Here is a 55,660-nt window from a genome sequence, read left to right on the forward strand (position 1 = left end):
ACCGCGGTACCTCGCGCTCCGCCGCTGGGCTGGAAACGCAGGCCGGATCTCTGCTTGGCCATGTCAGTGGGGATCGAACACGCCCGAGGAAAGATAACGGTCGCCACGGTCGCAGATGATCGCCACCAGGGTCGCGTTTTCCAGTTCGCGCGACAGGCGCAGCATGGCCGCCACCGCACCGCCGGACGACACGCCGCAGAAGATGCCCTCTTCACGGGCCAGGCGGCGCATCACGTCTTCGGCTTCGCTCTGCTGCATGTCGACGACGCGATCGACACGGGTCGAGTCGAAGATCTTCGGCAGGTACTCCTGGGGCCAGCGGCGGATGCCGGGAATGGCCGAGCCTTCCATCGGCTGCAGGCCGACGATCTGCACGTCCGGGTTCTGCTCCTTGAGGTAGCGCGACACCCCCATGATGGTGCCGGTGGTGCCCATGGAGCTGATGAAATGGGTGATCTCACCACCGGTCTGCTGCCAGATTTCCGGGCCGGTGGAGTTGTAGTGAGCAATCGGGTTGTCGCCATTGGCGAACTGGTCGAGGACCTTGCCCTGGCCTTCGCGCGCCATCTGGTCGGCCAGGTCGCGGGCGCCTTCCATGCCCTGCTCCTTGGTCACCAGGATCAGCTCGGCGCCGTAGGCGGTCATGGCGGCCTTGCGTTCGGCGGTGGAGTTGTCCGGCATGATCAGGATCATGCGGTAGCCCTTGATCGCCGCCGCCATCGCCAGGGCGATGCCGGTGTTGCCGGAGGTGGCCTCGATCAGCGTGTCGCCGGGCTTGATGTCGCCACGCAGCTCGGCACGGGTGATCATCGACAGCGCCGGGCGATCCTTCACCGAGCCAGCGGGATTGTTGCCCTCGAGCTTCACCAGCAGAGTGTTGGAAGTATTCCCAGGCAGGCGTTGCAGGCGCACCAGCGGGGTATTGCCGACGCAATCGGCGATAGTCGGATACTGCACGGTCATGGAGGCACTCGGATCTGAAACCAGGCCACCTATGATAACGGCAAACCGCGGCGCGCCATACGAAGTTTCCTAACAAGCCGTGTGCAATTACTCAGAGGCCGCTTGCGGCGGGCAATCGCAGATGCACGCGCAGCCCCGCCGAACCGCGATCCGCCCAGAGTTCGCCGCCCTGCATGCGCACCGAACTGCGGGCGATGCTCAGGCCCAGGCCGAAGCCTTCTTCGCTGCGCGCAGCGGACAGACGGGTGAAGGGCAGGAAGATGCGTTCGAGATCGGCCTCGGGAACGCCAGGGCCGTCATCCTCCAGCACGAGATGCCAGAACGCGCCCTCCCGGCAACCACCCAGGCGAATGCGGCCATCGCCAGGCGAGTGACGGATGGCGTTGCGCAGCAGGTTTTCCAGCGCCCGCGCCAGGCCGTTGAGGTGGCCGCGCACGCGACACCCGGGCGGCACCTGATAAAGGAAGCGCTCCGGTGCCCAGCCCGCTTCGAAGCGGGCGTCGTCCACCAGCAGTTCCCAAAGCGACAGGAGGTCGATGTCCTCCCGCTCCAGGTGCGGTCGCTCGGTATCCAGCCAGGCCAACTCCAGGGTATCGGCGACCAGGCGCTGCATCACCTCCACCTCGCGTTCGAGCCGCTGACGCAGCGCCGCCTCGCTGATCCGACTGTCGCCCGCCACCCGCAGGCGACTGAGTGGAGTACGCAGTTCGTGGGACAGGTCGCGCAGCAACTGGCGCTGGAAGCCCACATGGCTACGCAGGCGTTCCGCCATGTGGTCCAGGGCCCGGCCCAACTCGCCCAGCTCGTCACGTCGGGCGCTGAGTTCGGGGCCGGCCACCGAGCCCAGGTCGTCGGCCCGCAGGGCATTGGCGTGATCGCGCAGGCGCGCCAGCGGGCGTACCAGGTAACGGTAGAGCAAGGCGCACAGCAACAGCGCCAGCACGATCGGCATCAGGCCGTGGGTCAGCGACTGGTGAATGAGGGTGAAACCGCTGGGCAGGTAGCGCGCCGGCAATTGCAGCACCAGGCGGCCAGCAGTCGGGTCGCCGGGGAACGGGATGCCGATGTAGGGCAGCTGAACAGAGCGTGAACTCACCGGCCACTCCACTCCGCGCTGGAAGGTCAGGTGCGAGACTTCCTCCAGGCTCAACGGAACGCTGCCCAGGGCCTGCAACCGGGCATCGACCACCGTCATCCAGCCCGCCTCGCGCTGGCGCATCCCTTCCAGCCAGGCGTCGATCCCAGCCGCCCCGCCGGAGCGCCAGGCCCGCTCCGCCTCGCGAGCGTAACCGCCGAGCACCTCCCGCGCCTCGGCGGACAGGTAGTAGCTGTGCCGCTCGACCTGCTTGCCCCACGACCAGGACAGCCAGATCAGCAGCAAGCAGAAGGCCACCAGCGCGACCGCCAGCCGCCAGAACAGCGAGTGACGTCCAGGTACGTCAGCCATCGCTATCGCGGAACACGTAGCCCTTGCCCCACACCGTCTGCAACTGGTGACGCAGATAGCCGATGGCCTGCAGCTTGCGGCGCAGGTGGCTGACATGCATGTCCAGCGAGCGGTCATGGGGGGTGAAGGCGCGGTGCAGGACATGCTGGTAAAGGAAGGCCTTGCTGAGAATCTCTCCCGGACTGGCGAGGAAGGTCTCCAGCAGACGGAACTCGGTCGCGGTGAGCCCCGCCCAGTTGCCTTCCAGGCTGGCGTCGGCCTTTTCGCCGTCCAGTTGCAGACCATCGCTGCCGCCCACCGGCACCTGCAACCCGCGCTCCAGCGCCACCCGGCGCAGCACCGCGTCGACCCGCACGCTTAATTCGACCAGGCTGAAGGGCTTTGGCAGGTAGTCGTCGGCGCCCTGGGAGAAGCCGGCAATGCGGTCCTGCTCGGCGCCCAGGGCGGACATCAAGATCACCGGCACCGAACGCTCACGCCGCAGCCGGCGCAGGATGTCCAGGCCATCGATGCCCGGCAGCAGGATATCCATCAGCACCAGGTCGTAATCGCCACCGCACGCCTCGGCAAGGCCCGCGTCGCCATCCTGGCACCAGGTGACCGCGAAACCGCGTTCGCTCAGGTGGGAAGACAGGTGGGCGCCCAGCGTTGGATCGCCCTCGATGGTCAGCAGGCGCAGACCCGAGGAGGAAAATGCGTTCATATTGAATAAGAGTGATTAGCAATTGCGCCCAGTATTCCCGATTCGGCGCAATCTCGGCAAGGCGAAGGCCCCTGCCGCAGGTCTGAACCGCTACACTGCCGGGGAAAACCGCACCGGAGGAATCGCGTGTTCAAGGATCTCGGCATCAAGGGACGTGTCCTGCTGCTCACCCTGCTGCCCACCAGCCTGCTGGCGCTGGTATTGGGTGGCTATTTCACCTGGGTGCAGTTGTCGGACATGCGCGCCCAGCTGATCGAGCGCGGGCAACTGATTGCCGAGCAACTGGCGCCGCTTTCCGCTCCGGCACTGGCGCAGAACAACACCGAGCTGCTGTTGCGCATCGCCACCGAAGCGCTGGACCAGCCGGACGTGCGTGCCGTCACCTTCCTCAATCCCGAGCGGGAACGCTTGGTCCACGCCGGCCCCAGCATCCTCACCCCCATGCCCAGCGGGGACAGTTCGCGCCTGAGCATGACCAGCAACCTGGATACCACCCACTTCCTCCTCCCGGTACTGGGCCGGCACCGCAACCTTTCGGGCGACCCGGACAGCGACGGCGCCAAGCTGCTCGGCTGGGTAGAGCTGGAGCTGTCGCACCACGGCACCCTGCTGCGCGGCTACCGCAGCCTGTTCACCAGCCTGCTGCTGATCGTCACCGGCCTGGTGGTCACCGCCCTGCTCGCCCTGCGCATGAGCCGCGCGATCAACGCGCCGCTGGCGCAGATCGCCCAGGGCGTCGCGCAGCTCAAGGAGGGCCGTCTGGAAACCCGCCTGCCGGCACTGGGCAGCCACGAACTGGACGAGCTCGCTGGCGGCATCAACCGCATGGCCGAGGCCCTGCAGAGCGCCCAGGAAGAGATGCTGCACAACATCGACCAGGCCACCGAGGACGTGCGGCAGAACCTGGAAACCATCGAGATCCAGAACATCGAACTGGATCTGGCGCGCAAGGAGGCCCTGGAGGCGAGCCGGATCAAGTCCGAATTCCTCGCCAACATGAGCCACGAGATCCGCACCCCGCTCAATGGCATCCTCGGCTTCACCAACCTCCTGCAGAAGAGCGAGCTGACCTCGCGCCAGCAGGACTACCTCGGCACCATCCACAAGTCCGCCGAAAGCCTGCTGGGGATCATCAACGAGATCCTCGACTTCTCGAAGATCGAGGCCGGCAAGCTGGTGCTGGAGAACATCCCCTTCAACCTGCGCGAACTGATCCAGGACACCCTGACCATCCTCGCCCCCGCCGCCCACGAAAAGCAGCTGGAGCTGGTCAGCCTGATCTACCGCGACACCCCGCTGCAGCTGGTGGGTGACCCGCAGCGCCTGAAGCAGGTGCTGACCAACCTGGTGAGCAACGCCATCAAGTTCACCCACGAAGGCAGCATCGCCGTGCGCGCTATGCTCGAAGACGAGAGCGATGATCGCGCGCAACTGCGCATCAGCGTGCAGGACACCGGCGTCGGCCTCACCGACGCGGACCTGCGCGCGTTGTTCCAGGCCTTCAGCCAGGCCGACAACTCGCTGTCGCGCCAGGCCGGCGGTACCGGACTGGGGCTGGTCATCTCCAAGCGTCTGATAGAACAGATGGGCGGCGAGATCGGCGTCGACAGCAGCTCTGGCGAGGGCTCCGAATTCTGGATCAGCCTCAACCTGCCCAAGGCCCGCGACGACGGCGACGACCTGCTGCCGGCCCTGGCCGGCGGGCAGCGCGTGGCGCTCTACGAACCCCATGAGCTGACCCGCACCGCACTGCACCACCAGCTGGAAGACTGCGGCCTGGAGGTCAACGAATTTCCCGATCTCGCGTCGCTGGAGCGGGCGCTGGCGGTCGATCCCCAGGGCCAGCCGCCGATCGGCCTGGCGCTGCTCGGCGTGACCTCCGCCACCCACCCGCCGGAGCTGCTGCGCCAGTCCATCCGTGAACTCGAACAACACGGCTGCAAGAGCCTGGTGCTCTGCCCGACCATCGAGCAGGCGCACTACAACGCAGTGCTGCCCGAGTCCCAGGTACAGAGCAAGCCGGCCTGCACCCGCAAGCTGCAGCAGGCGCTGAACGAACTGCTGCACCTGCGTCCGAGCCGCAAGGAAAAGAGCGCCAACGGCATGCTGGAGCGCGCACCGCATCTGCTCTGCGTCGACGACAATCCGGCCAACCTGCTGCTGGTGAAGACCCTGCTGAACGACATGGGCGCCCAGGTGGTCGCCGTCGACAGCGGCCAGGCCGCCGTGGACGCAGTGCAGCGCGAGCGCTTCGACCTGGTGTTCATGGACGTGCAGATGCCCGGCATGGACGGACGCCAGGCCACCGACGCGATTCGCCGATGGGAAGCCGAGCGCGAAGTCAGTCCGGTACCGATCATCGCCCTCACCGCCCACGCCCTGGCCAACGAAAAGCGTGCCCTGCTGCAAGGCGGCATGGACGACTACCTGACCAAGCCCATCGACGAGCGCCAGTTGACCCAGGTGCTGCTGAAATGGACCGGGATGCGCCTGGGCGCGCCGCGCACGGAAGCGCACAGCAGCGAATCCGGACTGAGCGCACTGAGCGTGCTGGACCCCGCCGAAGGCCTGCGCCTGGCTGCCGGCAAGGCGGAGCTGGCCGCCGACATGCTCGGCATGTTGCTCGCCTCACTGTCCGCCGACCGCGAGGTGATCCGCCAGGCCCGCGAGCGCAACGACCGCAACACCCTGCTCGAACGCATCCATCGCCTGCACGGCGCCACCCGCTATTGCGGCGTGCCCATGCTGCGCGCCGCCTGCCAGCGGGCGGAGACGCTGCTCAAGCAGAACGACCCGGACGCCCCCGCGGCCCTGAACGAGCTCGACAAGGCCATGGCCGAACTGGCCAAGGCCACGGAAAACCACGAAGCCGAAACCGCAGCCAACGCGGCGCTCCCGCAAGACACGCCCTGAGACAGCAAGACCATGCGCATCATCCTGTTCAGCAACCAGCCCTACGACCACGACAGCTTCATTGCGGCCAACCGCAGCCATGGCTTCGACCTGCATTTCCAGCAGGCGCAACTGCGCCTGGACACCGTGGCCCTGGCCAGCGGCTTCGAGGTGGTCTGCCCCTTCGTCAATGACGATCTGTCGCGCCCGGTGCTGGAACAGTTGGTCGCCGGCGGAACCCGTCTGATCGCCCTGCGCTCGGCCGGCTACAACCATGTCGACCTCAAGGCTGCCCACGCCCTGGGACTTTCCGTGGTGCGGGTTCCGGCCTATTCGCCGTATGCCGTGGCGGAACATGCCGTGGGATTGGTCCTGGCGCTCTGCCGGCAGCTTCACCGCGCCTACAACCGCACCCGCGACGGCGACTTTTCGCTGCATGGACTGACCGGCTTCGACCTGCATGGGCGTACGGTCGGTCTCATCGGCAGCGGCCAGATCGGCGAAGTCTTCGCCCGCATCATGAGCGGCTTCGGCTGCCACATCCTCGCTTACGACCCTTACCCCAACCGCGCCATCGAGGCCCTGGGCGGCCGCTTCGTCGAGCTGGACGACCTGCTCGCCCAGTCCGACATCCTCAGCCTGCATTGCCCGCTCAACGACGCCACCCGGCACCTGATCAACCCGCGCAGCCTGCAACGGATGAAGCGCGGCGCCATGCTGATCAATACCGGGCGCGGCGCGCTGGTGGACACCCCGGCGCTGATCGAGGCGCTGAAAAGCGGTCAGCTCGGCTACCTCGGCCTGGACGTCTATGAAGAAGAAGCCGACATCTTCTTCGCCGACCGTTCCGACCAGCCGCTGCAGGACGACGTGCTGGCGCGCCTGCTGACCTTCCCCAACGTCATCATCACCGCCCACCAGGGGTTCCTGACCCGCGAGGCGCTGGCCGCCATCGCCGAAACCACGCTGGACAACATCGGCGCCTGGCAGGCCGGCAAGCCGGTCAATCTGGTTGAAGCTTGATCGGTTGGCGCTCGCATCCGAGCGCTACGCCGCCTAGAATGCCGCGCTTTCCCGGAGGACCCATGGCCCAGCACGATTTCCGCTACACCCTGCTCAACCCGCAATTCACCCTCAACGAGTGCCGTGCGCTGACTCCGGGCCGCTACCAGGTCACCGGCATCGGCGGCTCGATCCAGGCTGGCGACACCCTGCTGGTCAGCCTCAAGGGCAGCAAGAGCCTGAGCATGACGCTGGACGTGGAAAAGGTCCGCCACCTGATCAACCCGCCGGGACAGTGGATGGCCGTGGCCAAGGGGCCGGTGTTCCGGGAACTGGCCATCCACGAATGGACGGTCAACTGTGACGGTTGCGGGGCTACACTGAAGTTCGAATTCGCCGTCGACGCCACCCTCGGCAAGGCCGCCCAGCAGCCTGCCGCCGAAGCGCGCATCGGCGAGCTGGGTTGGGCGAAGGCCGGCACCCGCCACCTCTGCCCGGATTGCCAGAGCAAGGAGATTGCATGAAGACCCTGTTCGCCGGCGCCTGCATGGCGCTGGCCGTGGCCGGTTGCGCCAGCAAGCCGGTCCCTGAAGCCGACCAGACCTACCGCATCGAGTGGATCGGCGAGCGTCCGCTGATCGACTACAGCCACGTCACCCTGACCCTCGATGGCAGCGGCCGCGCCTACGGCAGCGCCGGCTGCAACCACTGGTTCGCCAGCTACACGCTGGACGACGACAAGCTGACCTTCGGCAAGCCCGGTTCCACCCGCAAGATGTGCGCCGAGGCGCTGATGGAACAGGAGCAGCAGTTCCTCAAGATGCTCGGCGAAATCCAGCGCTGGGACATCACCGAAGAAGGCGAACTGCGCCTGTGGCCGGCTTCGGGCCGCGCCATGCGCATGTGGCCGGAAGGCTGATCCTCGACTCCTGAAGTCTCAGAACAGGCTGAGCTGCTCGTGCGCTCCTCGCAGGTCGACCAGGCGCACCCCCACGCCGATCAGCCGCACCGCCTTGTTGCCGCGTTGGAACGCCTGCCCCAGCAACAGCCGATAGCTGTCCAGGTCCCGCGCCGCGCCGGCCTGTTCCAGGGTGGTCTGGGTGAAGTCGTGGAACTTCAGCTTGATGAAGGGTTTGCCCGGCCGGTAGCTGGCATCCAGTCGGGTCATGCGCCGCTCCAGCTCGCCCAGCAGTGACGGCAGCTCCTCCTGGCAGGCGGCCAGGTCGGGCAGGTCCTGATCAAAAGTGTTCTCCACGCTGATCGACTGGCGCCGGCTGTCCACCTGCACCGGGCGCTCATCGATCCCCCGCGACAGCCCCCAGAGCCGCTCACCGAAGCTACCGAACTCCTTGGCCAGCTGGATTCGCGACCAGTCGCGCAGGTCCGCACAGGTGCGGATGCCCAGGCGCGCCAGCTTCTCCGCCGTGACCTTGCCCACGCCGTGCAGTTTCTTCACCGGCAGCTCGGCGACGAAGCCGTCCACCTCGTCCGGCGTCACCACGAACAGGCCGTTGGGCTTGCGCCAGTCGCTGGCGATCTTGGCGATGAACTTGTTCGGCGCTACCCCGGCCGATACCGTGATGTGCAGGGTCTCCCAGACACGTCGGCGAATCTCCTGGGCGATCCGCGTGGCACTGCCACCGCAGCGCTCGCTGTCGCTGACGTCCAGATAGGCCTCATCCAGCGACAGCGGTTCGATCTGCTCGGTGTAGTCGCGGAAGATCGCGTGGATCTCGCGGGAGGTCTCGCGGTACACGTCCATGCGCGGGCGGACGATGGTCAGGTCGGGGCACAGCTTCACTGCCGTGCGCATCGCCATCGCCGAATGCAGGCCGTAGGCGCGCGCCTCGTAGTTGCAGGTCGCGACCACGCCGCGCTTGTCCGGCGAACCACCCACGGCCAGCGGCTTGCCCACGAGGCTCGGGTCGTCGCGCATTTCGATGGCGGCATAGAAGCAGTCGCAATCGATGTGGATGATCTTTCGTTGCCGCATAGTGCCTGCTAGCCGAACGTGTTTACCGCCTCGATAAACGACGGCTCTCCATTATACAGGCTTCAAATAAGGTCCAACCCCACCGTTCGCCACGCCTGCAAGAGCGCCTCCCGCAGGCCTAACCTCCACTAACCATATGATTGGAAATGACTTTTTCCTCCTTTCAATTGACACGGCAGTCAACCCGCGTAGAATGGTCACCGCGGGATGGAGCAGTCTGGTAGCTCGTCGGGCTCATAACCCGAAGGTCGTAGGTTCAAATCCTGCTCCCGCAACCAGACACCGTGAAAAGGCCACTCTTCGGAGTGGCTTTTTTCGTTTGTACGTGATTTAAATTATTGATCGAAGGCGAAATATCGATTGACAAGAGCTTTCATCTGCGTAGAATGGCCGCCGCGGGATGGAGCAGTCTGGTAGCTCGTCGGGCTCATAACCCGAAGGTCGTAGGTTCAAATCCTGCTCCCGCAACCAGACACCGTGAAAAGGCCACTCTTCGGAGTGGCCTTTTTCGTTTGCGCGCGATTTAAATCTTTGATCGAAAACGGAAATATCGATTGACACAAACCTTCATCTGCGTAGAATGGCCGCCGCGGGATGGAGCAGTCTGGTAGCTCGTCGGGCTCATAACCCGAAGGTCGTAGGTTCAAATCCTGCTCCCGCAACCAGACATCAAGAAGAAAGCCACTCTTAGGAGTGGCTTTTTTCGTTGTGCCAGAGAAACTGCTTCAGCAAATCCTCGCTCCCAGGAAGAAATCCTCCCGAGAGACTTGGGAAATCGCGCCACTGCCCCTACTCTGTCGCGCAAAATCGATGAGGTGCCCGATGAGCGCCAACCCTGCCCCACCAGATAGCCCCGCGTTCGGCGAACGGCCGCAGCAACACGGGCTTCTGCACTGGATCAATGCCAATCGCCAGGCGATCGGTCTGGGCGTCACGTTGCTGCTGTTCAGCCTCGCGCTGATCGCCTGCTACCACCTGCTGCGCGACATCGACGCCTACTCCCTGCACGACGCCATTCTCGACGTCCCCACCGCCTCCCTGGCCGGCGCCTTCGCTGCTACCGTTGCCGGCTTCATCACCCTGCTGGGCTACGAATGGTCGGCCACCCGCTTCGCCGGGGTGAAACTCTCCCCTTCGGCGCTGCTGACCGGCGGCTTCTCGGCCTTCGCCATCGGTAATGCCGTCGGGCTGTCGATGCTTTCCGGCGGCTCGGTACGTTATCGCCTGTATGCCCGCCAGGGCCTGGGCGCCGCCGAAGTCGCGCGGATGACCCTGTTCGCCAGCCTCTCCCTCGGCTGCGCTCTGCCGATACTGGCCGCGCTGGCCGCCCTGAGCGACTTGTCCGATGCCTCGCTGGCCCTGCACCTGCCGAGTTGGCTGGTGGCGGTGCTCGCCGTGGGCATCCTGGCCTTCTGCATCCTGCTGGTGGTTGGCATCGAACGCCGCCGCCTGCCGGAGCAGCCATCCCCCGACAGCCATCTGGTGCGCGTCGGCCGCCGCACCGTGCGCCTGCCCGGCCTGCGCCTGTCGCTGCTGCAACTGCTGATCACCGCGCTGGACGTGGCCGCCGCTGCCACCGTTCTATATATGCTGCTGCCGGAAGCGCCGCCCTTCGGCGCCTTCCTGCTGGTCTACCTGATCGCCCTGGCGGCCGGCGTGCTCAGCCACGTTCCGGGCGGCGTCGGGGTCTTCGAGGCAGTGCTGCTGGCAGCCTTCGCCGGGCAACTGGGCGCCGCGCCGCTGGCCGCCGCGCTGCTGCTGTACCGCCTGATCTACGTGGTACTGCCGCTGATCGTCGCCTGCCTGCTGCTACTGTTCCTCGAAGCACGCCGGGTACTGGTGGCCAAGCAGGCGGTACGGATCACCTCCGGTTTCGCCGCGCAGATCCTCTCGCTGCTGGTGTTCATCTCCGGCGTCGTGCTGCTGTTCTCCGGCGCCACGCCCTCCATCGACACCCGTCTGGAGGAAATCGGCTTCCTGGTGCCGCACCGCCTCATCGATGCCTCGCACCTGGCCGCCAGCCTGATCGGCGTGCTCTGCCTGCTGCTCGCCTACGGCCTGCGCCGCCGCCTGTCCGCCGCCTGGGCACTGACCCTCGGCCTGCTGGTGGCGGGCGCGGCGCTGTCGCTGCTCAAGGGCTTCGACTGGGAAGAAGCACTGATCCTGAGCTTCACCGCCGCGCTGCTGGTGGTCTTCCGCAGCGCCTTCTACCGCCGCAGCCGCCTGATGGACCTGCCCTTCTCGCCGCTTTACCTGGGCGCGGCCGCCTGCGTCATTGCCGCGTCCATCTGGCTGCTGCTGTTCGCCTACCAGGACGTGCCCTACGATCAGGAGCTCTGGTGGCAGTTCGCCCTGGACGCCGACGCGCCGCGCGGCCTGCGCGCCGCCCTGGGCAGTTGCCTGCTGCTGGCCGCCCTGGCGCTGTACTGGCTGCTGCGCACCGAGCCGCCGGCCATTCTCGAGCCCAGCCGCGAAGAACTGGACATCGCCGCCGGCATCCTCGCCAACTCCTCGCAACCGGATGGCGGCCTGGCGCTGTCCGGCGACAAGGCACTGCTGTTCCACGCCGGCAACGACGCCTTCCTGATGTATGCCCGCCGTGGCCGCAGCCTGGTGGCGCTGTTCGATCCGGTGGGCCCGGCGCAGTCCCGCGCCGAGCTGATCTGGCAATTCCGCGACCTTTGCGACCTGCACCATGCACGCCCGGTGTTCTACCAGGTACGGGCGGAGAACCTGCCGCTGTACATGGACATCGGCCTGACCGCCCTCAAGCTTGGCGAGGAGGCGCGGGTCGACCTGCGCCGCTTCGACCTGGAGAACAAGGGCAAGGAAATGAAGGACCTGCGCTACACCTGGAACCGGGGTCAGCGCGACGGCCTGAGCCTGGAGTTCCACGAGGCGGGCCAGGCGCCGATGGAGGAACTGCGGGCGATCTCCGACGCCTGGCTGGGCGGCAAGAACGTCCGCGAGAAGGGCTTCTCCCTGGGCCGCTTCACTCCCGAATACCTGAATTACTTCCGCATTGTGGTGATCCGCCACGAGGGCCGCGCCGTGGCCTTCGCCAACCTGCTGGAAACCGGCAGCAAGGACGTGGCGAGCATCGACCTGATGCGCATGGCGCCCGACGCGCCGAAGCTGACCATGGAATTCCTCATGCTCGGCCTGATCCTGCATTACAAGGAAAGCGGGCACACCCGCTTCAGCCTGGGCATGGTGCCGCTCGCCGGCCTGCAGCCGCGCCGTGGCGCGCCGCTGACCCAGCGCCTGGGCGCCCTGGTCTTCCGCCGGGGCGAGCAGTTCTACAATTTCCAGGGGCTGCGCCGCTTCAAGGACAAGTTCCAGCCCGACTGGGAGCCCCGTTACCTCGCCGTGCCCGCCGGACTGGATCCGCTGGTGGCCCTGGCCGATACCGCCGCCCTGATTGCCGGCGGTCTGAGTGGATTGGTGAAACGCTGAAATGTTGAAACGTCGCTGGCGGCACCTGCTCGCCCTGCTCCTCCTGGTCATCATCGCCGCAGGCCTGCTGCTGTGGAGCCGCCCCGCCGCCCAGGCCGTCCTGGAACACCGCCAGTTGGCCGACGGCAGCGCCGTCGGCCTGGCCATCCCCGCCAAGCAACCCACCGCGCGCGTCCTGCTGGCGGTGCAGCCGGACCAGAAACTGGACGACGGCCAGCTGCTGGCCCTGGCCCACGACACGGGCGCCCGCGTGGTGCAGTTCGTCTTCCCGGACAAGGATTGCGCCGCCCAACAGGCACGCATCAAGGCTGCCAGCGAGCTGCTGGAGGGCCAGCCAACCCTGGTCGCCGGCATCGGAGAAGGCGGCGCCTATGCCTGGCGCTGGCTCGCCGGGCAGAGTGACGACAAGGCCCACGCCCTGTCGGTCGGCTTCTCCCTGGACAAGCCCGACTGCGCCGCCACGCCGTTGCCGCAGAGCGCCGCCCACGGTCACTGGCTGGCCGCCTGGAACGACAACCCGGATGATCCCAGCGCACGCTTCGCCCGTGGCCTGAAGAATGCCGAGACAGTGATCAGCGACTACGACACGCCGCTGCCCAAGGTCCTTGCCGACCAGCTGCACCACCTGCTGCAAGGCGGCAACGACAACGTGCCGGTGGTGGAAGTCCCCGCCGCCAAGCCGTCGGAAACCGTCACCCTGTTCTACTCCGGCGACGGTGGCTGGCGCGACCTGGACCGCGACGTCGCCGCGCAGATGGCCGAGCTGGGCTACCCGGTGGTGGGTGTCGATGCCCTGCGCTATTTCTGGGAGCACAAGAGCCCCGAGCAGAGCGCCGCCGACCTCGCCGTGCTGATGCAGCACTACCGCCAGAAATGGGGCGCCAAGCACTTCGTGCTGGCCGGCTACTCCTTCGGCGCCGACGTGCTGCCGGCGATCTACAACCGCCTGCCGGCCGACGCCAAGAAGGATGTCAGCGCCGTGATCCTGCTGGCCTTCGCCCGCAGCGGCAGCTTCGAGATCGAAGTGCAGGGCTGGCTGGGCAAGGCCGGCCAGGAAGCCGCCACCGGCCCGGAAATGGCCCGCCTGCCAGGACCCAAGGTGCTGTGCGTGTACGGTATCGAGGAGAAGGACGAGAGCGGCTGCACCCAGCCGCAGTCGGTCGGGGAAAACCTCCAGCTCCCCGGCGGCCACCATTTCGACGAGAACTATCCGGCGCTCGCCAAGCGCCTGGTCGACGCCATCCGCACCCGCCAGGCGGCCGACAACGAAGGCTGATCCTCGTCAAAGGGCCGCGCAAAGCGGCCCTTTCTCCCTGCAGCGGGGCTGCTTCAGACTGGCTTAAGGCTCTAGACTGACACTGTCAGCCCCGTTGCCAGAGCGGGGTCCGCGAAGCCACACAAGGAAACGTCATGAGCCTGACAAAGAAACCCTCCCGCTACGGAAGCCTTTCCATCGCCATGCACTGGATCATGCTGCTGCTGATCGCGGCGGTGTACGCCAGCATGGAACTGCGCGGGAACTTCCCCAAGGGCAGCGAAGCCCGCGAGTTCCTCAAGCACTGGCACTTCGTGCTCGGCCTGAGCGTCTTCGTGCTGGTCTGGCTGCGCCTGATCGCCCGCTTCATCTACCCGACCCCGCCGATCTACCCGGCGCCGCCGAGTTGGCAGATGAAGTTGGCCAAGCTGATGCACGTAGCGCTCTACGGCCTGATGATCGGCCTCCCCCTGGCCGGCTGGGTGATCCTCAGCGCCGCCGACAAGCCGATCCCCTTCTGGGGCATGGAACTGCCCCATCTGGTGGACAAGAACCCGGATCTGGCCAAGCAGGTCAAGGAATGGCATGAGACCATCGCCGTGCTGGGCTACTGGATGATCGGCCTGCACGCCCTGGCGGCGCTGTTCCACCACTACATCAGCCGCGACAACACCCTGGTGCGCATGCTGCCGGGCAAGGGCGAGGCACGACCGGAGTGAATCCGTTCGCGGCTGTACGCCGCCGCAGGAACGGGCCATGCCAGCGAATCGCGCCCATGGGGCGCTCCGCAGCCTGAGTCTGGCGTGCTCTCGTAGGAGCGGATCTTATCCGCGATCCGGCCGATAGGCCGGCATCAGAGGGCACCGCTATCGCGGTGATCGCGGAGAAGCTCCGCTCCTACAAAAGCCCCAAAGAAAAAGCGCGCCGTCGGCGCGCTTTTTTCATACAGCGGAAACTCAGATCTCCACCTGCGTCCCCAGCTCAATCACCCGGTTCAGCGGCAGGTTGAAGTAACGCAGGTTGCCGTTGGCGTTCTTCAGCAGGAAGGCGAACAGCCCCTCGCGCCAGCGCGCCATGCCGATCAGCTTGGACGGGATCACCGTCTCGCGGCTGAGGAAGTAGGTGGTGCGCATCGGGCTGAAGTCCAGTTCGTTGAGGTGACAGAGCTTGAGCGCCAGCGGAATGTCCGGGTCTTCCATGAAGCCGAAGTGCAACACCACGCGGAAGAAGCCCTCACCGTAGGCATCCACCTCGAAACGGCGATCCGGGCTGACCCGCGGACTGTCTTCGTTGACCACGGTGAGCAGCACCACCTGCTCGTGCAGGACCTGGTTGTGCAGCAGATTGTGCAACAGCGCATGGGGCACGGCGTCGGAGCGCGCGGTGAGGAACACGGCGGTGCCCTGCACGCGGTGCGGCGGCTGCGAGCGGATACTGGAGATGAACAGCGGCAGCGGCAGCGAACCTTCGTCGAGGCGATCCACCAGCAGTTGGCGGCCGCGCTTCCAGGTGGTCATCAGGATGAACAGGCCGATACCGGCAACCACCGGGAAGGCGCCGCCCTGGACGACCTTGGGCAGGTTGGCGGCGAAGAACAGGCTGTCCACCAGCAGCATCATCAGGAAGAACGGAATGGCCAGCCACAGCGGCCATTTCCACAGCAGCCAGATCACCACGCCCATCAGCAGGGTGGTCATCAGCATGGTGCCAGTCACCGCAACGCCGTAGGCCGAGGCCAGGGCGGCGGAGGATTCGAAACCGAGTACCAGCAGCACCACGCCCACCATCAGCGCCCAGTTCACCATGCCGATATAGATCTGGCCCTGTTCGTGGCTGGAGGTGTGCTGGATCACCATGCGCGGTACGAAGCCGAGCTGAATGGCCTGGCGGGTCAGGGAGAAGGCGCCGGAAATCACCGCCTGGGACGCGATCACGGTCGCTGCGGTAGACAGCGCCACCATAGGTACCAAAGCCCAGCTCGGTGCGGTCAGGTAGAAGGGGTTACGCGCGGCATCGGCGTTGACCAGGATGGTCGCGCCCTGGCCGAAGTAGTTGAGCACCAATGCAGGCAGCACCAGGGCGAACCAGGCGCGGGCAATCGGCTTGCGACCGAAGTGGCCCATGTCCGCGTACAGCGCCTCGGCACCGGTCAGCGCCAGCACGGTAGCGCCGAGGATGGCCACGCCGATCCCCGGGTGGGAGATGAAGAAGTTCAGCGCCCAGGCCGGGTTCATCGCCTTCAGCACTTCCGGCTGTTGCGACACGCCGTAGGCGCCCAGCGCCGCCAGGGCCACGAACCAGGCCACCATGATCGGACCGAAGAGGATGCCGATGCGCGCGGTGCCATGCTTCTGGATGAGGAACAGGCCGACCAGCACGATCAGCGACAGCGGCACCACCCAGTGCTCCAGGCCGGTGAATGCAATCTCCAGGCCCTCGATGGCCGAGAGCACCGAGATCGCTGGGGTGATCATGCTGTCGCCGTAGAACAACGCCGCGCCAATCAGGCCGGCGATCACCACGAACGCCTGCAACCGATGCCGGCCAGTGGCGGCGCGGCGGGCCAGGGCCGACAGCGCCATCACCCCGCCCTCGCCCTGGTTATCGGCGCGCAGTACGAAGATCACGTACTTGATCGACACCACCCAGATCAGCGACCAGAAGATCAGCGAGAGTACGCCGAGCACGCCGTCATGGTTGGGCTGTACGCCATAACCGCCGACGAAGACTTCCTTGAGGGTATACAGCGGGCTGGTGCCGATATCGCCGTAGCAGACGCCCACGGCGCCGACCATCAGGCCGATCGCGGAGCTGGAATGGGGCTGTTCATGCTCAACGGTGCCGGCGCTTGCATCGGACATGTAACAAGATTCCTCAGAAAAATTCGGCGCATCCTGCTCCGACCCTTTCGTCGATGCAAGAGCCGGTCGCATTCGATTTGAAAGACTATAGAGCCTGTTGCCCACAATTACCGGCTGGCACGCGCTTGCGGGCATCTGCGACAGCTTGTCCCAGGGAGACTGGTCAAGCGCGCGGGCTGCCGCTAGAATTGCGCACTTTTTGATCAGAGGCGCCACCAGCGCGCCCTTCGAGGTTAGCCGCACATGTCCACCGCCACCCCCAAAGTAGGTTTCGTCTCGCTCGGATGCCCGAAAGCGACTGTCGACTCCGAACGCATCCTCACCCAGCTGCGCATGGAGGGGTACGAAATCGTCCCCACCTACCAGGACGCAGACGTGGTGGTGGTGAACACCTGCGGTTTCATCGACAGTGCCAAGGCCGAGTCCCTGGACGCCATTGGCGAAGCCATCGCCGAGAACGGCAAGGTGATCGTCACCGGCTGCATGGGCGTGGCCGAAGACAGCATCCGTGACGTGCACCCCAGCGTGCTGGCCGTGACCGGCCCGCAGCAGTACGAGCAGGTGGTCAACGCCGTCCACGAGGTGATCCCGCCCAAGGCCGAGCACAACCCGCTGATCGACCTGGTGCCGCCGCAGGGCATCAAGCTGACCCCGCGTCACTACGCCTATCTGAAGATTTCCGAAGGCTGCAACCACAGCTGCAGCTTCTGCATCATTCCGTCCATGCGCGGCAAGCTGGTCAGCCGCCCGGTCGGTGACGTGCTCAGCGAGGCCCAGCGCCTGGTCAAGGCTGGCGTGAAAGAGCTGCTGGTCATCTCCCAGGACACCAGCGCCTACGGCGTGGACCTGAAGTACAAGATGGACTTCTGGGACGGCCAGCCGGTGAAGACCCGCATGCTGGAGCTGTGCCAGGCGCTCTCCTCCATGGGCGTGTGGGTGCGACTGCACTACGTCTACCCGTACCCCAACGTCGACGACGTGATCCCGCTGATGGCCGAGGGCAAGCTGCTGCCCTACCTGGACATCCCCTTCCAGCACGCTAGCCCGAAAGTGCTCAAGTCCATGAAGCGCCCCGCCTTCGAGGACAAGACCCTGGCGCGCATCAAGAAGTGGCGCGAGATCTGCCCCGAGCTGACCATCCGCTCCACCTTCATCGTTGGCTTCCCCGGCGAGACCGAGGAAGACTTCCAGTACCTGCTGGACTGGCTGACCGAAGCCCAGCTCGACCGCGTCGGCTGCTTCCAGTACTCCCCGGTGGAAGGCGCCCCGGCCAACGACCTGGGTCTGGAAATCGTGCCCGACGACGTCAAGCAGGACCGTTGGGAGCGCTTCATGGCGCACCAGCAGGCGATCTCCGCCGCCCGCCTGCAACTGAAGATCGGCAAGGAAATCGACGTGCTGATCGACGAAGTGGACGATGAAGGCGCGGTCGGCCGTTCCTTCGCCGACGCCCCGGAAATCGACGGCGCGGTGTACATCGATACCTTCGACGTGAAGCCGGGCGACAAGGTGCGCGTGCGCATCACCGACGCCGACGAGTACGACCTCTGGGCCGAACTGGTCTGATCCGCAAGAGCCCCGCTGATGCGGGGCTCTTCATTTGGATGGAAAGAACATGACCAACAACGACGTACTGCGCAGCCTGCGCTACCTGCTGGACATCCGCGACACGCAGGTTGCCGAGATCACCGCGCTGGCCGGCTTCAACCTCAGCACCGAGGATGTCGGCGCCTTCCTCGCACGCGACGACGAGCCGGACTTCAAACCGTGCAGCGACCGCGTGCTGGCGCACTTCCTCGACGGCCTGATCGTGCATCGCCGCGGCCGCGACGAATCGCGCCCGCTGCCGCCGGTGGAACTGCCGCTGACCAACAACATCACCCTCAAAAAGCTGCGCGTGGCCTTCGAGCTGCGTGACGACGACATCCTCGCGATCCTCGACAGCGTGGGTTTCATCGTCACCAAGACCGAACTGGGCGCGCTGTTCCGCAAGCCCGGCCATAACAACTACCGGCCCTGCGGCGACCAGCTGCTGCGCAACTTCCTCAAGGGCCTGACCCAGCGCCAGCAGCGCTGAGGCGACCATGCTCGCCCGTCTTGCCGCCGACGCCGTGGTCCTGCTGCACCTGGGGTTCATCCTCTTCGTGCTGCTCGGCGGCCTGCTGGTGCTGCGCTGGCCGCGCCTGGCCTGGCTGCACCTGCCGGCGGCGGCCTGGGGCATGGCGGTGGAGTTCCTCCACCTCTACTGCCCGCTGACGCCGCTGGAAAACCACTTCCGCCAGGCGGCGGGCGAACTGGGCTACGACGGCGGCTTCATCGAGCACTATCTGCTCCCGCTGATCTACCCCGCCGGGCTGACCGAGGCGATCCAGATCGGCCTCGGTCTGGTGGTGCTGGCGATCAATCTCCCGCCTTATCTGCTGCTGGCCCTGCGGCTACTGCACCCGCGCTGATCCCCGCGGGGAGATAGGCCAGGCTGACCTCCCCGCTCTTGTGTGCCAGCCGCTGCCCGTTGTTCGGCCCCGACTCGATCACCCCATGGTCCGCGGCCAGCCAGCCCAATGGGCGCTGCCCCGGATGCGATGCCTGGGTGATGATCACGGTCCTCGCAGGGTCCCAGTCTTCGCCGGTGTGCTCACGCAACCAGGCGAAGAGCGTGGCGCTGTCGCCCTGTGGGTATCCCGAGCGCTCGAAATGGAATGGATGCGATTGAGGCGAGCCGCGCCTCTCCAGGTACATCGGCAGCCGCGCGTCATATTCGCCCAGGATCAGCACCCGCCACTGCGACCAGGGCGCCGTCCGTTCTGCCTGGCTGCGCACGTCGCTGGCGAATCCCGGAACCCCACCGCCGCCATTGCTCCATGGGTAGGCCACGCCCAGCACCAGCAGCATCACTACCGCGCCCGCACCGAGCGCACGCGGCCAGATCCGCCCCAGCCCGGCGAGACCGCGCCGATGACGGGACTCCACCACCCACCAGGCCGCCAGCAGCTGGGCGAACGGCACCAGCGGCAGCACGTAGTAGCTCCGTCGGCTGCCACTGGCGGTGAAGAACACGAACAGCAGTACCAGGGACCAGACCAGCCAGCGCGCGTTGGGCTCCAGCTGCTTCCAGTGACGCGCCGCGTACCACAACCCGATGATCCACAGTGGCGCCCAGGGCAAGGTGTAGACCGGCAGATAAATCAGGTAGGTGTAGATCGGCCCCTCGTGGTCGAAGGGCTGGAAGAAGCGCACCACGTTCTCGCGGAACACCAGGGCCAGTCCGCTCTCGCCATAGGTGGGCTGGCCGTACAGGTGCGACAGCACGAAGGGAATCGCGTACACGCTCCCGGCGACCACGAGCGCCGCCACCAGCCGCAGGTTGACATGCATCCGCCAGCGACCGGCGCTGAACAGGTGCGGCAACAGCATGAGGACCGGCAGGACGAATCCGATCAGGCCCTTGCACAGCGAGCTCAGCGTGAGGATCAGGCAGAATCCCAGGTAGCGCGTGAAGCGCGTATCCTCCGGCCCGCGCCAGTACCAGGCCAGTGCCGCCAGCACGCCGAACACGGTCAGCATGTCCGCAGTCGCCACCCGCGCCCAGAACAGGAAATAGAAGGTGGTCGCCATCAGCCAGCCGGCCAGCAGGCCGGTGCCCTTGCGCAGCAGATGCTCGCCCAGCCACCAGACCAGCCAGACGCTGCCGAGCCCCGCGAGCACACTGCTGGCGCGCAGACTCCAGTGATTGAGACCGAACAGGCTGGCCGGCGCCGCGATCAGCCAGTAGGACAGCAGAGGCTTGTCGTAGTACGGCGCACCGCTCAGGTAGGGGTCAAGATAGTCCCGCGACTGCAGCATCTGCAGCACGATGTCCGCCCAGCGTACCTCCGCCCCCCAGACTTCGCGCCCGCCCAGGCCGAACACCAGCAACAACGTCGAAACGCCCATGAGCAACGCCAACGCCGTGCGCTCTCTGCTCCACCCCTGCATCACCCGGCCCCCCAGCCACTCGAAGATCCGTGGAGACTAGGGCAGCAGAGGTTATGCGCCGGTTAAGAAAGCGCAGTACGGATGTGATGCGTCGCCATTTGCGTTCTCGATAGTGCTCGGAGGTCCTCGGCAATCCCGCTACGGTGAGGCGAATTTCGCAGCCAGGAGAGGCTCATGCACCGCTATTTTTCCCTCGAGGGCAAGACCGCGCTGGTCACCGGCGGTACCCGCGGCATTGGCCGGATGATTGCCCAGGGCCTGCTCGAAGCCGGCGCCAGAGTCATCATCTGCGCCCGCGACGGCGCCGCCTGCGCCGAGACCGCCGCTGAGCTGTCGCAGTACGGCCAGTGCATCGGCCTGCCCGCCAACCTCGCCACCGAAGAAGGCGTCCGCGCCCTCGCCACCGAGCTGAACGAGCGCCTGGACCACCTCGATATCCTGGTGAACAACGCCGGCACCACCTGGGGCGCGCCGCTGGAAAGCTACCCCGCCTCCGGCTGGGAGAAGGTTATGCAACTCAATGTCACCGCCGTGTTCAGCTGCATCCAGCAACTGCTGCCGCTGCTGAAGAAGGCCGGCAGCGCCGAAAGCCCCGCGCGGGTGATCAACATCGGCTCGGTGGCCGGCGTCACCTCCCACGGCGAGAACGCCTATGCCTATGGCCCGAGCAAGGCCGCGCTGCACCAGCTGTCGCGCATGCTCGCCCGCGAACTGGTGAGCGACCACATCAACGTCAACGTCATCGCCCCCGGCCGCTTCCCCAGCAAAATGACCCGCCACATCGCCAACGACGAGCAGGCCATGGCCGCGGACGCCGCCGTCATCCCCATGGGCCGTTGGGGCCGAGAGGAAGAAATGTCTGCCCTGGCGATCAGCCTGGCGAGCGCCGCGGGCGCCTACATGACCGGCAACATCATCCCCATCGATGGCGGCTTCCACCTCGGATAATCGCCGGATCAGGTACCATGGCGGCCCCTGCAACAGCCCGTGCCGCCATGTCCTATACCATCTCGCCCATCGGCCACGTCCGCTCCTGCTTCAAGGAGAAGTTCGCCATCCCGCGCCAGCCGCAACTGGCCCCGGCCGCGACCGGCGTGCTGGAACTGCTGCCGCCGTTCGACACCGGCGATGCGGTGGAGGGGCTGGAGCAGGTCAGCCACGTCTGGCTGATCTTCCTCTTCCACCAGGCGCTGGAAGACAAGCCACGGCTGAAAGCGCGCCCGCCGCGCCTGGGCGGCAACCGCTCGCTGGGCGTGTTCGCCACCCGCGCCACCCACAGGCCCAACGGCATCGGCCAATCGGTGGTGAAACTGGAGAAGGTCGAGCCCGGCCGCCTCTGGCTCTCCGGCATCGACCTGCTGGACGGCACGCCGGTGATCGACATCAAGCCCTACGTCCCCTACGCCGACATCGTCGCCGACGCACGCAACGCCATCGCCGATGCCCCGCCTGCGTCCATCGCCGTGCACTGGAGCGACGAGGCCCTGCGCCAGGCCATCGAGCACGGCTTGCGCCTCGGCCAGCCGGTGCGCGAGCTCGTCGAGCAGTGCCTCGCCCAGGACCCGCGCCCGGCCTACCAGAAGCCGCCACCCGAGCGCCGCTATGGCGTGCGCCTGTGGGACCTGGACGTGCACTGGCACTACCCCGCCGAAGGCGAAATCCGCGTGCTCGACCTCGCCCGCAGCGAAGGCTGAAACGCCTCAGCTCGCCGGATTGAGGGCGATCACCTCGCTCTCGAAGCATTCCTGCTCGAGGATCAGCGGCTCCACCAGCGGACGGCTGTCGCGGAAATGCGCGGTCTGGGTGTGCGCGTCATACGCCGCGTCGTCGCGGTAGATCTCGTAGAGGTAGATCACATCCGGATCGGCGCGGTCCTGGGAGACATCGAACACCAGGCAACCCGGCTCGCTGCTTACGGAAGCGGCGGCATTGACCTTGATGGCAGCCAGGAACTCCTCGGCGGTGCCGGGCTTCACACGGGTCTTGATAAAGAGACTGTACACAGGGCGATCCTTTTGTTTTAAATTTAAAAACAAATTGTATACAAAAAAGGAATCCCGTCCATGTCCGATCTCCCTGCCCGCCCCGGCCGCCTCAACGGCCTTCGCCATCTCGCCCTGCTGGTACCGAATCTGGAGGAATGCGAGCGCTTCTACGTCGACGTGCTCGGCATGCAGGTGCTCAACCGCGCCAACGAGGACCTGGTGTACCTCACCTGCGGCAACGACAACCTCTCCCTCGGGCGTGGCTTTGGGGCGGCCAATGGTCTGCAGACCATGGATCACTACGGCTTCATCGTCGACAGCGTGGAAGAGCTGGAAGCCTGGTACCAGTACTTCAAGGCCCGTGGCGTGACCCTGCTGGACCGTCCCTTCGACCATGGCGACGGCGCGCGCAGCTTCCACCTGCTCGACCCGGCGGGGAACAAGGTGCAGCCGCTGTATCACCCGGCGGTTTCGGGGCAGCGCCTGGCTTGAAGCACTTGTAGGAGCGGACTCCGTCCGCGATGAGTCCGCACCGCGCCGGAAACCATCGCGGACGGAGTCCGCTCCTACGTAAATCCAGTCGCCGGAAGAAATTCGGCCATAAAAAAACGCCGCGATCCCAAAGGAATCGCGGCGTTCTTTCAACTGAACAGCGCGGTTTACTTCTCGACGAAGGCGCGCTCGATCAGGTAGTCGCCCGGCTCGCCCATGCGCGGGGAAATCTGCAGGCCGAAGCCGTTCAGCACTTCGCTGGTCTCGTCCAGCATGCTCGGGCTGCCGCAGATCATGGCGCGGTCGTCCTGCGGGTTCATCGGCGGCAGGCCGATGTCGGCGAACAGCTTGCCGCTGCGCATCAGGTCGGTCTGGCGGCCCATGCTATGGAACTCTTCACGGGTGACCAGCGGGCAATAGATCAGCTTCTCTTTCACCATGTCGCCGAAGTACTCGTGCTCCGGCAGAACCTTGGTGATGAAGTCCGCGTAGGCCAGCTCGCTGACCCAACGCACGCCGTGGACCAGGATGACCTTCTCGAACTTCTCGTAGACTTCCGGATCCTGGATGACCGACAGGAACGGCGCCATGCCGGTGCCGGTGCTCAGCAGGTACAGGTGCTTGCCGGGCTTGAGGTCGTCCAGCACCAGGGTGCCGGTGGGCTTGCGGCTGACCATCAGCTCGTCGCCTTCCTTCAGGTGCTGCAGACGCGAAGTCAACGGACCGTCCGGGACCTTGATGCTGAAGAACTCCAGGTGCTCTTCGTAGTTCGGGCTGGCAATGCTGTACGCGCGCATCAGCGGACGACCGTTGACTTCCAGACCGATCATCACGAACTGGCCGGTCTTGAAGCGCAGGCCCGGGTTACGGGTGGTCTTGAAGCTGAAGAGGGTGTCGTTCCAGTGGTGCACGCTGAGAACGCGTTCGGTGTACAGGTTGCTCATCAAGGACTCCTAGGAGAAACGTGGCGCACCCCAGCGAATCCCGGACGTAGCGCAATTGCGCGACATTTTATAGGCGGCGACAATATCCGCAAAATAAATTATCTGGATATTGCTAATCCAAAACGCAGATAAGGCCGCCCAAGTCGCCGCGAAAGGATACCGTCAGGCCCTTCCTACGCCGGGGTGACGAAATGTCGCGCGGTCTTTTCCGGAGCCCCATCCATGAAGTTCACCCTGCGCCAGCTCGAAGTCTTCGTCGCCGTCGCCCAGCAGGAAAGCGTCTCCCGCGCCGCCGAAGCGCTGTCCATGTCGCAGTCGGCCACCAGCACCGCACTCGGCGAGCTGGAGCGGCAGTTCGACTGCAAGCTGTTCGACCGCTCCGGCAAGCGCCTGACCCTCAACGCCCTCGGCCGCCAGCTACTGCCCCAGGCGGTGGCGCTGCTCGACCGTGGCAGCGAGATCGAGAACATGCTCAACGGCAAGAGCGCCTTCGGCTCGCTGGACCTGGGCGCCACCCTGACCATCGGCAACTACCTGGCGACCCTGCTGATCGGCCGCTTCATGCAGCGCCAGGCGGACTGCCGGGTGCGCCTGCACGTGCACAACACCGCACACGTGGTGCAGCGCATCGCCCACTACGAGCTGGACCTGGGATTGATCGAAGGCGACTGCCAGCACCCCGATATCGAAGTGCAGCCCTGGATGGAGGACGAACTGGTGGTGTTCTGCGCGCCGCAGCACCCGCTGGCGCGCGAGGGCCGCGCGGACCTGCCACGGTTGATCGAGGAAGCCTGGATTCTGCGCGAACAGGGCTCCGGCACGCGCCTGACCTTCGACCAGGCCATGCGGCACCATGTGGAGCCGTTGAACGTGAGGCTGGAGCTGGAGCACACCGAGGCGATCAAGCGCGCGGTGGAGTCGGGGCTGGGGATCGGCTGCATTTCGCGCCTGGCCCTGCGCGACGCCTTCCGCCGCGGCAGCCTGGTGCCGGTGGAAACCCCGGACCTGGACCTGCGCCGGCAGTTCTACTTCATCTGGCACCGGCAGAAGTACCAGACCGCGACCATGCGCGAATTCCTCGACCTGTGCCGAAGCGAAACGGCGGGCGTGACGCGCAGCGACGAAATCGTGCTGCCGATGATTCCATGACGCCCCGCCCCGCTTCGGCGCGAGGCCCATCGCGGACGGAGTCCGCTCCTACGGAAGTTTCGCCTCACCTGTAGGAGCGAGCTTGCTCGCGAACGAGAACGCACCGTGCCTTGCAGGTTCGCGAGCAAGCTCGCTCCTACAGGGGATGACCGAGGCTCAGCCCAGCAGAATCCCCGCCCAGGTCACGGTGATGATGGTCAGCGCCACGAACTGGGCGGCGCTGCCCATGTCCTTGGCGTTCTTCGACAGCGGGTGGCGCTCCAGCGAAACCCGGTCCACCACCGCCTCGATGGCGGAGTTGAGCAGTTCGACGATCAGTGCCAGCAGGCACACGGCGATCAGCAGCGCGCGCTCGCCACGGGTGACGTCGCAGAAGAACGACAGCGGGATCAGGATGACGTTGATCAGCACCAGCTGGCGGAAGGCCGCTTCACCCTTGAAGGCGGCGACGAAGCCGGCCAGGGAATAACCAGCAGCATTGATGATGCGTTTCGGGCCGGTCTGGCCTTTGAAGGGGGAAGCGGACACGAGTGATTCTCACAGGTAAAAGTCGCGGCACTCTATACCAGTGCGCGTAAAAAAGGGGTCATTCGGTTTGACAGGATGTGACGAAGTCACGCCCCCGGGACCGACTCCATCTGTTGCAGCAGCAGCGCCGCCTGGGTGCGGGTGCGTACGTTGAGTTTGCGGAAGATCGCGGTGACGTGGGCCTTCACCGTGGCTTCGGAGACGTTCAGCTCGAAGGCGATCTGCTTGTTCAGCAGGCCTTCGCAGACCATGGTCAGCACGCGGAACTGCTGCGGCGTGAGGCTGGCAAGGCCGGCGCTGGCCGCGCGAACTTCCTCGCTCATCTCGGTCGCCGCATCCACCTGCGGCGGCCACCAGACGTCGCCGTCGAGCACCGCGCGTACGGCCTGCTGCAGGGTGCCCATCTCGCTGGACTTGGGAATGAAACCGCTGGCGCCGAACTCGCGGGAGCGCTGCACCACGGCGGCGTCTTCCTGGGCCGAGACCATCACCACCGGAATCTGCGGATACTGCCCGCGCAACAGCACCAGGCCAGAGAAGCCGTAGGCGCCGGGCATGTTCAGGTCCAGCAGGACCAGGTCCCAGTCCGCCTTTTCGTTCAGCCTGGCTTCCAGCTCCGCGATGCTCGCCGCCTCCGACAGTCGCGCCTCGGGTCCGAGGCCGATGGTCAGGGCCTGGTGCAGAGCACTGCGGAACAGCGGGTGATCGTCAGCGATCAGGATCTCGTAGGAAGCCATGGAAATTCCTTGAAGGCCGCGCCGAGTCTTGCCGTGGATAACAGCCAAACCTGCGCAGGAAAGGTCGGAGCCGGATAGAGCACTGCCCGTGCATTGTACGCAAAGACAGCCCCCGGTGTCCGCGCCAATGCAAGCCCGGTACACGTGCCGTTGCGCCCGCGCGCAAGGCGCGCCCCTTTCCAACCGCCCGGGCTTGCGGCAGAGTTCCGCTCTTTTCCTGCCGTTCGAGAACAACAAGATGAAAAGCCACGCGCTGCGCGCCGATATCCTGATGCTGTTTACCGCGATGATCTGGGGGGTTTCCTTCGTCGCGCAGCGTCTGGGGATGGACGCCATCGGCCCGTTCCTCTACACCGGCCTGCGCTTCGCCCTGGGCGCTGTGGCGCTGCTGCCGCTGCTGGCCTGGTCGCGCAAGCGCGGTGCCCAGCCGTTCAACCGCGGCCTGCTGCTGGCGGGTCTGGCCATCGGCGTTGCGCTGACCCTGGGGATCAACCTGCAGCAGGTCGGCCTGCTGTTCACCAGCGTCACCAACTCCGGCTTCATCACCGGGCTGTACGTCATCATCGTGCCGCTGCTGGGGCTGCTGTTCGGCCATCGTGCCAGCGTCGGCACCTGGCTGGCCGCGGCGCTGGCTGTGGTCGGCATGGCCTTGCTGAGCATCGGGCCGGACTTCCAGGTTGCCTCCGGCGACTGGCTGCAACTGACCGGCGCCTTCGTCTGGGGTGGCCACATGCTGCTGGTGGGCCTGTTCGCCAGCCGCTACGACCCGATCCGCCTGGCCTTCCTGCAGTTCGTCACCTGCTCGGTGGTGAGCCTGATCCTGGCGCTGATCTTCGAAGAGATTCACTGGGCGGCCATCGTCCAGGCCGGTCCCGCACTGATCTACGGCGGCCTGTTCGGCGTCGCCACCGGTTTCACCCTGCAGGTCGTGGCACAGAAGCACGCCATCGCCTCCCACGCGGCGATCATCCTTTCGCTGGAGGCGGTATTTGCTGCCATTGCCGGTGCACTCTTCCTCGACGAAAACCTGCACCTGCGCGGCTACATCGGCTGTGCGCTGATGCTGGCCGGCATGCTGGTGGCACAGCTGTGGCCGAAGAAGATTGAAGCGAAGGTAGCCTGAAGCACCGCGCTCCTACGCTCAGCCCGCGCGCGTCCCGGCTGACGCAGGAGCGGACTCCGTCCGCGATCGATCCACCCTCCCCACTCCGTCTGGGCAGTGATTGCCAAACGCAGCCATCGCGGACAAAGTCCGCTTCTACCTTCTTCTGGATCCCCGCGTTCGCGGGGATGACGATTGCGGAGGACTATGCACAAAACCGTCACTCCCGCGAACGCGGGAGCCCAAAAGACAGTTGCTCCTACGCTCGTCCCAGCGCCAGAGCAACCAGTTCAGCGCTGGGTAAACGGCCTCAGCGCCTGATGCGCCGGGCTCTGCTCATCCAGCGGCTGCTGGCGCTTGGAGCCCAGGTAGCGCTCGCTGAATACGTCCAGGTAGGCATCCAGCGCGTCCCCGGCGCGGCGGTCGCCGGCCAGCCCCAGACACAGTGCCGCCACTTCCGCGGTACACAGGTGCTCGTCGAACTTGGAGCGGCGCAGGCGGTAGCGCGACAGCGCATCGGGGGTAATGCTCAACACCGGGAAACGGTCCAGGTACGGGCTCTTGCGGAACATCTTGCGCGCCTCGTTCCAGGTCGCGTCCAGCAGGATGAACAGCGGGCGCTTGCCCTCCTGGGGCACCACCTCGGTCACCACCCGCTCGGGCTGGACGAACTCGCCGGGGAAGACCACATAGGGCTGCCACTGCGGATCGTCGAGCAAGGCCACCAGGGCCGGATCGACCTCGATGCGCGACCAGCCGAACGCCCAGGTGTCGGGCACCGTCTCGGCGATCAGCCAGCCGGTGTTGCTGGGCTTGAGCGGTTCGGTGTCGAACATCACCAGGCACATCGCCGCGTTCGACTCCACCTGCGGACGCAGGTCGCACATGCAGTAGTTCGGCCGCAGGCGGCAACCGGCGCAACGCGGCGAGCGCGAACCACGGGCCACGAACGGCTTGACGCAACGGGCCAGGCGCTCATCGCGCAGACGGGCAACGGCGTGGCTCATGGCTGCGCCGCCGCGATGGAAGGAAGGAATCGGAACATCGATGACTCGGACAGAACGACGAAGGCAGGCCGGCGATTGTACCAGAGCCGCCCCCGCCCCGATCCGGACGACCGGCGAATCGCCCGCAGCGGGCGTTCGCCGTCCGTGTGACAACTGTTTCTCGGCACGGACTCGCTTTTCAGGGACAATGGCGGCCTTGAAATAACCGGCGAACCCAAATCGGTCCGCACGGTCGAATCGGCACCATTGTCAGGAGATGCCCATGCTGCGCCTCACCGCCCTCGCCCTCTGTCTCGTCCTCCCCGTCGCGCACGCGGCCTCGAAGAAGGACTACGAACTGTCCAGCATGCTGGACAAGGTCGCCAAGGAAAGCAGCGAGGGCACCCCGCGCGCGATCAACGAGGACATCCTCGACCAGGGCTATACCGTCGAGGGCAACCAGCTGATCAACCACCTCAGCGTACGCGCCAGCCACGCCGAGCGCATGCGCGCCAACCCCGACAGCGTACGCAGCCAGCTGGGCGACAGCGTCTGCGCCAACACCGGCTACCGCCAGCTGCTGGCCAAGGGCGCGATCCTCACCTACAGCTTCACCGAGTACAAGACCAACGCCCCGGTCGCCACCGAGCGCTTCGATGCCGGCAGCTGCAAGATCAAGCTGCAGAAGTAACCGCGCCCCGGCATGCTCGACAAACTGCAGTTGCTGAAGATCGCGCGCACGCCGATGCCCTTCGGCAAGTACCAGGGACGCATGCTGGTAGACCTGCCGGAAGAGTACCTGCTGTGGTTCCACCGCAAGGGTGGGTTCCCCAAGGGTGAGCTGGGCCAGCTGATGCAGCTGACCCTGGAGCTGAAGATCGACGGCCTCGACGGCCTGATCAAACCGCTGAAACGCTGAACCCCGCGCAACCGTCCGCCGACGGTTGCGCGTCATGCCTCAGCGCAGCAACGCCGGATCGCCCAGCCCCGCCACTGCCGCCGCCTCCTCGGGCGTCAGCAGAGCCGTGCGCGGCACGTCCATCAGGCGTGCACAGGCGACCAGCACATTGGCCCAGCAGGCGCGGTTGGCGAACAGCATGCCCGCCTCGTCGAGCGTGCCGCCCTGGTTGCGGTAACCCAGTACCGAAGTTTTCAGCGCGTTCGGCAGGATCGGCCAGAGATGCCCACGCGCCACTTCCGGGCGCATGTGGGTCAGCAATATCCGGCGCTCGCATTGGTCCGGGAACAGCCGGGCGGTCAGCGCCTCGTCGGCGACCGCCTGCAGTTCCCAGTTGTCGCGCGGCGCGCGGAAGCGGCCAGGCTCCTGCAGGTACACCAGCCGGTACGGGTAACCGGCCTCCTCCAGGCGCATCGCTGCGCGGCGCATCTCCGTCAGTTGATAGCTGCCGTTGGCGATCAGCAGCAGCGGATCGGCGCCCGGATGCTCCTCCAGCACCAGCGCGCCGTCACGGGCCAGTTGCTCGGCCTGGGCAGGACTGAACTCCGAGGGACGTTCGCGCTTGGGAATCACCATGCAGGCCAGTTGCCCACGGCTGCGGTAGATCTCCGGCAGCAGCGCCAGCGCGCTGTTGTGGTCGGCGGGGAAGACCACCCGCACCATGTCGCTCATCTCGCCGAGCAGCGCCTCGCAGAAGGTGGTGTCCTGGTGCGACTGCTGGTTCTTGCCGTTCTCCCAGGTGTGCGAAGTCGCCACCAGCGGCCAGCCGAGCCATCCGGCGGGGCGGCCGACTTCCTTCTGCTGGCGGGCGAAGATGAGCGTCTGGCGCACCGCACCCAGCATCTTCACGCAGAAGGCTTCATAGCTCGCCACCAGGTTGAGCCCGCCCTGGTTGGCCAGGCAGGCGGAGACCACCGCCTCCTCGTTGAGGGCGGTGATCACCCGTCCGTCGACTGCTTCCAGCTCACTCTCCGGCTCGCATACCCGATGCTTTAGCGCCTTGAGGACACCGCCCAGGCGATTGCTCGCCAGCTCGTCCGGGTTGCCGACGCGAGCGCGCAGGTCGGTGTTCGCCGCGCACAGGTCCACGTAGAAGCGGTCCAGGGCCGCCATCGGCGAGCAGAAATCGCTGCGGTAATGCAGTTCGGGGATCGACGGTTCGATGGGGCGGCGCACCGCCAGTGGGTTGTCCCGCTCCAGCCCCCGGCCCGCGCGTGAGGCGCTGAACAGCGCGCAGGCATCACTCAGGGCGTGCGGCTCGACCCAGAGCGGCGCCACATGCTGGTTGAACAGTTCGCGCGCGCGCGCATCCTCGCTCGGGTTGCCCGGCAGCGGCAGGTTGTGTGCGGCATTGCTGCCGGCGCCATAGAAGCCGTAGCCCTTGACCGTTTCGGCGATACCGTAGGGAATCGGCAGGGGATAGCGGAGGATGCCGCGGGCCATTTCCTCCACCCGGTGCTCCAGCCGCTGTTCCATTTCCCACAGGGCACAGACGAACGCCGCCGGGTCACGACCGTCGAAGCTGATGGGGTCGAAACCGCAACGGCGCAGGTGCTGCTTGAAGCCTTCGAGCCCCTCATGGGTGCCCAGGTCAGTGCGCTGTTCGATGCGCCGGCCGTTGGCGATCATCACCGGCAACGCCGCGCCGCAATCCTCGGCGCGCCACCAGCGGGGAATCCAGTCGCTGCCGCGCTGCTCCTCGGCGGCGCCGTCGGAGAGAAAGGCCACCAGGGTTTCGCCTGGCAACGGCATGTGCGCATACATCAACTCGGCAAAACCGAGGTAGCCGCCTTCGGCGATACCGCCGGCGGTATGCGGATTGACATGGCTGCCAAGCGGCGCGGCCACCCTGCCGTCGGATGCCTGGACATAGCTGTAGAAGTCCTGCACCAGCCGATTCAGCCCGGCCTCGCCCTGCCCGTAGGCGGCGGTCTGTTCCGCATGCAGATTGCCGGTCAGCACGTTCAACGCATCGATCGCCGCTACGCAATGCCCCTGCCCCATCAGCCAGCCCCGCGTCTTGCCGCTCAAGGCATTGAGCGCCAGGTAGCCGGCGTAGGCCGGCACTATGTTCAACGCACCACCGGTATGCCCCTCGGGCTGCGCCTTGAAGTCCTCGGCCTCGAGCGGCGCGCCGTCCAGGCGCACGCGGCGGGCATAGGTCATGTGCGCCACCAGCCAGAGGCCGGCGCAGGTGAGTTGGTCCAGCGCGCCGAACAGTCGGTAGACACTGGCCAGGTCCGGCTGGAGGCGGTACTGGACCAATTGATGAGCCATGCGGAAGACCGCCGCCTGGGTCTGCGGGCTATGCTGAAGCGGACCTCGGCCATGCAGCCATTGGGCATATGCCGGTTCGGCGGACGCATGGGCGGCAAGCTCTTCCGGGCTGGGCAGGATCTGGGACATGACGACTCTCCTGGGGTATGACAGGGAGTCTAGGTCGCCAGACCGAGGGGGCGCTGACATGTATCAACGCCCCGTCCGACCAATCGGGCAAGGCTGAAAGAAAATTCCGACCAGGAGGCGACATGGCGCTACTCACCTTCATCGGTGCGATCCAGGAAGTCACCGGTTCCTGCTACCTGCTGGAAACCCGTGATGGCGTACGCGTCTTGCTCGAATGCGGCATGCGCCAGGGACGCAGCCCGAGCAAAGGCACCCGCGACAACGAAGCGAGCAACCGCACGCCCTTCCCGTTCGACCCCAAGGCACTCGACGCGGTGGTGCTGTCCCACGCCCATCTCGACCACAGCGGCCTGCTGCCGCGCCTGGCCAAGGAAGGCTACAAGGGGCCGATCTATGCCACCGAATCCTGCTGCGACCTGCTGGAGCTGATGCTGATGGACTCGGCACACATCCAGGAAAAGGACGCCGAGTGGGAGAACAAGTGGCGCGCTCGCCTCAACCGGCCGCCGGTCCAACCGCTGTACACCCTGGAGGACGCCTCCCGCGCACTGAACCAGCGCCGGCCAGTCAGCTATGGCAGCACGGTCGAAGTCGCGCCGGGCATTCGCATCACCTTCCACAACGCCGGCCACATCCTCGGCTCGGCCATCGTCGAGATCGAGATCCACGAATTCGGCACGACCCGCCGCCTGGTGTTCTCCGGCGACCTGGGCAGTACCTGCTCGCCACTGATGCGCACGCCAACGCCGCTGACCCGCGCCGACGTGGTCTTGCTGGAATCCACCTACGGCGACCGAGATCATCGCGACGCCAACGAGACGCTGCTGGAACTGGCCGGAATCCTGGCGCAGGCCCAGCGTGACGGCGGCAACGTGCTGATCCCGTCCTTCGCCGTCGGTCGCACCCAGGACCTCATCTACTATCTGGGCCGTTTCTACCAGGAAGGTCGCCTGCCGCAGCAGGTGGTCTACCTCGACAGCCCAATGGCCGCCCAGGCCAACCGCATCTACCTGCAGCACATCGGCGAAATCGCCGACGTCGACCGCGAATACATGCGCGGCACCGGCACGGCGAAGGTGGGCGAGTGGCTGCCGATCCTGCGCACCACCCAGAGCGCCGAGGAATCCATGGCGCTGAACCGCATCCAGAGTGGCGCGATCATCATCGCCGGCAGCGGCATGTGCACCGGCGGACGGATCGTCCACCACCTCAAGCACAACCTCTGGCGCGAGGAGTGCCATATCGTCTTCCCCGGCTTCCAGGCCAAGGGCACACTGGGCCGCGCCATCGTCGACGGCGCCGAGTCGGTGCGCATCCTGCGCCAGCGCATCGGCGTGAAAGCGCAGATCCACACCCTCGGCGGGTTCTCCGCGCATGCCGGACAATCGCAATTAATTCAGTGGGTTGGCCACTTCGAACACAAACCCGAGCTATACCTGATACATGGCGAACGAGAAAAAATGGATGCGCTGCAGAGAGCACTCCACGAACGCCTGAACTGGAACGCGAACATTCCGGAACCGGGGGACCGGATAGCGATCTGAAGTGGAGGTCTCACGGACTGTCACACCCCGCGTGTCAGACTGCACAGGCCTCCTGCATGAGACCTGCGCATGACGCACGCGATTTCCGTCCCGACGACACCTTGCGTGACAGGCCGCGGCGCATGGACAGGCCAACAGGGGTTGATGAACAAGGAGTATCAACATGCCCTATGAGCCCGACGACTACCTCTCCAGACACTTCCAGACCAGCGGCACCGACCTGACGCAGAAGATCGAGGAGCTGGCCGAACTGGCCGCCCCCGGCAACAGCCAGAACCTGCCGCTCTACCGCGAGATGCTCACCACCGTCGCCCGCATGGCCCAGGCCGACCGCAACCGCTGGGACGCCAAGATCATGATGCAGACCCTGCGCGAGATGGAGCACGCCTTCAGCACCCTGGAGCAGTTCAAGCGTCGCCGCAAAGTCACGGTATTCGGCTCGGCCCGCACACCGGTCGACCATCCGGTCTACACCCTGGCCCGCGAATTGGGCGAAACCCTGGCCCGCTACGACATGATGGTCATCACCGGCGCCGGTGGCGGCATCATGGCGGCGGCCCATGAAGGCGCCGGACTGGAAAACAGCCTCGGTTTCAACATCACTTTGCCCTTCGAGCAGCACGCCAACCGCATCGTGGACGGCACCAGCAACCTGCTGTCGTTCCACTTCTTCTTCCTGCGCAAGCTGTTCTTCGTCAAGGAAGCGGACGCCCTGGTGCTCTGCCCCGGCGGCTTCGGCACCCTCGACGAGGCGCTGGAAGTGCTCACCCTGATCCAGACCGGCAAGAGCCCGCTGGTCCCCGTGGTGCTGCTCGACCAGCCCGGCGGGCATTACTGGGATCACGCACTGGAATTCATCAAGGAACAACTGGAAGACAACGGCTATATCCTGCCCAGCGACATGAACCTGATGAAACTGGTGCACTCGGCCGACGAGGCAGCGGAAGAGATCGCCCAGTTCTACAGCAACTTCCACTCCAGCCGCTGGCTCAAGGATCGCTTCGTGATCCGCCTGAACCACCCCCTGAGCACTCGCGCGCTGGAACTGCTGGAACAGGAGTTCGGCAGCCTCTGCGTAACCGATGGCTTCCACCAGCAACCCTACAGCGAATCGGAACTGGACGAACCGGAGTTCTCCCACCTCACCCGCCTGGCCTTCGCCTTCAATGGACGCGACCAGGGGCGGCTGCGTGAACTGCTGAACTTCATCAACCAGCCGGAAAACTGGGCACGTTGATTCACAGCCCCAAAATGACGAAGGCCCCCGAGTGGGTGCCTTCTTCGTTTCAGTCGTCCGACCGTCGACCGCTCAAGAGTCGACTGATGGCTTCCATCGAGTATCCCCGATAGCTCAGGAACCGCCCCTGCTGGGCCCGCTCGCGGGCGTCCTGCGGCAGCCGGGCGAACTTGCGACGCCAGACCTCGCGCAGGTTTTCACTCCAATCGACGCCCGATTCGCTCAGGGCATTGTCGATTTCGCCACGGGGCAAACCGCGTTGCGACAGCTCCTCGCGAATCCGCACCGGACCGTATCCGGCCCGCGCACGGCTGGCGATGTAGCTTTCCAGGTAGCGGCTTTCGTTGAGCAACCCCTCCTCGGCCAGACGGTCGAGGGCGGGGTCGATCAGTTCCTGCGCAGCACCGCGTTGCCGCAGCTTGCGCGAGAGCTCCGCCCGGCCGTGCTCGCGTCGTGCCAGCAGGTCCATGGCGACCCGCCGCACCGCGACGGGGTTATCGAGCTCGACGGACATGGCTATCAGTAGTCGGCTTCAGCTTCCGCTTCGGCTTCCGCCGCCGCGAGTTCGGCCTTGGTCGGCGCCGGCTGGTTGGTCAGCAGCTGCTCGCGGATGGCCTTGTCGAGGGTGTTGCAGATCTCGGTGTTGTCTTCCAGGAACTTGGCGGCATTGGCCTTGCCCTGGCCGATCTTGTTGCCCTGGTAGCTGTACCAGGCGCCGGATTTCTCGATCAGGCCCAGTTGCACGCCCAGGTCGATGATCTCGCCGGTGCGGTAGATGCCGCGGCCGTACATGATCTGGAACTCGGCCTGACGGAAGGGCGGCGCGACCTTGTTCTTCACGACCTTGACGCGGGTTTCGCTGCCGACCACCTCGTCGCCTTCCTTCACCGCGCCGGTACGACGGATGTCGAGACGGACGGAGGAGTAGAACTTCAGCGCGTTACCGCCGGTGGTGGTTTCCGGGTTGCCGAACATCACACCGATCTTCATACGGATCTGGTTGATGAAGATGACCAGGCAGTTGGCGTTCTTGATGTTGCCGGTGATCTTGCGCAGGGCCTGGGACATCAGGCGCGCCTGCAGGCCGACGTGCTGATCGCCCATCTCGCCTTCGATTTCGGCCTTGGGTACCAGGGCCGCCACGGAGTCGACGATGATCACGTCAACGGCGTTGGAGCGCACCAGCATGTCGGTGATTTCCAGGGCCTGTTCGCCGGTGTCCGGCTGGGAAACCAGCAGGTCGTCGACGTTGACGCCCAGCTTGCCGGCGTAGTCCGGGTCCAGCGCGTGTTCGGCGTCGACGAAGGCGCAGGTGGCGCCAGCTTTCTGAGCCTGGGCGATGACCGACAGGGTCAGGGTGGTCTTACCCGAGGATTCCGGACCGTAGATCTCGACGATACGGCCCTTCGGCAGGCCGCCGATGCCCAGGGCGATGTCCAGGCCCAGCGAGCCGGTGGAGATGGCCGGAATGGCCTGACGCTCATGGTCGCCCATGCGCATGACCGCGCCTTTGCCGAATTGGCGTTCGATCTGTCCCAGGGCCGCGGCCAGGGCGCGCTTCTTGTTCTCGTCCATTGAAGTCCTCGCGAAGTCAGGGGGCCGGACGGCCACGAACAACTGTATAAGTAGCCAGTATTATTCCACAGGGCAAGCCGCTCGCCTACCCCTGGAGCGGATTTTCCCCGTCCGCCAGTCGCAACAGCCCGGCCAGAGCGGTCGCCACGGTCTGCCGGCGCACCGCCTCCCGATCGCCGGCATACAAACGGCGTTCGCTGAACACTTGTTCGCCTTTCCGCCAGGCCAGCCAGACTGTGCCTACAGGCTTCTCGGCAGAACCGCCATCCGGACCGGCAACTCCGCTGACCGCCACGGCGATATCCGCACCGCTGCGCGGCAAGGCTCCGGCAACCATGGCCTCGACCACTTCACGGCTGACGGCGCCGACCGTGGGGAACAGCTCGGCCGGCACGTCCAGCTGGCGGGTTTTCTGCGCATTGGAGTAGGTGACGTAGCCAGCCTCGAACCAGGCCGAGCTGCCGGGAATGCGCGTGATCGCCTCGGCGATCCCGCCGCCGGTGCAGGATTCGGCGGTGGTGACGCGCAGCTTGCTGGCGGCCAGCCGCTCACCCAGTCGGGCGGAGAGTTCAGTGATCGAAGAATCGGTGACGGGCACGGTGCGCTCCGGGGTTAAAGAAGGTCAGGCGGATACCGTACACTAGGCGCTTTTGCATGTTGAAGCCGGACAGCCAGAAGCCATGAGTCAGAGCGACCTCTCCGCCCACACACCGATGATGCAGCAGTACTGGAAGCTGAAGAACCAGCATCCGGATCAGTTGATGTTCTACCGCATGGGCGACTTCTACGAACTGTTCTACGAGGACGCCAAGAAGGCCGCCAAGCTGCTCGACATCACCCTAACCGCGCGCGGCCAGTCCGCCGGCAATTCCATTCCCATGGCCGGCATCCCCTTCCACTCCGCCGAAGGCTACCTGGCCAAGCTGGTGAAGCTGGGCGAGTCGGTGGTGATCTGCGAGCAGATCGGCGACCCGGCCACCAGCAAGGGCCCGGTGGAGCGCCAGGTGGTGCGCATCCTGACTCCCGGCACCGTCAGCGACGAAGCGCTGCTGGACGAGCGCCGCGACAACCTGATCGCCGCCGTGCTGGGCGACGAGCGCCTGTTCGGCCTGGCCGTGCTGGACATCACCAGCGGCCGCTTCAACGTCCAGGAAATCAAGGGCTGGGAAACCCTGCTGGCCGAACTGGAGCGGATGAACCCCGCCGAGCTGCTGATCCCCGACGACTGGCCCCAGGGCCTGCCGGCGGAGAAACGCCGTGGCGCGCACCGCCGCGCGCCCTGGGACTTCGATCGCGACTCGGCGAAAAAGAGCCTGTGCCAGCAATTCGGCGTGCAGGACCTCAAGGGCTTCGGCTGCCAGGAACTGACCCTGGCCATCGGCGCCGCCGGCTGCCTGCTGGCCTACGCCAAGGAAACCCAGCGCACCGCCCTGCCGCACCTGCGCAGCCTGCGCCATGAGCGCATCGACGATACGGTGATCCTCGACGGCGCCAGCCGCCGCAACCTGGAGCTGGACACCAACCTTGCCGGTGGCCGCGACAACACCCTGCAGTCGGTGGTCGACCGTTGCCAGACCGCCATGGGCAGCCGCCTGCTGACCCGCTGGCTGAACCGCCCGCTGCGCGACCGCGCCGTGCTCGAAGCGCGTCAGGAGTCCATCGCCTGCCTGCTGGAGCGCTATCGCTTCGAGATCATCCAGCCGCAGCTGAAGGAAATTGGCGACGTCGAGCGCATCCTGGCCCGTATCGGCCTGCGTAACGCCCGCCCCCGCGACCTCGCCCGCCTGCGCGATGCCCTCGCCGCCCTGCCCGAGCTGCAGAACGGCATGACCGAACTGGAAGCCCCGCACCTCGGCCAACTGGCGGTCAACATCCGCACCTACCCGGAACTGGCCGACCTGCTGGCCCGCGCCGTGATCGAGAACCCGCCGGCGGTGATCCGCGATGGTGGTGTGATTGCCCGTGGCTACGACGCCGAGTTGGACGAGCTGCAGATGCTCAGCGAGAACGCCGGCCAGTACCTGATGGACCTGGAAACCCGGGAAAAGGCCCGCACCGGCCTGCCGAACCTGAAGGTCGGCTACAACCGCATCCACGGCTACTACATCGAACTGCCTCGCGTGCAAGCCGAGCAGGCGCCCGCCGACTACATCCGTCGGCAGACCCTGAAAGGCGCCGAGCGCTTCATCACGCCGGAGCTGAAGGCCTTCGAAGACAAGGCGCTGTCCGCCCAGAGCCGCGCCCTGGCACGTGAGAAACAGCTTTACGAAGAACTGCTGGAACTGCTGATCGCCCAGTTGGCGCCGCTGCAGGACACCGCCGCTGCGCTGGCCGAACTGGATGTGCTGTCGAACCTTGCCGAACGCGCGCTGAACCTCGACCTGAACCGCCCGCGCTTCGTCGAGGAGTCGGGCATCCTGATCGAGCAGGGCCGTCACCCGGTGGTCGAGCAGGTTCTGGACACGCCGTTCGTCGCCAACGATCTGAACCTCGACCAGGACACCCGCATGCTGGTGATTACCGGCCCGAACATGGGCGGTAAATCAACCTATATGCGGCAAACGGCGCTGATCGTGCTGCTGGCGCACATCGGCAGCTTCGTCCCGGCTGCGCGCTGCGAGCTGTCCCTGGTGGACCGCATCTTCACCCGTATCGGCTCTTCCGACGACCTCGCTGGCGGCCGCTCCACCTTCATGGTGGAAATGAGCGAAACCGCGAACATCCTGCACAACGCCACTGACCGCAGCCTGGTGCTGATGGACGAAGTGGGCCGCGGCACCAGCACCTTCGATGGCCTGTCGCTGGCCTGGTCCGCCGCCGAGCATCTGGCCAGGCTGCGCGCCTTCACGCTGTTCGCGACCCACTATTTCGAGCTGACCGTGCTGCCGGAAAGCGAACCGGCGGTGGCCAACGTGCACCTCAACGCCACCGAGCACAACGAGCGCATCGTCTTCCTGCACCACGTATTGCCCGGCCCGGCCAGCCAGAGTTACGGCCTGGCGGTAGCCCAGTTGGCCGGCGTGCCAGGTGCGGTAATTCAGCGCGCCCGCGAACACCTGGCTCGTCTGGAAACCACCAGCCTGCCCCACGAAGCCCCGCGCTCGAATGACCCGAAAAGCCCGGCGCCGCTGCAGAGCGACCTGTTCGCCAGCCTGCCGCACCCGGTTGTCGACGAGCTGATGCGCATCAGTCCCGACGACCTGACACCGCGCCAAGCTCTCGATTTGTTATATGCATGGAAGATGCGAGTCTGACGGACCGTGAAACAAGCTGCTAGAATCGCGCGCGCTTTGCCGCCCGCCTGAGGAGAGAATTAGAAAATGACCTTCGTCGTCACCGACAACTGCATCAAGTGCAAATACACCGACTGCGTGGAAGTCTGCCCGGTCGACTGCTTCTACGAAGGCCCGAACTTCCTGGTCATTCACCCGGATGAGTGCATCGACTGCGCCCTGTGCGAACCGGAGTGCCCAGCCCAGGCGATCTTCTCCGAGGACGAGGTCCCGGATGGCATGCAGGAATTCATCGAGCTGAACAAGGATCTGGCCGACGTCTGGCCGAACATCACCGAGAAGAAGGATTCGCTGCCGGACGCCGAAGAGTGGGACGGCAAGCCGAACAAGCTGCAACACCTGGAGCGCTGATCTCAGCGATCTGCAGAAATATGAAGGCCCGCCTCGCGCGGGCCTTTTGCTTTCAGCTGCAGCACTTTTCTGCGGGCAAAAAAAGGGGCGGGATAACCCGCCCACTCTTTCTTCCTTTCTTCATCATCCTGATGAATCGCATCCTGCGATGTCCTGACCGGTATCCTTACCGGGTGCGCCTTTCCGTGTACGCAGGAGTGATATTACTCGGCTCCCGCAGCGCAGCAACCGGGTCAGTTTGCCCCAAGAGCTCGCCTCTCACGCTGACACAGAACAATAAAATCCTTATAAAACAATAAGATAAATAATTAAGAAGCCCTGGCGAGCAGTATTTCAAGCTGAACGCTCACACGCCTTGTAAGCGAATGCTTACATCACGACGCATAAAAAAGCCCGGAATTCTCCGGGCTTTTTCGTGGTCGACCATTGTTATCGGATCGAGGCGTTACTGGAACAGGGCATCGCTGGAGAGACCGTTCTTCTCGAGGATCTCACGCAGACGCTTGAGGGCCTCGACCTGGATCTGGCGAACCCGCTCGCGGGTCAGGCCGATTTCCTGCCCGACCTCTTCCAGGGTGCTGCTTTCATGCCCGCGCAGGCCGAAGCGGCGAATCACCACTTCCCGCTGCTTATCGGTCAGCTCCGACAACCACAGGTCGATGCTCTCGCTCAGATCGTCATCCTGCAGCAACTCGCAGGGATCGGTGGGCCGATCGTCCGTGAGCGTGTCGAGCAGCGTCTTGTCGGAATCCGGGCCGAGCGAGACGTCCACGGAGGTCACCCGCTCGTTGAGACCGAGCATGCGCTTGACCTCGTCCACCGGCTTCTCGAGCAGGTTGGCGATTTCCTCGGGAGAAGGCTCGTGGTCCAGCTTCTGGGTCAGCTCGCGAGCCGCCCGCAGGTAGACGTTGAGTTCCTTGACCACATGGATCGGCAGGCGAATGGTGCGGGTCTGGTTCATGATGGCCCGTTCGATGGTCTGTCGAATCCACCAGGTCGCATAGGTGGAGAAGCGGAAGCCACGCTCCGGATCGAACTTTTCCACCGCCCGGATCAGCCCGAGGTTGCCCTCTTCGATCAGATCGAGCAGCGAGAGGCCGCGATTGACGTAGCGCCGCGCGATCTTCACCACCAGACGCAGGTTACTCTCGATCATCCTCCGCCGGCCGGCCGGATCGCCCCTCTGCGCAAGACGCGCGAAGTGGACTTCTTCTTCCGGGGTCAGCAGCGGCGAAAAGCCGATTTCGTTCAGATACAGCTGGGTCGCGTCGAGCGCCCGGGTGTAGTCGATGTGCTTGTGTTGCTTGAGAGAGGAGAGTGGAGAGGCTTTGGGAGTGACTTGAAGCGATACCTGCTCTTCGGCAAGCGATTCTTCAAAGATGATGCCAGGCTCGAGAAGGAGCACTTCATCATCGACGTCAAACTCCGGCCCTTCTTTTTTGAGTGCCATGTCGTTATCCCTTGCTGAGTTCGACAACAAGCCCCGGTGCGTCCTTATCCTTAGGACACCGAGGCCCGCTCACCCACGCCGGGGAACAGCAAACGTCAACGATTTGGCAGGTATTGCAGAGGATCGACAGGCTTACCCTGGCGGCGAATCTCAAAGTGCAGCTTCACCCGGTCAGTCCCTGTGGAGCCCATCTCGGCAATGTTCTGCCCGACTTTGACCTGTTGCCCTTCCCGCACCAGCAACCTGCGGTTGTGACCGTAGGCGCTTACGTAGGTATCGCTGTGCTTGATGATCACGAGTTCGCCGTAGCCCCGCAAACCACTACCGGCGTACACCACCGTGCCATTAGACGCAGCCAAGACAGGCTGGCCCAATTGCCCAGCTATATCAATCCCTTTATTCAAACTGCCGTTTGATGCAAAACGCCCAATCAGCGTGCCATTGGTTGGCCATATCCAGCCACTTACACCACCGCCCGAGGGTGCCGGAGTTGGGCTGCTGGCGCTGGCCTGCGACGAGGGCGCTGTAGCGGAAGAAGTCGGTTTACTGGCACTGGACGTATCGGAAGCCGGTTTATTGACAACTACCGGTGCGACGGGCGCGGTAGTTTTGGCGACGGACGGTTGTATCGCAGACGGGCCGCCATCGAAACGAATCGTTTGCCCGGGCCGGATGGTGTAAGGCGCGTCGATCTTGTTGCGTGCGGCCAGGGCTTTCCAGTCCCAGCCATAGCGGAAGGCAATGGAGTACAGGGTGTCGCCGCGACGTACCACGTACTGGCCGCTGGTCACCGCCGGTTTGCGCGCGGAAGCGCCGCCGTCGACCACGGTGGTGCCGCTGCGAGATGAGGTAGAACAGGCCGCCAGCAGAGAGCAAACGGCAATGGCCAGCACAGCGTGCCCCAGGCCCTTGATCCAGTTCCGTTGTCGCAGGGTCGCTGTCAAGCTCACCCATCCCCCTTGTCCATGAAATTACGTCCAGCCTGTCGGCCAGTATTGTATCCGCTGTCGCTGCGCGTGTTTCAGCCCAGCGGGCCGTTGAGCAGCGGAACGAAACGCACGGAGTCCAGCACCTGGCGCTGGAAACCCTCTTCGGTGCGGACGATCAGCAGCAGCTGCTGAACCTCGCCGGCCCCTACCGGAATCACCAGGCGCCCGCCAGGGGCCAGCTGGTCCAGCAGGGCTTGCGGGACTTCTGCCGCCGCCGCGGTAACGATGATGCCGTTGTATGGCGCCAGCGCCGACCAGCCTTCCCAGCCATCACCCCAACGAAAGACAACATTTCTCAGGTTTAGCTCCGCAAGTCGCTCTTTGGCACGATCCTGCAGCGCCTGGATGCGCTCGACCGAGAACACCCGTTCGACCAGCTGCGACAGCACGGCGGTCTGGTAACCGGAGCCAGTGCCGATCTCCAGCACCTTGTCGAGGGGGCCGGCAGCCAGCAACAGCTCGGTCATCCGCGCCACCATGAAGGGCTGCGAAATGGTCTGGTTATGCCCGATGGGCAGTGCCGTGTCCTCGTAGGCGCGATGCGACAGCGCCTCGTCGACGAAGAGGTGACGCGGCGTGCGGCGAATCACCTCGAGCACATGGGCGTTGGACAGGCCTTCCTCGTACAAGCGCTGGATCAGCCGCTCGCGGGTGCGCTGGGAGGTCATCCCAATCCCGCCGCGGCGAGACATTTCATTGGCCATGGTCGAGCCCTCCGATCCAATCGCCAAGGATATTGAACGCCTCGCGGAAGGTCCGGTCCATCTGCAGCGGGGTGATGGATACGTAGCCCTGCATCACCGCATGGAAATCAGTGCCCTCTCCGCCATCCTCGGCATCGCCGGCGGCGGCGATCCAGTAGCCTTCCTTGCCGCGCGGGTTGACCACCTTCACCGGCGCGGCGGCGCGGGCGCGATGGCCCAGGCGGGTCATCTGGATGCCTTTGATGCGCTCCAGCGGCAGGTTGGGGATGTTCACGTTGAGCACGGTGCGCGGCGGCAGGTCGAGCTTTTCGTGGGACTCCACCAGCAGGCGAGCGAAGTGCATCGCGGCAGGCAGGTTGTCCGTCAGGCGCGAGCACAGCGAGAAGGCGAACGCCGGGCGGGACAGGAAACGCCCTTCCAGGGCAGCCGCCACGGTGCCCGAATAGAGCACGTCGTCCCCCAGGTTGGCGCCCAGGTTGATACCCGACACGACCATGTCCGGCAGTTCGTCCAGCAGGCCGTTGAGGCCCAGGTGCACGCAGTCGGTCGGAGTGCCGTTGAGGCTGATGAAGCCATTGCCCAGTCGATGGGGATGCAGCGGCCGGTCCAGCGTCAGCGAGCTGCTCGCTCCGCTACGGTCGGCTTCCGGGGCGATCACGACGCAGTCCGCATGATCGGACAGCGCGTCGTAAAGCGCGGCGATACCGGGTGCAGTCACCCCGTCGTCGTTGGCAATCAATATGCGCATGGGTTTTCCGTCTGCCCTGCCGGCACGAGTTCGATCAGCTCGCGCACGACCGCGGTGGCGAAGCAGCCAGCCGGCAGGACGAATTCCAGTTGCAGAATGTCAGGGGCGGGATAATGCCATGCCAGGCCCGGGATGGGGAGGCGCAGAATGCGCCGTTCGTGCGCCAGGTCCGCACCGGCAAGCCACTGGCAAAGCGCCATCTCCGCCTGTTGCACGCTGCGCTCGATGTCGCCGGGCGCACCGCAGGCCGGAGAATCGCCCTCGCCCCACATCGGCCCGGTGGGATGCAGGTCCAGTGCCGCCAGGCGCGGATCGGTGCATTCCGCCTCGCCCGCCGGGAAGAAGCTGCGACTGTCGGTGAACGCCAGCAGATCGCCGACCTGGGCCCGGTTCCAGCTTCCTTGTGCCACGCGCCGCGCCAGCACCTGGTTGAACAGGTAACTGCGTGCGGCCGAGAGCAGGCGCGAGCGGATATTGCGGTGATCCGGCAATTTGCCGCGCTCGGCGAAGGCCCGCGCGTCGAAGACGTTGCCACCGTCATGGCCGAAGCGCTGCGTGCCGAAGTAGTTGGGCACGCCCATCGCCGCGACGGCCTTCAGCCGCGCATCCAATTGCTCGCGGTCCGCCTGCAGCTCGGTCAGGCGCAGAGTGAAGCCATTGGCGGAATGCGCGCCGCGCTGCAGTTTACGGCGATGGCGATTGCGTTCGAGGATGCGCAGGCTGTCGTCTTCGGCGGCGGACAGGTCCGGGTCGGCCTTGCCCGGCAGGTGCAGGCTGAACCACTGGCGGGTCAGTGCCTGGCGGTCCTTGAGGCCGGCATAGCTGATCATCTTCACCGGCACGCCGGCGGCACGGGCCAGGCGACGCGCCGCTTCCTCGGTATTCAGGCCGCGCTTTTCCACCCACAGCCACAGGTGTTCGCCGTCACCCGCCAGCGGAATGTCCAGCACTTCGTCGACCTGGAAGTCCTCAGCCACGGCCTTCAACACGCCGCGCCCGCAAGGCTCCCCGTGGGCGCGCGGCCCCAGCAGTTCCAGCTCGGTCATGCGCGGCTCAGCAGGGCGACAGCGTGTACCGCGATGCCCTCTTCGCGGCCGGTGAAGCCGAGTTTCTCGGTGGTGGTGGCCTTGACGTTGACCTGGTCGAGCTCGACCTTCAGGTCCGCGGCAATGGTTTCGCGCATGATCTGGATGTGCGGTGCCATCTTCGGTGCCTGGGCGATGATGGTGGTGTCGACGTTTTCCACTTTCCAGCCCTTGGCCTCCACCAGGCCCAGCACGTGGCGCAGCAGCGCGCGGCTGTCGGCGCCCTTGAATTGCGGGTCGGTGTCGGGGAAATGCTTGCCGATATCGCCCAACGCACAGGCGCCCAGCAGCGCATCGGAAAGGGCATGCAGCAGCACGTCGCCGTCGGAATGGGCGATCAGCCCGAACTTGTGGGGAATGCGCACGCCGCCGAGGGTGATGAAGTCGCCCTCGCCGAAGCGGTGCACGTCGTAGCCATGTCCGATACGCATGAAAAAACGCCCTGTTGAAGTCAGGGCGTTGATTCTACCGGATCACTGCCCCGAGGGTGTCAGCCACAGAGCGCCGCGGCGTGATGGCGTAGGTGATCCTCGATGAAGCTCGCAATGAAGTAGTAGCTATGGTCATAGCCCGGCTGCAGGCGCAGCTCCAGCGGGTGACCGGCAGCCGCTGCCGCTTCGCGCAGGGCTTCTGGCTTGAGCTGGACGGCCAGGAAGTCATCACGATCGCCCTGGTCGACCAGGATTGGCAGGCGCTCGCTGGCATTGGCCAGCAACTCCACCGCGTCCCACTCGCGCCAGGCGGAAGGGTCCTCGCCGAGGAAGCGCCCCAGCGCCTTCTGTCCCCAGGGGCAGTCGCTCGGATGGGTGATGGGCGCGAAGGCCGACAGCGACAGGTAGCGCCCCGGATTGCGCAGCGCGCAGACCAGTGCGCCATGGCCGCCCATGGAGTGTCCGCTGATGCCGCGCCGCTGGGAAACCGGGAAGTTGGCCTCGATCAACGCCGGCAGCTCCTGCACCACGTAGTCGTGCATACGGTAATGCCGCGCCCAGGGCTCCTGCGTGGCGTTGACGTAGAAGCCGGCGCCAAGGCCGAAGTCCCAGGCGCCGTCGGGATCGCCCGGCACCTCGGGGCCGCGCGGACTGGTATCCGGCGCGACGATGACCAGCCCCAGTTCGGCCGCCATGCGCTGGGCGCCGGCCTTCTGCATGAAGTTCTCGTCGGTGCAGGTCAGGCCGGACAACCAGTACAGCACCGGCAGACCCGCCTCGGGCTCGGCCTGGGGCGGTAGGTAGACCGCGAAGACCATGTCGCAGCCAAGTGCTGCGGAACGGTGGCGATAGCGCTGATGCCAGCCGCCAAAACTCTTCTGGCTGCTGATGAGTTCGATGGAATCCGTCATGGAAACCTCCTCTCCTGTGGTGCCGGGCGCTCGCGCGCCCGGCACTTCGATCAGTAATGGATGACGGAACGGATGCTCTTGCCTTCGTGCATCAGGTCAAAGGCCTCGTTGATCTTCTCCAGGTCCATGGTGTGGGTGATGAAGGTATCCAGCGGGATTTCACCCTTCTGCGCCTTCTCCACGTAGCTCGGCAGCTCGGTGCGGCCTTTTACGCCGCCGAAGGCGGAACCACGCCAGACACGGCCGGTGACCAGCTGGAACGGACGGGTGCTGATTTCCTGGCCGGCACCGGCGACGCCGATGATGGTGGATTCGCCCCAACCCTTGTGGCAGCACTCCAGCGCCGCGCGCATCAGTTGGACGTTGCCGACGCACTCGAAGGAATAGTCCACACCACCGTCGGTCATTTCGACGATGACGTCCTGGATCGGCTTCTGATGGTCCTTCGGATTGACGAAGTCGGTGGCGCCCAGTTCCTTGGCGATATCGAACTTGGACGGGTTGATGTCGATGGCAATGATGCGCGAGGCCTTGGCCATCTTCGCGCCGATGATCGCCGCCAGGCCGATGCCGCCCAGGCCGAAGATGGCGACGGTGGCGCCCTCTTCCACCTTGGCGGTGTTCAGCACCGCGCCGATGCCGGTGGTCACGCCGCAGCCGAGCAGGCAGACCTTCTCCAGCGGTGCCTCTTCGGGGATCTTGGCCAGGGAGATTTCCGGCAGCACGGTGTACTCGGAGAAGGTCGAGCAGCCCATGTAGTGGAAGATCGGCTCGCCCTTGTAGGAGAAGCGGCTGGTGCCGTCGGGCATCAGGCCCTTGCCCTGGGTGGCGCGCACGGCCTGGCAAAGGTTGGTCTTGCCGGATTTGCAGAATTTGCACTCACGGCATTCGGCGGTGTACAGCGGGATCACGTGGTCGCCCACTTTCAGCGAGGTCACGCCCTCGCCCACCGCCTCGACGATGCCACCGCCTTCGTGGCCGAGGATGCAGGGGAACACGCCCTCGGAATCCTGGCCGGACAGGGTGTAGGCATCGGTATGGCAGACACCGGTGGCGACGATGCGTACCAGCACTTCGCCTTTCTGCGGCGGCGCCACATCGACTTCGACGATTTCCAACGGCTGGTTGGGAGCGAAGGCGACGGCGGCACGGGACTTGATCATCTGGGAACTCCTGAACGAAGGAAAACGACAACGCCCGCCTGGGCGGACGGGTTCGGCGCTCTGCGCCGGGAAACCGGGACGGGACCGGGCCACGTCGGGGAATGCTCAGGGCGGCTGGCAGAAAGTGCACCCTAAAGCCTTGGAAGTGTAGAAAACCCCGTTTCAGGGAATAATCAGGCAATAATCAAAACATTATTGCCATACAGGGACAATCCAGATGCACCGCTGGGAAGGACTGGACGAATTCGTCGCCGTCGCCGAAACCGGCCAATTCACCGCCGCCGCCGAACGCCTGGGGGTGTCGTCGTCCCATGTCAGCCGCCAGGTGGCGCGGCTGGAGGAGCGCCTGCAGACCCGCCTGCTCTATCGCAACACGCGCAAGGTGACGCTGAGCGAGGCTGGGCAGACCTTCCTGCAGCATTGCCGGCGCCTGCAGGATGCCCGTGAGGAAGCGCTGCGCGCGGTCAGCGATCTGTCCGCCGAACCCAAGGGCCTGCTGCGCATGACCTGCGCGGTAGCCTACGGCGAGCGCTTCGTGGTGCCGCTGGTGAATGAGTTCATGGCGCATTTCCCTCAGTTGCGGGTGGAGATCGAACTCTCCAACCGCCAGCTCGACCTGCTCCACGAAGGCTTCGACCTGGCGATTCGCCTCGGCCGCCTGAGCGACTCGCGGCTGGTGGCGACGCGCCTGGCGCCACGGGTGATGTACCTCTGCGCCACCCCGGAATACCTGGCGCGCCACGGCTCGCCGCAAAGCCTGGCGGAGCTGGCGCAGCACAATTGCCTGGTGGGCAGCAGCGACCAGTGGAGCTTCCTGGAAGACGGCCGCGAAACCCAGCACCGGGTGCTGGGCAACTGGCGCTGCAACAGTGGCCAGGCGGTGCTCGACGCGGTACTTCGGGGATTCGGCCTGTGCCAGCTGCCGGACTACTACGTGCTGGAACACCTGCGCAGCGGGCGTCTGGTATCCCTGCTGGACGCCCACCAGCCACCGAACACTGGGGTCTGGGCGCTTTATCCGCAACAGCGGCATCTGTCGCCCAAGGTCCGGCAACTGGTGGATCACCTCAAGGAAGGCCTGCAGCACCTTCAGCCGTCTCCGTTGCCGTGAAGCAAGCACCGGGAAATCGCCTTGGCTAAAATGCGCGGTTTCCCACCCAATGCTTCAAGGACGACGCGATGTCAGCCCTATCTTCCTTCCGCGAGCGCTATCTGCTGCGCTTCTGGTCCCCCCTTCCAACCCTGGTCGCCCTGGGCGTCATTTCAGCCTACTACTTCGCCATGACCGGCACCTTCTGGGCGGTCACCGGCGAGTTCACCCGCTGGGGCGGCCACGTGCTGTCCTGGTTCGGCCTGCAGCCGCAGGAGTGGAGCTACTTCAAGATCATCGGCCTGCAGGGCACGCCGCTGGATCGCATCGATGGCGTGATGATCATCGGCATGTTCCTTGGCGCACTGGTCTGCGCGCTCTGGGCCGGCAACGTCAGCCTGCGCTGGCCGACCAGCAAGCGCCGCCTGCTGCAGGGTCTGATCGGCGGGGTGATCGCCGGCTTCGGCGCGCGCCTGGCCATGGGCTGCAACCTGGCGGCCTTCTTCACCGGTATCCCGATGTTCTCGGTGCACGCCTGGGCCTTCATGTTCTCCACCGTGATCGGCGCCTGGTTCGGGGTGAAGATCAGCCTGCTGCCCTTCCTGCGTATTCCGTTGAAGGTCGGCGGCAAGGCGGCGGCCCTGCCGAGCGCCGAAGCCCTGGCACGCCGCGCCAGGCTGCAATGGCGCCTGGGCATGGGTGTGCTGGCGATTGCCGCGCTGTTCGCCGCCTGGCGTTTCGAAGTCTCGCTGGTGCTGGGCATGGCCTGCCTGTTCGGCCTGCTGTTCGGCGGCCTGATCGAGCGCGCGCAGATATGCTTCACCAGCGCCGCCCGCGATCTCTGGACCACCGGCCGCACCCAGGCCGCGCTGGGCATCCTGCTGGGCATGGCCGCTGCCTGCATCGGCACCTTTGCCGCAATCCACAACGGCCTGCCGCCAAAGATTTTCTGGATGGGCCCGAACGCCGTGATCGGCGGCGTACTGTTCGGTATCGGCATCGTGCTAGCCGGCGGTTGCGAGACCGGCTGGATGTACCGCTCGATGGAAGGTCAGGTGCACTTCTGGGTGGTGGGCGTCGGCAACGTGATCGGCGGCACCCTGGTCGCGGTGTACTGGGACCAGCTCGGAACCCGCCTCGCCCTGCCCTATCCGAAACTCAACCTGCTGCAGGAGTTCGGTCCCGGCGGCGGCCTGCTGATCACCTTCGCCGGCCTGGCCCTGTGCATGCTGCTGGTGCAACTCAACGCGCAACGCTTCACTCGCAAACGGAAAACCACCGATGCCCGACACCAAGACGCCGACGCTGTCGCTTGATCTGCGCGGCGAACACTGCCCGTACAACGCCATCGCCACCCTGGAAACACTGGAGACGCTCAAGCCGGGCGATCTGCTGGAGGTGATCACCGATTGTTCGCAGTCGGTGCATGGGATTCCGGAAGACACGAAGCGCCATGGCTATCATTGCCTGGCGGTTGAGCAGCATGGGGCGTTGTTCCGCTTCCTGATCGAGGTGCCGCTGTTAGGCTGATGGGATTTTCGTAGGAGCGGACTCCGTCCGCGATGGTATCCGGCGCGATGCGAGTCAATCGCGGACAAAGTCCGCTCCTACGTCGTTTTCTGGGTCCCCGCGTTCGCGGGGATGACGCAGAGGAGCGCGAATCGCCCCGTCACTCCCGCGAACGCGGGAGCCCAAAAGACAGTTGCTCCTACGCAGCCTCGAACATCAGACTCACCCTGCAGGAGCGGGCCGTGCCCGCAATCGCGCGCATGGCGCGCTCCTACAGGGAGATTCCGAAGGCTTCAGTGTTTGGCGAAATTGCGCTGCAGGCGCTGCAGGTCTTCCGGGGTGGTAACCTTGATATTGTCCACGCGCCCTTCCACCATGCGCGGCTTGTAGCCCGCCCACTCCATGGCTGAAGCCTCGTCGGTGATGGCCGCATCGGCCACCAGTGCATCGGCCAGCGCGCGATGCAGCGCGCCGAGGCGGAACATCTGCGGGGTGTAGGCCTGCCAGACCACGCTGCGGTCGATGGTTTCCAGCACACGGCCATCGGCGCCGACGCGCTTGAGCGTATCCCGCGCGGGCACGCCGAGCAGCCCCCCCACGGCGTCGAACTCCAGCTCGTCCAGCAGGCGATCCAGATCGGCACGCGCCAGATTGGGCCGGGCGGCGTCGTGCACCAGCACCCAGTCATCGATGCCGGCGCCCAGTTCGGTCAGACGCAGCAGGCCATTGAGTACGGAATCGGCACGCTCGCGGCCCCCTTCGGCACGCTGGATCAGCTCGTTGGAAGCGCTCGGCAGCGTCGGCCACCAGGGATCGTCGGCGGCCAGGCACACCACCAGGCCCTTCAGCCGGGGATGGCCGAGGAAACAGTCAAGGGTGCGTTCGAGAATGCTGCGACCGGCGAGGTCGAGGTATTGCTTGGGGCGGTCGGCGCGCATTCGCGATCCGATGCCGGCGGCCGGGATGACGGCCCAGAAGGCGGGAGTGGTCATTGCGCGAGCTGGTAGAGGGTTTCCTTGTCCTTGACCATGCCGAGCTCGTGGCGGGCACGCTCCTCGACGGTCTCGGTGCCTTTCTTGAGCTCGGCGACTTCCGCCTCGAGGATGCGGTTACGCTCGAGCAGGCGCTCGTTCTCGCCCTGCTGGTCGGCGATCTGCTTCTGCAGGTCGCGCACCTGTGCCAGGCTGCCATCGCCTACCCACAGGCGATACTGCAGGCCGGCCAGCGCCAGGATCAGCACGACGAACAGCCAGTAAGGGCTACGTAACCTCAAACCATCAGCTCCATATGCAAAGGGGTGGCTCCTGCCACCCCTTCACCGTACCAGACTCAGATCAGCCGCGGAATTCCGCGCGACCACGGTACGGCGCCTTGGCGCCCAGTTGCTCTTCGATGCGCAGCAGCTGGTTGTACTTGGAAACGCGGTCGGAGCGGCACAGGGAGCCGGTCTTGATCTGACCAGCGGCAGTGCCGACGGCCAGGTCAGCAATGGTGCTGTCCTCGGTTTCGCCCGAACGGTGCGAGATCACCGCGGTGAAGCCGGCAGCCTTGGCCATCTGGATGGCTTCCAGGGTCTCGGTCAGCGAGCCGATCTGGTTGAACTTGATCAGGATCGAGTTGCCGATCTTCTCTTCGATGCCGCGCTTCAAGATCTTGGTGTTGGTCACGAACAGGTCGTCGCCGACCAGTTGCACCTTCTCGCCGATCTTGTCGGTCAGGACTTTCCAGCCAGCCCAGTCGGACTCGTCCATGCCGTCTTCGATGGAGATGATCGGGTAGCGCTGGGTCAGGCCGGCCAGGTAGTCGGCGAAACCTTCGGCGCTGAACACCTTGCCTTCGCCTTCCAGGTCGTACTGGCCGTCCTTGAAGAACTCGGAGGAGGCGCAGTCCAGGGCCAGGGTGACGTCTTCGCCCAGCTTGTAGCCGGCGTTGGCGACGGCTTCGGCGATGGCGGCCAGGGCGTCTTCGTTGGAAGCCAGGTTCGGCGCGAAGCCACCTTCGTCACCCACGGCGGTGTTCAGGCCACGGGCCTTCAGCACAGCCTTGAGGTGGTGGAAGATCTCGGCGCCCATGCGCAGCGCGTCGGCGAAGCTCTTGGCGCCAACCGGCTGGACCATGAACTCCTGGATGTCGACGTTGTTATCGGCGTGCTCGCCGCCGTTGATGATGTTCATCATCGGGACCGGCATGGAGTACTGGCCCGGGGTGCCGTTCAGGTCGGCGATGTGCACGTACAGCGGCACGCCCTTGGCCTGGGCAGCAGCCTTGGCGGCAGCCAGGGACACGGCCAGGATGGCGTTGGCGCCCAGCTTGCCCTTGTTCTCGGTACCGTCGAGCTCGATCATCGCGCGGTCCAGACCTTTCTGGTCGGCCGCGTCCTTGCCCAGCAGCAGGTCGCGGATCGGGCCGTTGATGTTGGCCACGGCCTTCAGCACGCCCTTGCCCAGGTAACGGCTCTTGTCGCCATCGCGCAGTTCGAGAGCCTCACGGGAACCGGTGGAAGCACCGGACGGGGCGCAGGCGCTGCCGACGATGCCGTTGTCCAGGATCACGTCCGCTTCAACAGTCGGGTTGCCGCGGGAGTCCAGGACCTCACGGCCCTTGATGTCGACGATCTTTGCCATTCTTGATAACACTCCGAAGATAGAGATAAACGGGGCGGCTGGTGAGACGTTCAGAACCTGCTCGATTCCGCTCAAGGCAGTATCGAGCAGATTCTCAGGCAGTCTCGATGGTGGGGAAACTCTTGACCAGGTCGTCCAGCTGCTTGAGCTGGGACAGGAAAGGCTCGAGCTTGTTCAAGCGCAGGGCGCACGGTCCATCGCATTTCGCCTGCTCGGGCTCCGGATGGGCCTCCAGGAACAGGCCGGCGAGGCCCTGGCTCATGCCGGCCTTGGCCAGATCGGTGACCTGGGCGCGGCGGCCGCCGGCGGAATCGGCGCGACCACCCGGCATCTGCAGGGCATGGGTCACGTCGAAGAACACCGGGTACTCGAACTGCTTCATGATGCCGAAGCCGAGCATGTCCACCACCAGGTTGTTGTACCCGAAGGAGGAGCCACGCTCGCAGAGGATCAGCTGGTCGTTACCCGCCTCCTCGCACTTGCGCAGGATGTGTTTCATCTCCTGCGGTGCGAGGAACTGGGCTTTCTTGATGTTGATCACCGCGTTGGTCTTGGCCATGGCCACGACCAGGTCGGTCTGCCGGGACAGGAAGGCCGGCAGCTGGATGATGTCGCAGACCTCGGCCACCGGAGCGGCCTGGAAGGGCTCGTGCACGTCGGTGATGACCGGCACCTTGAAGGTCTTCTTGATCTCTTCGAAGATCTTCAGCCCCTCTTCCATGCCTGGACCACGGAACGAAGTGATCGAGGAACGGTTGGCCTTGTCGAAGCTGGCCTTGAACACGTAGGGGATGCCGAGCTTCTCGGTCACCTTCACGTACTCTTCGCAGACCTGCATCGCCATATCGCGCGACTCCAGCACGTTCATGCCGCCGAACAGCACGAACGGCAGGTCGTTGCCGATCTGGATATCACCGACGCGGATGATCTTCTGGGTCATGCTCAGGCCTTCCCGGCTTGCTTCAGGGCGGCGTTGACGAAGCCGCTGAACAGCGGGTGGCCATCACGCGGGGTGGAAGTGAATTCCGGGTGGAACTGACAGGCCACAAACCACGGATGGTCCGGAGCTTCCACGACTTCCACCAGCGCGCCGTCGCCGGAGCGGCCGGAAATCTTCAGGCCGGCGGCTTCCAGTTGCGGACGCAGGTTGTTGTTCACTTCATAGCGGTGGCGGTGACGCTCGACGATCACGTCCTTGCCGTAGCAGTCATGCACCAGGGTGCCGGCGGACAGCAGGCATTCCTGGGCGCCCAGGCGCATGGTGCCGCCCAGGTCGGAAGCCTCGGTGCGCACTTCGGTGGCGCCGGTGGCGTCCTGCCATTCGGTGATCAGGCCGACGACCGGGTGGCCGCTGGACTTGTCGAACTCGGTGGAGTTGGCATCGGTCCAGCCCAGCACGTTGCGGGCGTATTCGATGACAGCCACCTGCATGCCCAGGCAGATGCCCAGGTACGGAACCTTGTTTTCGCGGGCGTACTGCACGGCGGTGATCTTGCCTTCCACGCCGCGCAGGCCGAAGCCGCCCGGAACCAGGATGGCGTCAGCGCCTTCGAGCAGGCTGGTGCCCTGCTGCTCGATGTCCTCGGAGTCGATGTAGCGCAGGTTGACCTTGGTGCGGCTCTGGATGCCGGCGTGGGTCATGGCTTCGATCAGCGACTTGTAGGCGTCGAGCAGTTCCATGTACTTGCCGACCATGGCGATGGTGACTTCACGCTCGGGGTTGAGCTTGGCGTCGACCACGCGGTCCCACTCGGACAGATCGGCCGGGCCGCACTCCAGGCCGAAGCGCTCGACGACCAGGTCGTCGACGCCCTGGGCGTGCAGTACGGACGGAATGCGGTAGATGGTGTCGACGTCTTCCAGCGAGATGACCGCGCGCTCTTCCACGTTGGTGAAGAGGGCGATCTTGCGGCGGGAGGACACGTCCACCGGATGGTCGGAGCGGCAGACCAGGATGTCCGGCTGCAGGCCGATGGAGCGCAGCTCCTTGACCGAGTGCTGGGTCGGCTTGGTCTTGGTCTCGCCGGCGGTGGCGATGTACGGGACCAGAGTCAGGTGCATCAGCATGGCACGGCGCGAGCCGATCTCCACGCGCAGCTGGCGGATGGCCTCGAGGAAGGGTTGCGACTCGATGTCACCGACGGTGCCGCCGACTTCAACCAGGGCCACGTCGGCATCGCCGGCGCCCTTGATGATGCGACGCTTGATCTCGTCGGTGATGTGCGGGATCACCTGCACGGTGGCGCCCAGATAATCACCACGGCGCTCCTTGCGGAGCACGTCCATGTAGACGCGGCCGGTGGTGAAGTTGTTGTTCTGGGTCATCGTAGTGCGAACGAAACGCTCGTAGTGGCCCAGGTCGAGGTCGGTCTCGGCACCGTCGTGGGTGACGAACACCTCACCGTGCTGGAACGGGCTCATGGTGCCCGGATCGACGTTGATGTAGGGGTCCAGCTTGAGCATCGTGATCTTCAAGCCACGCGCTTCCAGAATGGCAGCCAAGGAAGCCGAGGCGATGCCTTTCCCCAATGAAGAAACAACACCACCCGTGACGAAGATGTAGCGCGTCATGAAAAGCCCTGAATGTCAGCGTTTAGGCGGCTCGGCCGCCGGGGAAGCGAAGGTGTCGGACCGGAGTCCGGCTCACGACTTCGTCGTGATCAATAGCGAACTCCCGCTGATTCCAGGGGAATCGGCAGGAGCGATATAAGACGGGAGCGTAGTCTACCGGAAAGCGGCTATCAGCTCAAACCCGAGTCATTCGTCGGAGGTTCCCAACGCAGGGTCCAGGCCTGCCCCGGCTCCACGCGCAGCTCCGGAAGCAGCACCACACCCAGCAGCTCGTCGGCTCGCCAGAGCAGCGGCAGGCGGCCACGGAGGAAAGCCGGAATGCCAGCCTCATTGAACAGGCGCTTGAGATCGCGGCGACCGCGGCCGGGCAATACCATGACCTCCCCACCCTGGCGGTAACGGACTTCCAGCGGTCCGCGTGGAGGATCGCCCTCGAAGTGCAACGAGCCGTTTCCGGACAGCACCAGCGCCTGGGAGGCATCCGTCCAGAGCTGCGCCTGGGGCGCGAACGTGAGCCAGGTATTCGCCAACCACCAGAGCCGGCCATTGGC

General features: G+C 65.3%; 54 protein-coding genes and 3 tRNA genes (2 of these 57 only partly in view). 27 read left to right on the plus strand and 30 right to left on the minus strand.

Translation table 11 applies throughout. The features are described from left to right. The 4 genes from rlmD to J5M67_RS11185 form a co-directional block, all read right to left on the minus strand. Positions 1-62, minus strand: the start of a protein-coding gene (rlmD, locus tag J5M67_RS11170; protein ID WP_207885379.1) for a 23S rRNA (uracil(1939)-C(5))-methyltransferase RlmD. The gene continues 1,291 nt to the left of window position 1, outside the view; the window shows 62 of its 1,353 coding nt (coding positions 1-62); it begins with the start codon at positions 60-62; its stop codon lies off the left edge, out of view. Position 63: 1 nt separating this feature from the next. Continuing rightward, positions 64-963: a cysteine synthase CysM gene (cysM, locus tag J5M67_RS11175; protein ID WP_207885380.1), complete on the minus strand. Its 900-nt coding sequence runs from the start codon at positions 961-963 to the stop codon at positions 64-66. A gap of 91 nt (positions 964-1,054) precedes the next feature. Continuing rightward, positions 1,055-2,410 (minus strand): sensor histidine kinase, encoded by a 1,356-nt coding sequence (locus J5M67_RS11180; protein WP_207885381.1) that lies wholly within the window; start codon positions 2,408-2,410, stop codon positions 1,055-1,057. Next, entirely contained in the window at positions 2,403-3,113 is a 711-nt protein-coding gene (locus J5M67_RS11185) for a response regulator transcription factor (RefSeq protein WP_207885382.1), read from the minus strand. The genes J5M67_RS11180 and J5M67_RS11185 overlap by 8 nt, the downstream gene beginning before the upstream one ends. A gap of 126 nt (positions 3,114-3,239) precedes the next feature. Here J5M67_RS11185 and J5M67_RS11190 point away from each other — a divergent pair, with 126 nt between their 5' ends. The 4 genes from J5M67_RS11190 to J5M67_RS11205 all read left to right on the plus strand — a co-directional run bounded on the left by J5M67_RS11190 (position 3,240) and on the right by J5M67_RS11205 (position 7,926). Then, complete coding sequence (locus tag J5M67_RS11190) at positions 3,240-6,026, plus strand: response regulator (protein ID WP_207885383.1); 2,787 nt, start codon at positions 3,240-3,242, stop codon at positions 6,024-6,026. 12 nt (positions 6,027-6,038) lie between these two features. Next, positions 6,039-7,028, plus strand: a complete 990-nt coding sequence (locus J5M67_RS11195) for a 2-hydroxyacid dehydrogenase (protein ID WP_207885384.1) — start codon at positions 6,039-6,041, stop codon at positions 7,026-7,028. A 62-nt stretch (positions 7,029-7,090) separates the two neighbouring features. Next, on the plus strand, positions 7,091-7,531 hold the full coding sequence (locus tag J5M67_RS11200) for a hypothetical protein (RefSeq protein WP_207885385.1): 441 nt from the start codon (positions 7,091-7,093) through the stop codon (positions 7,529-7,531). Continuing rightward, on the plus strand, positions 7,528-7,926 hold the full coding sequence (locus J5M67_RS11205) for an META domain-containing protein (protein WP_207885386.1): 399 nt from the start codon (positions 7,528-7,530) through the stop codon (positions 7,924-7,926). Before J5M67_RS11200 ends, J5M67_RS11205 begins: the two co-directional genes overlap by 4 nt. A gap of 18 nt (positions 7,927-7,944) precedes the next feature. Here the strand turns inward: J5M67_RS11205 and dinB are convergent, their stop codons facing one another. After that, positions 7,945-9,000, minus strand: coding sequence for a DNA polymerase IV (gene dinB, locus J5M67_RS11210; protein WP_207885387.1), 1,056 nt, complete (start codon positions 8,998-9,000; stop codon positions 7,945-7,947). A 201-nt stretch (positions 9,001-9,201) separates the two neighbouring features. Here dinB and J5M67_RS11215 point away from each other — a divergent pair. The 6 genes from J5M67_RS11215 to J5M67_RS11240 all read left to right on the plus strand — a co-directional run bounded on the left by J5M67_RS11215 (position 9,202) and on the right by J5M67_RS11240 (position 14,430). Next, positions 9,202-9,278: transfer RNA gene (locus tag J5M67_RS11215), tRNA-Met, on the plus strand. 116 nt (positions 9,279-9,394) lie between these two features. After that, positions 9,395-9,471 (plus strand) — tRNA-Met (locus J5M67_RS11220). A gap of 117 nt (positions 9,472-9,588) precedes the next feature. Further along, positions 9,589-9,665: transfer RNA gene (locus J5M67_RS11225), tRNA-Met, on the plus strand. Positions 9,666-9,810: 145 nt separating this feature from the next. Beyond that, positions 9,811-12,456, plus strand: coding sequence for a bifunctional lysylphosphatidylglycerol flippase/synthetase MprF (gene mprF / locus J5M67_RS11230; RefSeq protein WP_207885388.1), 2,646 nt, complete (start codon positions 9,811-9,813; stop codon positions 12,454-12,456). 1 nt (position 12,457) lies between these two features. Then, positions 12,458-13,732 (plus strand): virulence factor family protein, encoded by a 1,275-nt coding sequence (locus tag J5M67_RS11235; protein ID WP_207885389.1) that lies wholly within the window; start codon positions 12,458-12,460, stop codon positions 13,730-13,732. 134 nt (positions 13,733-13,866) lie between these two features. After that, positions 13,867-14,430, plus strand: coding sequence for a cytochrome b (locus J5M67_RS11240; RefSeq protein ID WP_207885390.1), 564 nt, complete (start codon positions 13,867-13,869; stop codon positions 14,428-14,430). Between the two features lie 237 nt (positions 14,431-14,667). Here the strand turns inward: J5M67_RS11240 and J5M67_RS11245 are convergent, their stop codons facing one another. Beyond that, positions 14,668-16,572 carry a potassium transporter Kup gene (locus tag J5M67_RS11245; RefSeq protein WP_207885391.1) on the minus strand — a complete coding sequence of 635 codons (1,905 nt, stop codon included), beginning with the start codon at positions 16,570-16,572 and terminating at the stop codon, positions 14,668-14,670. Positions 16,573-16,815: 243 nt separating this feature from the next. Here J5M67_RS11245 and rimO point away from each other — a divergent pair, with 243 nt between their 5' ends. From rimO to J5M67_RS11260, 3 genes are read left to right on the plus strand one after another with little or no spacing between them, the layout of a single operon-like run. Further along, positions 16,816-18,138 (plus strand): 30S ribosomal protein S12 methylthiotransferase RimO, encoded by a 1,323-nt coding sequence (gene rimO, locus J5M67_RS11250; RefSeq protein WP_207885392.1) that lies wholly within the window; start codon positions 16,816-16,818, stop codon positions 18,136-18,138. 49 nt (positions 18,139-18,187) lie between these two features. Next, a complete protein-coding gene (locus tag J5M67_RS11255) occupies positions 18,188-18,649 on the plus strand; it encodes a DUF1456 family protein (RefSeq protein WP_207885393.1) in 462 nt (153 codons plus the stop codon). Positions 18,650-18,656: 7 nt separating this feature from the next. Next, a complete protein-coding gene (locus J5M67_RS11260; protein WP_207885394.1) occupies positions 18,657-19,025 on the plus strand; it encodes a DUF2784 domain-containing protein in 369 nt (122 codons plus the stop codon). Here J5M67_RS11260 and J5M67_RS11265 read toward each other — a convergent pair. Next, the gene (locus tag J5M67_RS11265) at positions 18,973-20,505 is read right to left on the minus strand and encodes a glycosyltransferase family 39 protein (protein ID WP_243434622.1); all 1,533 of its coding nucleotides are present in this window, start codon (positions 20,503-20,505) and stop codon (positions 18,973-18,975) included. The genes J5M67_RS11260 and J5M67_RS11265 overlap by 53 nt on opposite strands. Positions 20,506-20,721: 216 nt before the next feature. On the opposite strand from J5M67_RS11265, the gene J5M67_RS11270 reads away from it, so the two are divergent. Together J5M67_RS11270 and tsaA are read left to right on the plus strand one after the other, a co-directional pair. Further along, complete coding sequence (locus tag J5M67_RS11270) at positions 20,722-21,495, plus strand: SDR family oxidoreductase (protein WP_207885396.1); 774 nt, start codon at positions 20,722-20,724, stop codon at positions 21,493-21,495. Positions 21,496-21,542: 47 nt separating this feature from the next. Further along, on the plus strand, positions 21,543-22,241 hold the full coding sequence (tsaA, locus tag J5M67_RS11275) for a tRNA (N6-threonylcarbamoyladenosine(37)-N6)-methyltransferase TrmO (RefSeq protein WP_207885397.1): 699 nt from the start codon (positions 21,543-21,545) through the stop codon (positions 22,239-22,241). Between the two features lie 6 nt (positions 22,242-22,247). On the opposite strand, the gene J5M67_RS11280 is transcribed toward tsaA, so the two are convergent. Then, entirely contained in the window at positions 22,248-22,550 is a 303-nt protein-coding gene (locus tag J5M67_RS11280; RefSeq protein ID WP_207885398.1) for a putative quinol monooxygenase, read from the minus strand. Between the two features lie 60 nt (positions 22,551-22,610). On the opposite strand from J5M67_RS11280, the gene J5M67_RS11285 reads away from it, so the two are divergent. Next, positions 22,611-23,024, plus strand: a complete 414-nt coding sequence (locus J5M67_RS11285; protein WP_207885399.1) for a VOC family protein — start codon at positions 22,611-22,613, stop codon at positions 23,022-23,024. A 167-nt stretch (positions 23,025-23,191) separates the two neighbouring features. Here J5M67_RS11285 and fpr read toward each other — a convergent pair whose 3' ends face one another. Next, the gene (gene fpr, locus J5M67_RS11290) at positions 23,192-23,968 is read right to left on the minus strand and encodes a ferredoxin-NADP reductase (protein WP_015476307.1); all 777 of its coding nucleotides are present in this window, start codon (positions 23,966-23,968) and stop codon (positions 23,192-23,194) included. Positions 23,969-24,190: 222 nt separating this feature from the next. Between fpr and J5M67_RS11295 the strand changes: the two genes are divergently transcribed. Then, positions 24,191-25,117, plus strand: a complete 927-nt coding sequence (locus tag J5M67_RS11295; RefSeq protein WP_207885400.1) for a LysR family transcriptional regulator — start codon at positions 24,191-24,193, stop codon at positions 25,115-25,117. 156 nt (positions 25,118-25,273) lie between these two features. On the opposite strand, the gene J5M67_RS11300 is transcribed toward J5M67_RS11295, so the two are convergent. Together J5M67_RS11300 and erdR are read right to left on the minus strand one after the other, a co-directional pair. After that, on the minus strand, positions 25,274-25,645 hold the full coding sequence (locus J5M67_RS11300) for a diacylglycerol kinase (protein ID WP_207885401.1): 372 nt from the start codon (positions 25,643-25,645) through the stop codon (positions 25,274-25,276). Positions 25,646-25,731: 86 nt separating this feature from the next. After that, positions 25,732-26,382 (minus strand): response regulator transcription factor ErdR, encoded by a 651-nt coding sequence (erdR, locus tag J5M67_RS11305; protein WP_207885402.1) that lies wholly within the window; start codon positions 26,380-26,382, stop codon positions 25,732-25,734. 238 nt (positions 26,383-26,620) lie between these two features. On the opposite strand from erdR, the gene J5M67_RS11310 reads away from it, so the two are divergent. After that, on the plus strand, positions 26,621-27,505 hold the full coding sequence (locus J5M67_RS11310) for a DMT family transporter (RefSeq protein WP_207885403.1): 885 nt from the start codon (positions 26,621-26,623) through the stop codon (positions 27,503-27,505). A gap of 269 nt (positions 27,506-27,774) precedes the next feature. On the opposite strand, the gene J5M67_RS11315 is transcribed toward J5M67_RS11310, so the two are convergent. After that, the gene (locus tag J5M67_RS11315; protein ID WP_207885404.1) at positions 27,775-28,491 is read right to left on the minus strand and encodes a tRNA-uridine aminocarboxypropyltransferase; all 717 of its coding nucleotides are present in this window, start codon (positions 28,489-28,491) and stop codon (positions 27,775-27,777) included. Positions 28,492-28,753: 262 nt separating this feature from the next. Between J5M67_RS11315 and J5M67_RS11320 the strand changes: the two genes are divergently transcribed. Further along, positions 28,754-29,161, plus strand: coding sequence for a quorum-sensing-regulated virulence factor family protein (locus J5M67_RS11320; protein WP_207885405.1), 408 nt, complete (start codon positions 28,754-28,756; stop codon positions 29,159-29,161). 12 nt (positions 29,162-29,173) lie between these two features. Next, positions 29,174-29,389, plus strand: a complete 216-nt coding sequence (locus J5M67_RS11325) for a DUF3820 family protein (RefSeq protein ID WP_207885406.1) — start codon at positions 29,174-29,176, stop codon at positions 29,387-29,389. A gap of 39 nt (positions 29,390-29,428) precedes the next feature. On the opposite strand, the gene J5M67_RS11330 is transcribed toward J5M67_RS11325, so the two are convergent. Further along, on the minus strand, positions 29,429-31,834 hold the full coding sequence (locus tag J5M67_RS11330; RefSeq protein ID WP_207885407.1) for a xylulose 5-phosphate 3-epimerase: 2,406 nt from the start codon (positions 31,832-31,834) through the stop codon (positions 29,429-29,431). A 122-nt stretch (positions 31,835-31,956) separates the two neighbouring features. Between J5M67_RS11330 and J5M67_RS11335 the strand changes: the two genes are divergently transcribed. Both J5M67_RS11335 and J5M67_RS11340 read left to right on the plus strand, forming a co-directional pair. Next, positions 31,957-33,378, plus strand: a complete 1,422-nt coding sequence (locus J5M67_RS11335) for an MBL fold metallo-hydrolase RNA specificity domain-containing protein (protein ID WP_207885408.1) — start codon at positions 31,957-31,959, stop codon at positions 33,376-33,378. 163 nt (positions 33,379-33,541) lie between these two features. Then, positions 33,542-34,615 (plus strand): LOG family protein, encoded by a 1,074-nt coding sequence (locus J5M67_RS11340; RefSeq protein WP_207885409.1) that lies wholly within the window; start codon positions 33,542-33,544, stop codon positions 34,613-34,615. A 49-nt stretch (positions 34,616-34,664) separates the two neighbouring features. Here J5M67_RS11340 and recX read toward each other — a convergent pair whose 3' ends face one another. From recX to J5M67_RS11355, 3 genes are all read right to left on the minus strand, one after another. Beyond that, complete coding sequence (recX, locus tag J5M67_RS11345; protein WP_207885410.1) at positions 34,665-35,129, minus strand: recombination regulator RecX; 465 nt, start codon at positions 35,127-35,129, stop codon at positions 34,665-34,667. A gap of 5 nt (positions 35,130-35,134) precedes the next feature. Further along, entirely contained in the window at positions 35,135-36,190 is a 1,056-nt protein-coding gene (gene recA, locus J5M67_RS11350; RefSeq protein WP_152224972.1) for a recombinase RecA, read from the minus strand. An 85-nt stretch (positions 36,191-36,275) separates the two neighbouring features. Then, positions 36,276-36,788, minus strand: coding sequence for a CinA family protein (locus tag J5M67_RS11355; protein ID WP_207885411.1), 513 nt, complete (start codon positions 36,786-36,788; stop codon positions 36,276-36,278). An 82-nt stretch (positions 36,789-36,870) separates the two neighbouring features. Between J5M67_RS11355 and mutS the strand changes: the two genes are divergently transcribed. Both mutS and fdxA read left to right on the plus strand, forming a co-directional pair. Then, complete coding sequence (mutS, locus tag J5M67_RS11360) at positions 36,871-39,444, plus strand: DNA mismatch repair protein MutS (RefSeq protein ID WP_207885412.1); 2,574 nt, start codon at positions 36,871-36,873, stop codon at positions 39,442-39,444. Positions 39,445-39,510: 66 nt separating this feature from the next. After that, complete coding sequence (gene fdxA / locus J5M67_RS11365) at positions 39,511-39,834, plus strand: ferredoxin FdxA (RefSeq protein WP_207885413.1); 324 nt, start codon at positions 39,511-39,513, stop codon at positions 39,832-39,834. A gap of 445 nt (positions 39,835-40,279) precedes the next feature. Here fdxA and rpoS read toward each other — a convergent pair whose 3' ends face one another. The 8 genes from rpoS to J5M67_RS11405 all read right to left on the minus strand — a co-directional run bounded on the left by rpoS (position 40,280) and on the right by J5M67_RS11405 (position 47,315). Beyond that, positions 40,280-41,284: an RNA polymerase sigma factor RpoS gene (gene rpoS, locus J5M67_RS11370; RefSeq protein ID WP_207885492.1), complete on the minus strand. Its 1,005-nt coding sequence runs from the start codon at positions 41,282-41,284 to the stop codon at positions 40,280-40,282. 95 nt (positions 41,285-41,379) lie between these two features. Further along, the gene (locus J5M67_RS11375; protein WP_243434630.1) at positions 41,380-42,216 is read right to left on the minus strand and encodes a peptidoglycan DD-metalloendopeptidase family protein; all 837 of its coding nucleotides are present in this window, start codon (positions 42,214-42,216) and stop codon (positions 41,380-41,382) included. Between the two features lie 89 nt (positions 42,217-42,305). Continuing rightward, positions 42,306-42,941: a protein-L-isoaspartate(D-aspartate) O-methyltransferase gene (locus tag J5M67_RS11380; RefSeq protein ID WP_207885415.1), complete on the minus strand. Its 636-nt coding sequence runs from the start codon at positions 42,939-42,941 to the stop codon at positions 42,306-42,308. 25 nt (positions 42,942-42,966) lie between these two features. After that, complete coding sequence (surE, locus tag J5M67_RS11385) at positions 42,967-43,725, minus strand: 5'/3'-nucleotidase SurE (RefSeq protein WP_207885416.1); 759 nt, start codon at positions 43,723-43,725, stop codon at positions 42,967-42,969. Next, complete coding sequence (truD, locus tag J5M67_RS11390) at positions 43,713-44,771, minus strand: tRNA pseudouridine(13) synthase TruD (RefSeq protein WP_207885417.1); 1,059 nt, start codon at positions 44,769-44,771, stop codon at positions 43,713-43,715. The genes surE and truD overlap by 13 nt, the downstream gene beginning before the upstream one ends. Beyond that, positions 44,768-45,241, minus strand: a complete 474-nt coding sequence (gene ispF / locus J5M67_RS11395; RefSeq protein WP_207885418.1) for a 2-C-methyl-D-erythritol 2,4-cyclodiphosphate synthase — start codon at positions 45,239-45,241, stop codon at positions 44,768-44,770. Before ispF ends, truD begins: the two co-directional genes overlap by 4 nt. A gap of 59 nt (positions 45,242-45,300) precedes the next feature. Then, entirely contained in the window at positions 45,301-46,152 is an 852-nt protein-coding gene (gene fghA, locus J5M67_RS11400; RefSeq protein ID WP_207885419.1) for an S-formylglutathione hydrolase, read from the minus strand. A gap of 50 nt (positions 46,153-46,202) precedes the next feature. After that, complete coding sequence (locus J5M67_RS11405; RefSeq protein ID WP_207885420.1) at positions 46,203-47,315, minus strand: S-(hydroxymethyl)glutathione dehydrogenase/class III alcohol dehydrogenase; 1,113 nt, start codon at positions 47,313-47,315, stop codon at positions 46,203-46,205. Positions 47,316-47,532: 217 nt separating this feature from the next. Here J5M67_RS11405 and J5M67_RS11410 point away from each other — a divergent pair, with 217 nt between their 5' ends. The 3 genes from J5M67_RS11410 to yedF all read left to right on the plus strand — a co-directional run bounded on the left by J5M67_RS11410 (position 47,533) and on the right by yedF (position 49,935). Further along, positions 47,533-48,426 carry a LysR substrate-binding domain-containing protein gene (locus tag J5M67_RS11410; RefSeq protein WP_207885421.1) on the plus strand — a complete coding sequence of 298 codons (894 nt, stop codon included), beginning with the start codon at positions 47,533-47,535 and terminating at the stop codon, positions 48,424-48,426. A gap of 68 nt (positions 48,427-48,494) precedes the next feature. After that, positions 48,495-49,721 (plus strand): selenium metabolism membrane protein YedE/FdhT, encoded by a 1,227-nt coding sequence (gene yedE, locus J5M67_RS11415; RefSeq protein WP_207885423.1) that lies wholly within the window; start codon positions 48,495-48,497, stop codon positions 49,719-49,721. Further along, positions 49,687-49,935, plus strand: a complete 249-nt coding sequence (yedF, locus tag J5M67_RS11420; protein WP_081517905.1) for a sulfurtransferase-like selenium metabolism protein YedF — start codon at positions 49,687-49,689, stop codon at positions 49,933-49,935. The genes yedE and yedF overlap by 35 nt, the downstream gene beginning before the upstream one ends. 272 nt (positions 49,936-50,207) lie before the next feature. Here the strand turns inward: yedF and ispD are convergent, their stop codons facing one another. From ispD to tilS, 6 genes are all read right to left on the minus strand, one after another. After that, entirely contained in the window at positions 50,208-50,906 is a 699-nt protein-coding gene (gene ispD / locus J5M67_RS11425) for a 2-C-methyl-D-erythritol 4-phosphate cytidylyltransferase (protein ID WP_207885424.1), read from the minus strand. Beyond that, positions 50,903-51,187, minus strand: coding sequence for a cell division protein FtsB (gene ftsB / locus J5M67_RS11430; RefSeq protein WP_017521200.1), 285 nt, complete (start codon positions 51,185-51,187; stop codon positions 50,903-50,905). The genes ispD and ftsB overlap by 4 nt, the downstream gene beginning before the upstream one ends. Before the next feature lie 61 nt (positions 51,188-51,248). Then, positions 51,249-52,538 carry a phosphopyruvate hydratase gene (gene eno, locus J5M67_RS11435; protein WP_207885425.1) on the minus strand — a complete coding sequence of 430 codons (1,290 nt, stop codon included), beginning with the start codon at positions 52,536-52,538 and terminating at the stop codon, positions 51,249-51,251. A 94-nt stretch (positions 52,539-52,632) separates the two neighbouring features. Next, positions 52,633-53,478: a 3-deoxy-8-phosphooctulonate synthase gene (gene kdsA / locus J5M67_RS11440; RefSeq protein WP_207885426.1), complete on the minus strand. Its 846-nt coding sequence runs from the start codon at positions 53,476-53,478 to the stop codon at positions 52,633-52,635. A gap of 2 nt (positions 53,479-53,480) precedes the next feature. Then, positions 53,481-55,109 (minus strand): CTP synthase, encoded by a 1,629-nt coding sequence (locus J5M67_RS11445; RefSeq protein ID WP_207885427.1) that lies wholly within the window; start codon positions 55,107-55,109, stop codon positions 53,481-53,483. Between the two features lie 170 nt (positions 55,110-55,279). Further along, positions 55,280-55,660 carry the 3' end of a tRNA lysidine(34) synthetase TilS gene (tilS, locus tag J5M67_RS11450; protein WP_207885428.1) on the minus strand. It continues 948 nt past the right edge of the window, so the window shows 381 of its 1,329 coding nt (coding positions 949-1,329); its start codon lies off the right edge, out of view; its stop codon occupies positions 55,280-55,282.

The organism is Pseudomonas sp. 30_B, from assembly GCF_017491605.1.
In the GTDB taxonomy this organism is placed as follows: Bacteria; Pseudomonadota; Gammaproteobacteria; order Pseudomonadales; family Pseudomonadaceae; genus Pseudomonas.

Excerpts from the sequence above, each read along its gene's own strand:
- cysM (WP_207885380.1), bottom strand. The coding sequence starts at position 963 with ATGACCGTGCAGTATCCGACTATCGCCGATTGCGTCGGCAATACCCCG.
- J5M67_RS11340 (WP_207885409.1), top strand. The coding sequence starts at position 33,542 with ATGCCCTATGAGCCCGACGACTACCTCTCCAGACACTTCCAGACCAGC.
- J5M67_RS11380 (WP_207885415.1), bottom strand. The coding sequence starts at position 42,941 with ATGACCTCCCAGCGCACCCGCGAGCGGCTGATCCAGCGCTTGTACGAG.
- fpr (WP_015476307.1), bottom strand. The coding sequence starts at position 23,968 with ATGAGCAACCTGTACACCGAACGCGTTCTCAGCGTGCACCACTGGAAC.
- recX (WP_207885410.1), bottom strand. The coding sequence starts at position 35,129 with ATGTCCGTCGAGCTCGATAACCCCGTCGCGGTGCGGCGGGTCGCCATG.
- J5M67_RS11445 (WP_207885427.1), bottom strand. The coding sequence starts at position 55,109 with ATGACGCGCTACATCTTCGTCACGGGTGGTGTTGTTTCTTCATTGGGG.
- J5M67_RS11255 (WP_207885393.1), top strand. The coding sequence starts at position 18,188 with ATGACCAACAACGACGTACTGCGCAGCCTGCGCTACCTGCTGGACATC.
- J5M67_RS11405 (WP_207885420.1), bottom strand. The coding sequence starts at position 47,315 with ATGATCAAGTCCCGTGCCGCCGTCGCCTTCGCTCCCAACCAGCCGTTG.
- mutS (WP_207885412.1), top strand. The coding sequence starts at position 36,871 with ATGAGTCAGAGCGACCTCTCCGCCCACACACCGATGATGCAGCAGTAC.
- erdR (WP_207885402.1), bottom strand. The coding sequence starts at position 26,382 with ATGGCTTCCTACGAGATCCTGATCGCTGACGATCACCCGCTGTTCCGC.
- J5M67_RS11315 (WP_207885404.1), bottom strand. The coding sequence starts at position 28,491 with ATGAGCCACGCCGTTGCCCGTCTGCGCGATGAGCGCCTGGCCCGTTGC.
- rpoS (WP_207885492.1), bottom strand. The coding sequence starts at position 41,284 with ATGGCACTCAAAAAAGAAGGGCCGGAGTTTGACGTCGATGATGAAGTG.
- fdxA (WP_207885413.1), top strand. The coding sequence starts at position 39,511 with ATGACCTTCGTCGTCACCGACAACTGCATCAAGTGCAAATACACCGAC.
- yedF (WP_081517905.1), top strand. The coding sequence starts at position 49,687 with ATGCCCGACACCAAGACGCCGACGCTGTCGCTTGATCTGCGCGGCGAA.
- ispF (WP_207885418.1), bottom strand. The coding sequence starts at position 45,241 with ATGCGTATCGGACATGGCTACGACGTGCACCGCTTCGGCGAGGGCGAC.
- J5M67_RS11410 (WP_207885421.1), top strand. The coding sequence starts at position 47,533 with ATGCACCGCTGGGAAGGACTGGACGAATTCGTCGCCGTCGCCGAAACC.
- J5M67_RS11235 (WP_207885389.1), top strand. The coding sequence starts at position 12,458 with ATGTTGAAACGTCGCTGGCGGCACCTGCTCGCCCTGCTCCTCCTGGTC.
- J5M67_RS11330 (WP_207885407.1), bottom strand. The coding sequence starts at position 31,834 with ATGTCCCAGATCCTGCCCAGCCCGGAAGAGCTTGCCGCCCATGCGTCC.
- surE (WP_207885416.1), bottom strand. The coding sequence starts at position 43,725 with ATGCGCATATTGATTGCCAACGACGACGGGGTGACTGCACCCGGTATC.
- mprF (WP_207885388.1), top strand. The coding sequence starts at position 9,811 with ATGAGGTGCCCGATGAGCGCCAACCCTGCCCCACCAGATAGCCCCGCG.
- J5M67_RS11270 (WP_207885396.1), top strand. The coding sequence starts at position 20,722 with ATGCACCGCTATTTTTCCCTCGAGGGCAAGACCGCGCTGGTCACCGGC.
- tsaA (WP_207885397.1), top strand. The coding sequence starts at position 21,543 with ATGTCCTATACCATCTCGCCCATCGGCCACGTCCGCTCCTGCTTCAAG.
- J5M67_RS11180 (WP_207885381.1), bottom strand. The coding sequence starts at position 2,410 with ATGGCTGACGTACCTGGACGTCACTCGCTGTTCTGGCGGCTGGCGGTC.
- fghA (WP_207885419.1), bottom strand. The coding sequence starts at position 46,152 with ATGACGGATTCCATCGAACTCATCAGCAGCCAGAAGAGTTTTGGCGGC.
- J5M67_RS11295 (WP_207885400.1), top strand. The coding sequence starts at position 24,191 with ATGAAGTTCACCCTGCGCCAGCTCGAAGTCTTCGTCGCCGTCGCCCAG.
- rimO (WP_207885392.1), top strand. The coding sequence starts at position 16,816 with ATGTCCACCGCCACCCCCAAAGTAGGTTTCGTCTCGCTCGGATGCCCG.
- J5M67_RS11185 (WP_207885382.1), bottom strand. The coding sequence starts at position 3,113 with ATGAACGCATTTTCCTCCTCGGGTCTGCGCCTGCTGACCATCGAGGGC.
- J5M67_RS11195 (WP_207885384.1), top strand. The coding sequence starts at position 6,039 with ATGCGCATCATCCTGTTCAGCAACCAGCCCTACGACCACGACAGCTTC.
- J5M67_RS11265 (WP_243434622.1), bottom strand. The coding sequence starts at position 20,505 with ATGGGCGTTTCGACGTTGTTGCTGGTGTTCGGCCTGGGCGGGCGCGAA.
- yedE (WP_207885423.1), top strand. The coding sequence starts at position 48,495 with ATGTCAGCCCTATCTTCCTTCCGCGAGCGCTATCTGCTGCGCTTCTGG.
- kdsA (WP_207885426.1), bottom strand. The coding sequence starts at position 53,478 with ATGACCCAGAAGATCATCCGCGTCGGTGATATCCAGATCGGCAACGAC.
- recA (WP_152224972.1), bottom strand. The coding sequence starts at position 36,190 with ATGGACGAGAACAAGAAGCGCGCCCTGGCCGCGGCCCTGGGACAGATC.
- ispD (WP_207885424.1), bottom strand. The coding sequence starts at position 50,906 with ATGACCACTCCCGCCTTCTGGGCCGTCATCCCGGCCGCCGGCATCGGA.
- J5M67_RS11335 (WP_207885408.1), top strand. The coding sequence starts at position 31,957 with ATGGCGCTACTCACCTTCATCGGTGCGATCCAGGAAGTCACCGGTTCC.
- J5M67_RS11240 (WP_207885390.1), top strand. The coding sequence starts at position 13,867 with ATGAGCCTGACAAAGAAACCCTCCCGCTACGGAAGCCTTTCCATCGCC.
- dinB (WP_207885387.1), bottom strand. The coding sequence starts at position 9,000 with ATGCGGCAACGAAAGATCATCCACATCGATTGCGACTGCTTCTATGCC.
- J5M67_RS11285 (WP_207885399.1), top strand. The coding sequence starts at position 22,611 with ATGTCCGATCTCCCTGCCCGCCCCGGCCGCCTCAACGGCCTTCGCCAT.
- truD (WP_207885417.1), bottom strand. The coding sequence starts at position 44,771 with ATGACCGAGCTGGAACTGCTGGGGCCGCGCGCCCACGGGGAGCCTTGC.
- J5M67_RS11310 (WP_207885403.1), top strand. The coding sequence starts at position 26,621 with ATGAAAAGCCACGCGCTGCGCGCCGATATCCTGATGCTGTTTACCGCG.
- J5M67_RS11260 (WP_207885394.1), top strand. The coding sequence starts at position 18,657 with ATGCTCGCCCGTCTTGCCGCCGACGCCGTGGTCCTGCTGCACCTGGGG.
- J5M67_RS11245 (WP_207885391.1), bottom strand. The coding sequence starts at position 16,572 with ATGTCCGATGCAAGCGCCGGCACCGTTGAGCATGAACAGCCCCATTCC.
- J5M67_RS11205 (WP_207885386.1), top strand. The coding sequence starts at position 7,528 with ATGAAGACCCTGTTCGCCGGCGCCTGCATGGCGCTGGCCGTGGCCGGT.
- J5M67_RS11200 (WP_207885385.1), top strand. The coding sequence starts at position 7,091 with ATGGCCCAGCACGATTTCCGCTACACCCTGCTCAACCCGCAATTCACC.
- J5M67_RS11325 (WP_207885406.1), top strand. The coding sequence starts at position 29,174 with ATGCTCGACAAACTGCAGTTGCTGAAGATCGCGCGCACGCCGATGCCC.
- J5M67_RS11320 (WP_207885405.1), top strand. The coding sequence starts at position 28,754 with ATGCTGCGCCTCACCGCCCTCGCCCTCTGTCTCGTCCTCCCCGTCGCG.
- eno (WP_207885425.1), bottom strand. The coding sequence starts at position 52,538 with ATGGCAAAGATCGTCGACATCAAGGGCCGTGAGGTCCTGGACTCCCGC.